At 64.0% G+C, this 57,671-nt stretch carries 43 protein-coding genes and 1 pseudogene (1 of these 44 running past the window's edge); 23 read left to right on the top strand and 21 right to left on the bottom strand.

Annotation, left to right across the window (positions count from 1 at the left end; genetic code table 11):
• Positions 1–401 carry the beginning of a PAS domain S-box protein gene (locus tag C0617_RS01030; protein WP_291315165.1) on the bottom strand. It extends 1,030 nt beyond the left edge of the window, so 401 of the gene's 1,431 nt are visible here — the first part of the coding sequence; the start codon lies at positions 399–401; its stop codon lies beyond the left edge, outside the window.
• A 947-nt stretch (positions 402–1,348) separates the two neighbouring features.
• Between C0617_RS01030 and C0617_RS01025 the strand changes: the two genes are divergently transcribed.
• The 6 genes and pseudogenes from C0617_RS01025 to C0617_RS16935 form a co-directional block, all read left to right on the top strand.
• Complete coding sequence (locus tag C0617_RS01025) at positions 1,349–1,846, top strand: hypothetical protein (protein ID WP_291315164.1); 498 nt, start codon at positions 1,349–1,351, stop codon at positions 1,844–1,846.
• A 105-nt stretch (positions 1,847–1,951) separates the two neighbouring features.
• Positions 1,952–5,506: a PKD domain-containing protein gene (locus tag C0617_RS01020; RefSeq protein ID WP_291315163.1), complete on the top strand. Its 3,555-nt coding sequence runs from the start codon at positions 1,952–1,954 to the stop codon at positions 5,504–5,506.
• A 767-nt stretch (positions 5,507–6,273) separates the two neighbouring features.
• A complete protein-coding gene (locus C0617_RS01015) occupies positions 6,274–6,726 on the top strand; it encodes a hypothetical protein (protein WP_291315162.1) in 453 nt (150 codons plus the stop codon).
• Between the two features lie 30 nt (positions 6,727–6,756).
• Entirely contained in the window at positions 6,757–8,625 is a 1,869-nt protein-coding gene (locus C0617_RS01010) for a hypothetical protein (protein ID WP_291315161.1), read from the top strand.
• Between the two features lie 15 nt (positions 8,626–8,640).
• A complete protein-coding gene (locus C0617_RS01005) occupies positions 8,641–9,261 on the top strand; it encodes a hypothetical protein (RefSeq protein ID WP_291315160.1) in 621 nt (206 codons plus the stop codon).
• 120 nt (positions 9,262–9,381) lie between these two features.
• A pseudogene (locus C0617_RS16935) lies at positions 9,382–10,482 on the top strand (PKD domain-containing protein); the annotation flags it as partial.
• A gap of 797 nt (positions 10,483–11,279) precedes the next feature.
• Here C0617_RS16935 and C0617_RS01000 read toward each other — a convergent pair.
• A complete protein-coding gene (locus C0617_RS01000) occupies positions 11,280–12,566 on the bottom strand; it encodes a hypothetical protein (RefSeq protein WP_291315159.1) in 1,287 nt (428 codons plus the stop codon).
• Positions 12,567–12,734: 168 nt separating this feature from the next.
• A complete protein-coding gene (locus tag C0617_RS00995) occupies positions 12,735–13,367 on the bottom strand; it encodes a P44/Msp2 family outer membrane protein (protein ID WP_291315158.1) in 633 nt (210 codons plus the stop codon).
• A gap of 167 nt (positions 13,368–13,534) precedes the next feature.
• Between C0617_RS00995 and C0617_RS00990 the strand changes: the two genes are divergently transcribed.
• Entirely contained in the window at positions 13,535–16,492 is a 2,958-nt protein-coding gene (locus tag C0617_RS00990; protein WP_291315157.1) for an insulinase family protein, read from the top strand.
• Between the two features lie 34 nt (positions 16,493–16,526).
• On the opposite strand, the gene C0617_RS00985 is transcribed toward C0617_RS00990, so the two are convergent.
• The 4 genes from C0617_RS00985 to C0617_RS00970 form a co-directional block, all read right to left on the bottom strand.
• Entirely contained in the window at positions 16,527–17,303 is a 777-nt protein-coding gene (locus C0617_RS00985) for a cytochrome c3 family protein (protein WP_291315156.1), read from the bottom strand.
• Positions 17,304–17,479: 176 nt separating this feature from the next.
• The gene (gene hrpB, locus C0617_RS00980) at positions 17,480–19,993 is read right to left on the bottom strand and encodes an ATP-dependent helicase HrpB (RefSeq protein ID WP_291315155.1); all 2,514 of its coding nucleotides are present in this window, start codon (positions 19,991–19,993) and stop codon (positions 17,480–17,482) included.
• A 132-nt stretch (positions 19,994–20,125) separates the two neighbouring features.
• The gene (locus C0617_RS00975) at positions 20,126–21,295 is read right to left on the bottom strand and encodes an aminotransferase (RefSeq protein WP_291315154.1); all 1,170 of its coding nucleotides are present in this window, start codon (positions 21,293–21,295) and stop codon (positions 20,126–20,128) included.
• 50 nt (positions 21,296–21,345) lie between these two features.
• Complete coding sequence (locus C0617_RS00970) at positions 21,346–22,482, bottom strand: M20/M25/M40 family metallo-hydrolase (RefSeq protein WP_291315153.1); 1,137 nt, start codon at positions 22,480–22,482, stop codon at positions 21,346–21,348.
• 312 nt (positions 22,483–22,794) lie between these two features.
• On the opposite strand from C0617_RS00970, the gene C0617_RS00965 reads away from it, so the two are divergent.
• The 4 genes from C0617_RS00965 to C0617_RS00950 all read left to right on the top strand — a co-directional run bounded on the left by C0617_RS00965 (position 22,795) and on the right by C0617_RS00950 (position 26,430).
• Positions 22,795–24,126 (top strand): peptidoglycan DD-metalloendopeptidase family protein, encoded by a 1,332-nt coding sequence (locus C0617_RS00965; RefSeq protein ID WP_291315152.1) that lies wholly within the window; start codon positions 22,795–22,797, stop codon positions 24,124–24,126.
• Positions 24,127–24,258: 132 nt separating this feature from the next.
• On the top strand, positions 24,259–25,449 hold the full coding sequence (locus tag C0617_RS00960) for a hypothetical protein (protein ID WP_291315151.1): 1,191 nt from the start codon (positions 24,259–24,261) through the stop codon (positions 25,447–25,449).
• 41 nt (positions 25,450–25,490) lie between these two features.
• Entirely contained in the window at positions 25,491–25,814 is a 324-nt protein-coding gene (locus C0617_RS00955) for a hypothetical protein (RefSeq protein ID WP_291315150.1), read from the top strand.
• 31 nt (positions 25,815–25,845) lie between these two features.
• On the top strand, positions 25,846–26,430 hold the full coding sequence (locus C0617_RS00950) for an ACP phosphodiesterase (protein WP_291315149.1): 585 nt from the start codon (positions 25,846–25,848) through the stop codon (positions 26,428–26,430).
• Here C0617_RS00950 and C0617_RS00945 read toward each other — a convergent pair.
• From C0617_RS00945 to C0617_RS00915, 7 genes are all read right to left on the bottom strand, one after another.
• Positions 26,427–27,563 (bottom strand): FAD-dependent oxidoreductase, encoded by a 1,137-nt coding sequence (locus C0617_RS00945; RefSeq protein WP_291315148.1) that lies wholly within the window; start codon positions 27,561–27,563, stop codon positions 26,427–26,429. The genes C0617_RS00950 and C0617_RS00945 overlap by 4 nt on opposite strands.
• A 112-nt stretch (positions 27,564–27,675) precedes the next feature.
• A complete protein-coding gene (locus C0617_RS00940; protein WP_291315147.1) occupies positions 27,676–28,344 on the bottom strand; it encodes a TIGR04211 family SH3 domain-containing protein in 669 nt (222 codons plus the stop codon).
• 91 nt (positions 28,345–28,435) lie between these two features.
• Positions 28,436–28,885 (bottom strand): hypothetical protein, encoded by a 450-nt coding sequence (locus tag C0617_RS00935; RefSeq protein ID WP_291315146.1) that lies wholly within the window; start codon positions 28,883–28,885, stop codon positions 28,436–28,438.
• Positions 28,886–29,216: 331 nt separating this feature from the next.
• The gene (locus tag C0617_RS00930) at positions 29,217–30,572 is read right to left on the bottom strand and encodes a sigma 54-interacting transcriptional regulator (protein WP_291315145.1); all 1,356 of its coding nucleotides are present in this window, start codon (positions 30,570–30,572) and stop codon (positions 29,217–29,219) included.
• A gap of 11 nt (positions 30,573–30,583) precedes the next feature.
• The gene (locus tag C0617_RS00925; RefSeq protein ID WP_291315144.1) at positions 30,584–31,192 is read right to left on the bottom strand and encodes a hypothetical protein; all 609 of its coding nucleotides are present in this window, start codon (positions 31,190–31,192) and stop codon (positions 30,584–30,586) included.
• Positions 31,189–32,634 (bottom strand): sensor histidine kinase, encoded by a 1,446-nt coding sequence (locus tag C0617_RS00920; RefSeq protein ID WP_291315143.1) that lies wholly within the window; start codon positions 32,632–32,634, stop codon positions 31,189–31,191. Before C0617_RS00920 ends, C0617_RS00925 begins: the two co-directional genes overlap by 4 nt.
• A gap of 53 nt (positions 32,635–32,687) precedes the next feature.
• Entirely contained in the window at positions 32,688–34,016 is a 1,329-nt protein-coding gene (locus C0617_RS00915; protein ID WP_291315142.1) for a radical SAM protein, read from the bottom strand.
• A gap of 92 nt (positions 34,017–34,108) precedes the next feature.
• Here C0617_RS00915 and C0617_RS00910 point away from each other — a divergent pair, with 92 nt between their 5' ends.
• Entirely contained in the window at positions 34,109–35,842 is a 1,734-nt protein-coding gene (locus C0617_RS00910; protein ID WP_291315141.1) for a B12-binding domain-containing radical SAM protein, read from the top strand.
• Positions 35,843–36,071: 229 nt separating this feature from the next.
• Positions 36,072–37,871, top strand: a complete 1,800-nt coding sequence (locus tag C0617_RS00905) for a methyl-accepting chemotaxis protein (RefSeq protein WP_291315140.1) — start codon at positions 36,072–36,074, stop codon at positions 37,869–37,871.
• 18 nt (positions 37,872–37,889) lie between these two features.
• On the opposite strand, the gene C0617_RS00900 is transcribed toward C0617_RS00905, so the two are convergent.
• Both C0617_RS00900 and C0617_RS00895 read right to left on the bottom strand, forming a co-directional pair.
• Positions 37,890–39,602 (bottom strand): DUF6178 family protein, encoded by a 1,713-nt coding sequence (locus C0617_RS00900; RefSeq protein WP_291315139.1) that lies wholly within the window; start codon positions 39,600–39,602, stop codon positions 37,890–37,892.
• 309 nt (positions 39,603–39,911) lie between these two features.
• Entirely contained in the window at positions 39,912–44,423 is a 4,512-nt protein-coding gene (locus C0617_RS00895) for an EAL domain-containing protein (protein WP_291315138.1), read from the bottom strand.
• Positions 44,424–44,665: 242 nt separating this feature from the next.
• On the opposite strand from C0617_RS00895, the gene C0617_RS00890 reads away from it, so the two are divergent.
• From C0617_RS00890 to C0617_RS00860, 7 genes are all read left to right on the top strand, one after another.
• Positions 44,666–45,403 carry an outer membrane lipoprotein-sorting protein gene (locus C0617_RS00890; protein ID WP_291315137.1) on the top strand — a complete coding sequence of 246 codons (738 nt, stop codon included), beginning with the start codon at positions 44,666–44,668 and terminating at the stop codon, positions 45,401–45,403.
• 2 nt (positions 45,404–45,405) lie between these two features.
• On the top strand, positions 45,406–46,629 hold the full coding sequence (locus tag C0617_RS00885; protein ID WP_291315136.1) for an FtsX-like permease family protein: 1,224 nt from the start codon (positions 45,406–45,408) through the stop codon (positions 46,627–46,629).
• Between the two features lies 1 nt (position 46,630).
• Positions 46,631–47,863, top strand: coding sequence for an FtsX-like permease family protein (locus tag C0617_RS00880; RefSeq protein ID WP_291315135.1), 1,233 nt, complete (start codon positions 46,631–46,633; stop codon positions 47,861–47,863).
• A complete protein-coding gene (locus C0617_RS00875) occupies positions 47,856–48,002 on the top strand; it encodes a hypothetical protein (protein WP_291315191.1) in 147 nt (48 codons plus the stop codon). Before C0617_RS00880 ends, C0617_RS00875 begins: the two co-directional genes overlap by 8 nt.
• A gap of 31 nt (positions 48,003–48,033) precedes the next feature.
• Positions 48,034–48,723, top strand: coding sequence for an ABC transporter ATP-binding protein (locus C0617_RS00870; protein ID WP_291315134.1), 690 nt, complete (start codon positions 48,034–48,036; stop codon positions 48,721–48,723).
• A 92-nt stretch (positions 48,724–48,815) separates the two neighbouring features.
• Entirely contained in the window at positions 48,816–50,096 is a 1,281-nt protein-coding gene (locus C0617_RS00865) for a hypothetical protein (protein ID WP_291315133.1), read from the top strand.
• Positions 50,097–50,221: 125 nt separating this feature from the next.
• A complete protein-coding gene (locus tag C0617_RS00860; protein ID WP_291315132.1) occupies positions 50,222–51,406 on the top strand; it encodes an OmpA family protein in 1,185 nt (394 codons plus the stop codon).
• An 87-nt stretch (positions 51,407–51,493) separates the two neighbouring features.
• Here C0617_RS00860 and C0617_RS00855 read toward each other — a convergent pair whose 3' ends face one another.
• From C0617_RS00855 to crcB, 5 genes are read right to left on the bottom strand one after another with little or no spacing between them, the layout of a single operon-like run.
• On the bottom strand, positions 51,494–51,847 hold the full coding sequence (locus C0617_RS00855) for a class I SAM-dependent methyltransferase (RefSeq protein WP_291315190.1): 354 nt from the start codon (positions 51,845–51,847) through the stop codon (positions 51,494–51,496).
• Positions 51,848–51,898: 51 nt separating this feature from the next.
• Entirely contained in the window at positions 51,899–52,102 is a 204-nt protein-coding gene (locus C0617_RS00850) for a hypothetical protein (protein WP_291315131.1), read from the bottom strand.
• Positions 52,095–52,562: a TerB family tellurite resistance protein gene (locus C0617_RS00845; protein WP_291315130.1), complete on the bottom strand. Its 468-nt coding sequence runs from the start codon at positions 52,560–52,562 to the stop codon at positions 52,095–52,097. The genes C0617_RS00850 and C0617_RS00845 overlap by 8 nt, the downstream gene beginning before the upstream one ends.
• The gene (locus tag C0617_RS00840) at positions 52,556–52,915 is read right to left on the bottom strand and encodes a DUF190 domain-containing protein (protein ID WP_291315129.1); all 360 of its coding nucleotides are present in this window, start codon (positions 52,913–52,915) and stop codon (positions 52,556–52,558) included. Before C0617_RS00840 ends, C0617_RS00845 begins: the two co-directional genes overlap by 7 nt.
• 13 nt (positions 52,916–52,928) lie before the next feature.
• On the bottom strand, positions 52,929–53,300 hold the full coding sequence (gene crcB, locus C0617_RS00835; RefSeq protein WP_291315128.1) for a fluoride efflux transporter CrcB: 372 nt from the start codon (positions 53,298–53,300) through the stop codon (positions 52,929–52,931).
• A gap of 210 nt (positions 53,301–53,510) precedes the next feature.
• Between crcB and rpoH the strand changes: the two genes are divergently transcribed.
• The 3 genes from rpoH to C0617_RS00820 all read left to right on the top strand — a co-directional run bounded on the left by rpoH (position 53,511) and on the right by C0617_RS00820 (position 57,427).
• Positions 53,511–54,410: an RNA polymerase sigma factor RpoH gene (rpoH, locus tag C0617_RS00830; RefSeq protein ID WP_291315127.1), complete on the top strand. Its 900-nt coding sequence runs from the start codon at positions 53,511–53,513 to the stop codon at positions 54,408–54,410.
• Positions 54,411–54,474: 64 nt separating this feature from the next.
• The gene (gene bamD / locus C0617_RS00825) at positions 54,475–55,200 is read left to right on the top strand and encodes an outer membrane protein assembly factor BamD (RefSeq protein ID WP_291315126.1); all 726 of its coding nucleotides are present in this window, start codon (positions 54,475–54,477) and stop codon (positions 55,198–55,200) included.
• Positions 55,201–55,840: 640 nt separating this feature from the next.
• On the top strand, positions 55,841–57,427 hold the full coding sequence (locus C0617_RS00820; RefSeq protein WP_291315125.1) for an acetyl-CoA hydrolase/transferase C-terminal domain-containing protein: 1,587 nt from the start codon (positions 55,841–55,843) through the stop codon (positions 57,425–57,427).
• Positions 57,428–57,671 lie beyond the last annotated feature (244 nt).

The raw sequence follows: 57,671 nt of genomic DNA, 5'->3' as shown, positions 1-57,671 counted from the left end.
TGGGAGACGTGCATCGCCTCGGCGATGAGCTGGCACTCGGTCTGGTCCTTGAAGGTGCCCATGATCGCCGGGCGGCCCTCCACCTCGATCAGACGCGCCTCCACCTCGAGCCAGAATGGCGTGCCGTCGCAGCGAGTGGAGAGCTGGGCCCAGGACACTTCGGCGCTGGAGCGTTCGAGCATCTGCTTGTGGATGCCGCGGAAGAAGTCGGCGGTGGAGCGGTCCGGGTAGACCTCTTCGAAGAGGTTGCGACCGATCAGGGACGCGACCGAATCGTAGCCGAAATACCGGCCGAAATGATCGTTGAGGTAGATGGCCTTTTCATCCTGCACCACGTACAGGCCGGTCGAGATGTTGCTGACCATGGTTTCGAACAAGGCGCTCGGCATCGGATTGGTCATCGGATAGGACTCCTTTTAAGGCCGCCGTTCACAGCAAGAGGGCCCGCTCGCCGTCTTCTGCGCGGGGGGGGAGGAGCGGGATGTCCGGGTCGGCGGGGTCGTCGCAACCTGTCGAGAGAGCACGAAATAAACTAAGTGCGCATTATAACAATCAATCCAGCCAAAAACCAAGAAAATTCACCCCCAAGACCGCCAAGAAGAGCACAGAGAGCCCTCCCCGTTTCATCCGGAGCGACCCGCGTCGCTGGCGGCGACGCCACCATTCCCTAGTCAATGGGTCAAATAACTCAACACATAAACGACCTTTCTCCTCGGCCTAAAAATATCAGGCCCTTGACCCCCTTTTAAAAAGATTAGAAATCAACAACTTAATGCCCCAGGGGGACGATTCGGAGCGCAGGTGGGTGATATCGCCAACAGCTGGGTCAAATCACCCCGGAAAAGAGCCGCGCCCGACCCCGAAAATAGCAATTGTTATTTAAAAAGATCCAACAAATAGGGACTGTTCCCTAGGATATCGCTATTGAATTATAATTAGCCTACTTAAATTCAAGACCAAAAAACTTTCATTCTGGGTGTTTTTTAATAGCATTTATATCGAATAAGACACAATCATTTCGGGCACATAAAAATTTTCCACGGTTTTTCAACCGCTTCGGGATAAATATGAATATCCCTATAGCTGATTAAATACTCCCAAACAGCAACTTCTCGGCACCGAGGTTGCAGTAATTGCCGGTGGCTCTTTTCCGCAGACACACATGTAAGCGGAACTACCCCAGGCCTTCTTCCCGCACGTGCCCCAACACGGCGCGGTTCCAGGAAGGCCGACCAATCAGAGAGACTGGAAAGGGAGGTGATCGGTCAAACGATTTATCTGATCCGCTTACACACAAGAACAGACTGCAGTTTTTCGGTATTTCAATCGAAACGAAAGGACTGGTTAAATGATTAATAAACGGTACAAGTCATTGCTCCTCACGGTTGCCGTGGTCTGCACGGCGCTGTGCATGGGAGCAGGGGTGTCGTTTGCGGCGCATCCCGACATTCCCCTGTACACCTTCGAAGAAGTCTCCATGCAGTTCCAGGGCGTCGCTCAGGTCGACGCCAAAGACGCCGTCCCCGGCGTCGACTTCCAGCTGATGCCCGTCACCATCGTCGGCACCGAGCAGATGGGCGGCACCGGCTTCCCCTACAGCCCCAAGATGACCTGCGGCAACTGCCACAACGGCACCACCGACCGCTGGGACGGCGCCGGCAACGTTGACGCCAACGATGCGACCGCCACCCTGGTCAGCTACGACACGATGAACGACGAAGCGTTCCACATCGAGCTTGGCGCCCAGGAGTGGAAGCACTTCGGCGACAACGAAACCGGCGCCCGGGAAACCTCCCAGGGCGGCAAGCCGTGGTCCAGCACCAACGGCATGTGGGGCAAGTGGTGACCGCCTTCGCTCCGCCAGTCGGCGGACTTCACGAATGCGGACGCATCCGGAAAGACCTACACTGAAGCTGAATTTCTTGCCGAGGTCGACCTGGCTGCCTGGGACATGGGCACCACCTGCGGCAGCTGCCACGTCGGCGGCTCCCTGGTCGAAAAAGGCCTCGACGGCCTGCGTCACTCCCAGCGCCCCGTGCCTAACCCGACCACCGGTCCTTTCAATCCCTACAGCAACTACGTGCTCGAGCAGTACGTCCCGGCCACCGGCGCGGCCGACTTCGAAGTCGCCACCGCCGCCTGGTCGTACCCGGCCACCATGGGCGGCGAAGCCGTCATCGCCCCCGCGGGCTGGGGCCCCGGCAGCCAGATGATGATGCCCAACGTCCGCGAGGCCGACTGCTTCATGTGTCACCTCGAGGGCTACAACAACATCGTCAACTCCGCCGCCACCCAGATGGGCTACTTCAACGCCGCCCCCTCCATGGGCGCCGGCCTGATGAACATGTTCACCCAGGCCTACATGCCCGGCACCTTCACCCTCGGCGGCACGATCCCCGGCTTCGAGGCCTTCGGCAACATCGCCACCCTCTCCGGCGCCGTCATCGCCAACCTGAAGGCCGAGCCCCCGACCGCCAACTGCATGCAGTGCCACCTGCCGAACAACATGGCGAACTTCACGGAAATGTTCACAACCTTCCTTTCCGCGGCTCCCATGCAGTACAACGCCGACAGCTCCCAGCAGCCTAACGGCAGCGCGATCAACGGCATGGCGATGCCCGGCTACGACCTCAACTCCGCCTTCGTGGCCCCCAACGCCAAATCGCCCTCGATCGTCCTCAACTTCATGACCATGGGCTGGGAAGACACGGACGGCAACGACCAGTCCGGTCCCTTCGGCATCTTCCCCATGGCGCTCGACGCCGACTGGGGCATGTTCGACAATGAAGGCAACCCCAACATGGCCGTCGCTGGCGGCGACAAAGACGGCGAGTCCGGCCCGCTCTTCTACGCCGGCCGCATGCCGGAAGCCGGCCTGCCCATGGGCGACCAGAACGCGCTCAAGAAGGCCACCATCCCCTTCCCCAAAGCCGACTGGTTCAAGCGTGGCGACCTCTGGGGCGACAAGAAGCTGGAAGTCCACCTCAACCTCGGTTGCGGCGGCTGCCACTACAACACCAACAGCACCAACCCCGACCTGAACCAGTGCGATCCGGGCCGCGGCAAAACCCGCATGGGCGGCGTCGAAAGCGGCCAGGTCGCCATCGACACCCACAACACCGTCAAGCGCTGCCAGGACTGCCACATCACGGGCACCAACGTGGAAGGGATCGCCATCGGTAACTTCAGCGCTCCCAACCCGACCGCCGCCCACCGCGCAAAGGGCCTGCTCGCCAACGTGACCAAGGCCCTGAGGACCACCGACGGCACCAACGAAGTGGAATTCGACGGCAACCACCTCGACGTCATCGACTGCACCGTCTGCCACATCTACAAGCCGACCATGTCCGTCCGTTCCCTCGACTCCACCTCGGGCAACCGCTACCCCGCCATGATCGGTTACGACCAGTCCAAGGGCATGATGGGCATGTTCACCGACCCGATGACCTCCGACAACATGAGCGACGCTCAGGCCATCGGCGCCGTCACCTACAACATGGGCAACCAGGGCTTCAACAAGGACCTGGGCGGCTTCACCAGCATCGAGCTGATGATCGCCATGACCCGTCTCGGCGTCGCGGACTTCTCCTCCAAAATCATGGTCGATCCGACCTGGGGTCCCCGGTTGGCCGGCATGATGGCTTCCTACTTCCCGACCCTCTTTGACGGCGACGGCATGGCCACTTACGATGAAAACGAAATGGCCGCTGCGATGGGCCTGATCGGCAAAATGGCCGCCAACTTCCCCGGCATGGCTGACGGCGCCACCGACGGCGACGCCGCCCGCGCCATGCTCAAGGCCGAGATGAAGCAGTGGACCCCCATCTACGGCTGGTACGACAACCATCCCAAGATTGTCAACGGTCAGCCCAATCCCGAGTGGCGCCGCAACCTGATCCCCATCAACTTCATCGTGGCCCAGATGTGGGATGACGCCAACGGCGACTTCGACGCCAACGGCGACCAGGCCGAGCTCAACGCCAACTGGATGGCAGCCGACCCTGACCATCCCGGCGAAAACTTCATCAAGTGGGATCCCTGGATCGCCCGCGACATGAAGGCTAAGTGGAACTTCGCCGGTGGCCCCCTGGCCACCATCCCCATCGGCTTCGGCTCCGATCCCGCCTACGACAGCGTCTACGCGCCTGACGGTCAAAGCTTCAGCGGCGACTTCCAGTTCGTCGGCGTCTACGGCGGCAACGTCATGCTGACCACCCCCGAAGAAATCGACGCCTTCAAAACCCACGCGGGCGCCGACTGGGTCGACACCCAGCTGGTCTTCTTCGGCGGCAACCCCTTCCAGGTCACCCACAACGTCGTCGCCACCGAAACGTATGTCCTCGGCAACGACTGCGCCGACTGCCACGCACCCGGCAAAGGCTTCTTCTCGGGCGGCTACGACATGACCGGCTCCGGCGTTCCCGCCACGGCCGAATACGACTACGACGATTCGGGCTTCACCTTCGGCATGGACCTGGCCAACCCGATGACCACGACCAACATGATGCAGCGCCCCGTGGTCGACTTCGAAGTCATGGCGTTTAAAGACGACCTGCGCACCGGCTCCGAAGCCCTGAGGAAGTCCGACGGCAAGCTCATCGACGTCCACTTCGACAGCTGCCTCGAGGCCGACAAATCGACCCCGATCGCCTGTGAAGACGGCGCGGCCGTTTACCGCCTGACTCACGACCTGGGCCGGGATCAGTTCATGTATCCCGAGCTCGACTCTTCTGCCCTCGCGACCAAGATCGCCCTCCTCGAGGACGTCGACGCGATGAAAGCGCAGGCAGGCCTTGTTGACGACGGCGACGGCGGTTTCAACGCCATCGTGCCTGTCGCCGCGATCACCGGCGTCACCGGCGCCACCTTTGACGAGGACACCACCTTCGGCCTCAACGGCGCCCAGCTCAGCCACACCTTCAAGCACTACACCGCTACCATCGGCGCCGAGCTGACTCTCAACGCGACCGACGAAGGCGCCGGCTACAGCTACTACTGGCAGACTTCGGACGTCTCCTACGGCAACTTCGGCAAGGACGACTACCGCACCACGTCCACCCAGGTCGAAGGCGCTTCGGCAACCTACACCTTCAACAAGCTGGGGACCTTCACGGTCACCCTGACCGCGGTCTCCCCCGACGGCACCCGCGTACGCTCCTACGCCAAGGTCACCGTGGTCAACCCGGCATCGACGATCGTCATCACCCCTGCCGACCTCACCGCCTTCTCCTCGCGGTCGGTAACCCTCACCTTCAACACCTCGGCCTTTGCTGGCGATGCTGACCAGCTGGTCATCTACTGGGGTGACGGCAAGAAGGACACCGTGGCGATCGACGGCACCGACGACATCACTGACGTTGCCCATGACTACATGCTCTTCGCGGGCTTCGACAATGACGAAGACGGCACTTACAGCTACAACCTGAGCGTCTACGCTTGGGACAGCGCCACCAACGCGAAGGTGGACATGAAGGCGACTGCCACGGTTGAGATCACCCTTCCGTAATCATCACCAGCAGTCAGTTCACTTGCAATGACACATCAGGCCCGGGGATTTTTCCCCGGGCCTTTTTTCATTTCGCAGGGCGACCGCATCCCTGCTCGTGCCGCTCTTCCGCCGGAGGCCAAACCCGGCAGGCGACCGGAGCCGGGTCAAAACCGGCAACGCCCAATCCCAAGGACGTCCCCCCCCGATTCGTGCCCTGTCAAGCCCCCCCGCCCCTTTCCCGAAAACAAAGTGCGGGATTTCACCCACCATCAGGTGATATCCCGCACCCCTGAATCGCTCTTTCGAGCGGCCTGAACCCAAACACCACCCAGCCAAGCCCCTGTCACCCAAGCCCCCTGGGTACTTTCCACTAGTCGCCAAAAGGCTTTCCTGCATGCAAAATATTTTTCTTTCCGGCCCTTCGTAAACCCCATTTTATTTAAAAATTTTTATTTGTTTTTCGCATGGTTAGGGGTTTCTTTTCTTGCACGACCAGCCGTTTAATTCCCTGTAATATGTTTCTATTTATATAGTTTTTGAAAACAATTCTTCTGGCCGCAGACAAATTGGTACTGATTTGGCAGTAAAACGCCGTGGCTCTCTTCTATCCGCAATTTGCGTGTAGATTCCCGCGACTCTCTACCGAAGCCGTGCCCCAACACGGCAGGACCATGGGAAGGCGCAGGCAACCGAGGAAAATCGGTGCCTTAAAAGGGAATCGACCACCGCACGCGGCGAAGAAATGTTTGTTTTCGAACAACAATCGAAACGAAAGGAAGCAACGCATGAAAAATCGAAAACTCAACACCGTGCTCCTGACGGTCGCTACCGCCCTGGCGGTACTGACCTTCGGTGCAGGGACGGCCTTTGCGGCCCACCCCACGGTATGGCCCGCCGGCTATCCCGATGCGGGGGAGGACCTGACCATCCCCGTCAACACCTTCGAAGAGCTCTCCATGCAGTACGGGATGTGGGACGGCGAAGGCAATCTCATCCCGATGCAGGTCCAGGTCGACGGCAACAGCCTGAAGGGCATGCCCTACAGCCCGAAGCAGACCTGCGGCACCTCCGGCTGCCACGTCTATGACGGGGTGGACCAGGACTACGGCATGATATCCAAGCACGCCTTCCACTCGAGCCTGGCCTACGGCGAGTGGAACGACGCCAGCACCACCGCCTTCACCGCCGACCAGGTCAAGCCCTGGACCCAGACCGGCGGCATGTGGGGCAAGTGGTGAAGTCCTTCTCTTCGCCAGGTGGCGAATTTTATGGACCAGGACACCAACACCCCCGTTATTGACGACAAGTACTACACCGCAGACGAATTCCTCAAGGCCGTCGACCTGTCGGCCTGGGACGCCGCGACCATCTGCGGCAGCTGCCACGTCGGCGGCTCCCTCTCCGAGATGGACCGCAACGGCATGCGCCTGTCGATGAAGAACCCGATGGCCGGCGATCCCGGCGCCGGGGACTTCGATATGGACGCCGGCAAGGTCTACAACGCCTTCAACAACTTCGCCTTCGAGATGTTCGACCCGAACACCGGCGAAGAAATGTCCGTCGTCTCCCAGGCCCCCTGGGCCTTCCCGAACATGGACGGGATGACCGTCGCTCCGATCGAGGGCGTTCCCTACTCCGGTGGTTGGGGTTACGATGGAATGATGCCTGGCGTCGTCGACAACCAGATCATGATTCCCAACGTCAAGGAGATGGACTGCCTGTTCTGCCACCTCGACGGCTACCAGAACCTGATGTCCTCGGTCATGACCTACAGCGGCATGCTCTTCGCCGCCCCGGCCGCCGGCTCCGGCATCATGGACACCAACTCCATGAGCCCCACCATGCAGGGCTACACCGTGGCGATGCCTGCGACCACCCCGATCATGGGCGGCACGGCACTCTCCGACGGCACCCTGACCCTCATGGGCCAAAAGGGCATGGTCGTCATGGACGGCTTCAACGCTCTCTCCCTGAGCGACTACGCCCTGAGCAAGATCGAAGCCAACCCGAAGGATGAGAACTGCATGCAGTGCCACGCACCTTCGGGCCTGAAAGACCTGCCCGACATGATGCGCGACTACCTCTCCTCGGCACCGATGGTCTTCAACCCCAACGCCATCCAGAACATGACCAGCTTCACCGGTCTGGAAATGCCGGCGTTCGACTTCAACGCGCCGATGGGCAACACCTGGAACTTCTCCCAGGAGATCAATCCCGAGCATCCGATGAACGCCATGTTCCCCATGCCCCGGGCTTCCTACTTCACCTCTCCGGCCATCACCGGCGCCGACGCCATGGGCATGTCGGACTACGGCTTCGTGCCTTCCATCGGCTTCCCCTCGGCCATGGGCGCGACGATCTACAACACCGGCGCCATCGCCACTTCGCCCATGGGCATGCCCGGCGAAGCGCTGACCAACGCCTTCCTGCCCAACTTCTGGGCGACCAACGCCACCAACCCCAACGCCTTCAATCTGCTGATGGCGGCGGAAATCGGCGGCGGCAACCCGGCCGGCACCGGCCCTCTCTACTACGAGGCTCCCCTGTTCGACGAGGGCGTCCCCACCGGCTACCAGGACCAGAACATCCTGAAAAAAAGCGTCGTTCCCTTCCCGAAGGCCGAGTGGTTCAAGCGCGGCGATCTCTTCGGCGGCATTGCTGACGACATCCACTTCAACATCGGCTGCGCAGGCTGCCACTACGACACCAACACCACCAAGGTCGACGTGATTGCCGAAGACGGCAGCACCACCTTCGACGGCAAGTCCCTGTGCGATCCGGGCCGCGGCTGGGATGCCCTGAGCTGCATCGAGAACGGCACCACCGTCAACGGCACCACCTTCGACAGCAACAACACCGTCAAGGAGTGCGTCGACTGCCACATCAACGGCACCAACACCCAGGGCGTCGCCATCGGCACCTTCAGCGCCCCCAACCCGGACATCGCCCACGGCGAGGCCGGCCTGCTCGCCAACATGACCCAGGCGTTCGGGAAGGACAACGAGCCCTTCATCGGCAACCACCTCGACGTCATGGACTGCACCGTCTGCCACATCTACCGCAAGCAGATGGCGGTCCGCTCCCTCGACTCCACCTCGGGCAACCGCTACCCCAACATGCTCGGCTTCGCTGCATAGCAGGGGATGTTCGGCATGTTCTCCAACCCCATGGGCCTGACCCGCGACATGTTCGCTGAAGGGGCTGCTGGCGATGCCATGTTCGAAGCCTACGCCGGCGACTACTCCAACCTCACCGAGTGGCGCCCCCTCTACCTGTGGATGAAGACGGGCGACTACGCCACCGGCGACTCCCGGCACCGCGCCAAGCTCTTCGCCGGAAACATCATCGACGCGATCATCTGGAACAACTTCTCCGGCGACTTCGACGGCAACGGCGACGGCGTCGTCGGCCAGCCCCTGGGCCACCAGAACACCGGCGGGACCACCATCGACGGCGAGGGTTTTGAATACCTCAACTACGACCCGCCGATCTCCCGCGACATGAAGGGCCGCATGAACTACGGCCCGAGCGGCTTCGCCAACATCCCCGTCGGCTTCGGCGGCGGCGCCTTCGCCAGCGCCTACGCCGCGGACGGCACCTTCACCGGCCAGTGGAACTACGTCGGCGTCTACGGCGGCAACGCCGTCTTCTCCACTCCCGAGGAGGTCGACGCCTACCTGAGCGCCCAGACCACCGACGGTTTCTCCTGGAAGGACCGCGTCAAGTACTCCTTCGTCGGCGCGCCCTTCACCCTTACCCACAACGTCCGTTAGGCGAAGGTCGGCGCGTTCGTCCTCGGCGAGCGCCAGAAGAACGAAGCCGGCGAGATCACCGGCCTCGGCTGCTCCGAGTGTCACTCGGCTGCAGAGGAGTTCTTCAGCGGCACATTCGACATGATCGGCACCGCGATCAAGGCGCCTGCCGGCGGCAACTTCATGGTCAGCGGGGCCGAGCAGCTTGAGATCGTCACCGAAGAAGGCGACATGTTCACCGGCGCCGAGCTCGGCAACAAGCTCGGTCAGTCCCGCGAAGTCCCCTTCCATGTGGACGGCTGCTGGACCCCCGGCGCAACCCCGCAGGAAGGAGCCTTCGTGGCTTACGGCGACGGCGCCTGCACCACCGAAAGCGCCAACGCCGGTTACCGCATGGTCGGCGAGACCATGGAGCGCAGCAAGGCCATGTACCCCGAAGACGCCGGCATGGACGGCACCGGGTACAAGGACCTCAATGGCGATGTGGTCGGAGACGGCTCCCGCGCCGCATGGGTTGCCTACCTTGAGGACGAAGATGCCCTCATGGCGGCAGGCAGCCTGACCGAGACCGCCGGCGAGATCGCCGCTATCGTGCCGACCGCCGCAATGACCATCACCTCTGGCGCGACTTTCGACGTGAACACCACCTTCGGCCTCAACAACGCTCAGCTCAGCTACTCCTTCGACCACTACACCGCCGTCATCGGCACCGAGCTGACCCTCACCGCCACGGACGAAGGCGCCGGCTACAGCTACTACTGGCAGACGTCCGACCTCGCCCTGGGCAACTACGGCCAGGACGACTTCCGTGACGGGTCGACCCAGCTTGAAGGCGCTACCGCAACCTACACCTTCAACAAGCTCGGCACCTTCACGATCACCCTGACCGCGGTCTCTCCCGACGGCACCCGGACACGCACCTACGCCAAGGTCACCGTGGTCAACCCGGCGTCCAACATCGCCATCACGCCTGCCGACCTCACCGCTTTCGATGATCGGTCGGTCACCATCACCTTCGACACCTCCGGTCTCTCCGTCGCCGACCAGGCGGCTGCTGACCAGCTGGTGATCTACTGGGGTGACGGCAAGAAGGACACGGTCGCCATTACCGGCACGAGCACCGCCGTGGACCATGACTACATGCTCTTCTCCGGCTTCGACAACGACGAAGACGGCACCTACACCTACAAGCTGTCCGTCTACACCTGGGACAGCGCCAACAACGTGAAGGTGGACATGAAGNTGAAGAAGACTGCTACGGTTGAAGTTACCCTGCCGTAATCACGACCCAACAGTCGAATCAATTGTTATGACATCAGGCCCGGGGATTTTTCCCCGGGCCTTTTTTCGTTCCCGCGAGGCGTGCGGAATGCGGCGGCATTGTCATGGGCGATTCGGCGCTGCGCTCCTTGATCCACCCTGCGCCGACTCATCGACAGACGAACCAGAGAGCAAAACATCCGCAGGGTGGGTCAAGCGGAGCGGAGCGAACCGACGAAGCGAGAGCTGGAATTGCCTGAAAAATAGCAGCGAAGGCGGAAGGGGGGACGACAAAGGTCTTCTTAGAGCCTGGTCTTCTTGCAATCGAACACATGAGCCCGGCTGTCGGTCGGGAATGCGACTGCCGGGCTCGAAACCATGCAAGGTGCGGCAACGCAGCCCCCCTGCAGAGATAAAGGATTCCACGCCTGGCCATTGCCCCCCCCCTGGCCGCATCGTTCAGGTCGCCGCCGCAGATCCGCGCCAGGGGAAAAACTCCCCGGCAGCCCGCGCCGCCAGAAATGGGGAAACCATTCCCGCCGCGCGGGGTTGTGCCCGGGATATGGGACCGGGAAAGCCGCTTCCTTGACGCAAGGGGGGGGGGAGATGAGTGGCCACCCCTTGAGCCGCAGCTACAGAGGGGGGTTGCCCGGCCTTCTCAGTGCCCTCTCCTGCTGTGGCGACAACCTTTGTTCCATAAAATAGAAAAAGCGGGCCCCGCCATTGCGGCGGGGCCCGCTTTTTCTATCGGTCATGCTGTGTCCGGAAATTACAACCGGCTACTTCTGCTCTCCGTACCAGCTGGTGACGATGTCGTCGTCGGAGAAGGTCTTCGCCTCGCCGACGATCATGCCGTCGTCGTTGATGTCGTTGACCTTCGTGTCGCCCCCGAAGCTGTACAGGCGGCCGAGGTCTTCCATCTTCGCGCTGCCGGGTTTCCAGTAGAAGGCGTGAACGAAATCGTCGGAGGCCTCGGACCAGCCGACGACCTCGCCCTTGTCGTTAATGGCCAGCGCGCCGCTCTTCCGGCCGCCGAGGGTGCCCAGGTCGACGATCCCGTCCTGGGGATCCCAGAAGAAGGCGTGGGTGTCGAGAACCGAGTTGGGGGGCTCTGCGATCGAGAGGTAGCGGGAATCGCCGACGATCTGGCCGGAGGCGTTCATGGCCACGACCGCCATCGCGGTGCCGCCGCCCAAAGGCTCGATCTCGACCATGCCCTGGTTGAAGTTCTGCCAGGAGAAGGCGTGAACCTCGCCGCTGGAGGTGATGAACTGCCCGGCCACGTACCCGAGGTCGTTGATCAGCTGGGCGGTGGAGCCAAAACCCATCAGGTCGTCGATGTTGCGCATGCCGGAAGCGGAATCCCAGATAAAGGCCCGGTTCGCCCCGTCGATCTTGCCGAAGCCGACAACCTTGCCGCCGGCATTGATGTCGAAAGCCTTGCTGGTCGTATCCCATTCACCCTTCGGGTCGGGATGGATGTTGGTCAGGACGCCGTTCTGCCAGACAAAGGCCTGCTGAAAATTCTGATTGGCGTCGATATCGGACCATCCGGCGACCTTGCCCTGGCTGTTGACCGCTTCGGCCGAACTTTCCGGGCCGCCGAGGGTGCCGATGGCGACGGTGTTGCCGTCGTCGACGTCCCAGAAAAACGCCTGGAAGTCGCCGGCCGCCGTGTCGGACTGGCCGACCACCTGGCCGTTGTCGTTGAAATCGTAGGCCTCGCTGGTCAACCCGCCGAGCGGTTCGACAAAGAGGGCCATGGAGTCGGCCTTGTCTTCCAGGACGTAGGTGAAGAGCTGGTCGCCGCCGGTCGTCTCGCCGGCGATCTGGCCGTTGTTGTTGACGAACAGCGCCCAGCTGTCGAGGCCGAGGTTGGCCACCTTGTTGCCGAGATCGGTAAAGTTGTAGACGTCGCCGCCGGGCAGGACGTCGCTCGGCTCTCCGCCGCCGCCGTCGTTGCCGTCTTGGGTCGGCGCGCCGCCACCGCCGCCGCCACCGCCGCAGCCGACGAGATTAATGGACGCCGCCAGGAGAAGGATCAAAAGGAAATTCAACCGTCTCATAGTTCACCTCAAAGGACAGGGGTTGATGCTCGCAAATGAGCCAATATCGTTGTTTATTTTCAAAGCTATGGACGAGTCTAGCGGGATTGTCAAATCGATGCTACGTGGCAACCCGTACGAATCGATACCGGAGAAGACCACCATCGGACTGCGCATCTGCACATCGCCTCAGAAGGTCATGCGGAATCCGAGGGAAAAATTCTGGGTGGCGTATTGGGAATCGACGCTCCGCCCGTCGGTGGTGTCGAACTGGGGATCGAGCGTTGCGAAGTAGCGGTAGGACAGGTCGATGAGGGCCCTGGGGCTGATCTCGCAACTGACCCCGAAACCGCCCTGGTAGGCAAAGACGAGATCGTCGGTGGTCTCGAAATCGAGGCTGAGGCTCTTGTCCTCGGCCAGGTTGACATAGGCGCCGCCGGCCCCCGCGGTAATAAAGGGGGTGACCGGCGTGCGGGTGGGAAAATCGGCGTAGGAGTTGAGCATCAGGCTGAAGGACTCGAACGTCCCGCCGGGGTTGAAGCTCTCTCCCTCGAGGGTGATGCCGTCGATGCCGTTGTGCCGGTAGGCGCCCTCCAGTTCGATCCGCCCCTCGCCGACGTCGTACCCGAGGGCGCCGCTCAGGACGAGGCCCGGGTCGAAATCGATCTCGACGGTGTTAAAGTTACCGGTAAGGTCGGCGTCGTTCATGGCGACGCTGCCGCCCTGGGCGCTGATGTAGACGGGACCCCGTTCGGCAAAGGCCGACCCGGACAAAAGGATCGAGGCCATGAAGGCCAGAGATATGAACCACTTATTACGCATTGCCACCCCGTGCCGCATGTTGGGTTAAAACTTTCTCTAATCGGACGAATGTTAGGGCCTGAGTCGGTAAATGTCAATAAAAACCCTTCCTTTTATTTCCTCCGCAAAGGATGTACACTGACTCACTTTTCCCCCAGACCACCCCTCACAAGGCTATGGAGACGACGATGTCCGCTATCCGCTGGGAACCAGGTTTGAAACTGCACGGGTTTGCCGTTACCGCCCATACCCCCTTGCCGGAACTGAATGCCGAACTGATCGAACTGCGGCACGAGGTCACCGGGGCGCGGATGGTCCATCTCGCCGCCGAAGACGACAACAACCTGTTCGCGGTCGGTTTCCACACCACCCCCCACGACTCGACGGGGGTGGCCCACATCCTTGAGCACACGGTGCTGTGCGGCTCGGAGCATTTCCCGGTGCGCGACCCCTTCTTCTCCATGCTCAAGCGCAGCCTCAACACCTTCATGAACGCCTTTACCGCCAGCGACTGGACCCTCTACCCCTTCTCCAGCCAGAACCGCAAGGATTTCTTCAACCTGATGGACATCTACCTCGATGCGGCCTTCTTCCCCCGCCTGCTGGAGCGGGACTTCCACCAGGAGGGGCACCGCCTGGAGCTTGCCGACCCGGCCGACCCGGATTCGGCCGTCGTCTTCAAGGGAGTGGTGTACAACGAGATGAAGGGGGCCATGGCCGACCCTTCGTCCCTGCTCGCCCGGCGTCTCAACCGGGCCCTCTACCCCACCACCACCTACGGCCACAACTCGGGCGGCGAGCCGGCCGCGATTCCCGACCTGAGCTGGGAGCAGCTGCGCGCGTTTCACGCCACTTACTACCACCCGGCCAACGCCTATTTCTGCACCTACGGCAACCTCCCCCTGGAGGAGCACCTGCGGGTCGTCGAGGAGAAGGCCCTGTCGCGCTTCGGCCACAAGGCGGTCGATAGCGCGGTCCCCGACGAGGTGCGCTTCGAGAGTCCGAAAAGGCTGATCGAAACCTTCCCCCTGGCCTCGGAGGAGTCCCAGGAGAGGCGGAGCATGGTCCAGGTGGCCTGGCTCACCTGCCCGATCAGCGACAGTTTCGAGCGGACCGCCCTCTCCCTCCTCTCCAACCTGCTCTTGGGCAACCCGGCGGCCCCGCTGCACAAGGCCCTGCTCGACAGCAAGCTCGGCCAGAACCTGGCCCCGGGCACCGGCTACCACGACGACAACCGGGAGACCTTCTTCGCCGCCGGGCTCCAGGGGACCGAGCCCGAAGAGGCGGAGAAGATCGAAAAAATCGTCATCGACACCCTGGAGAAGGCGGCGCAGGAGGGCTTCCCGGCGGAGCGGATCGAAGCGGCCCTGCACCAGATGGAATTCGCCCACCGGGAGGTCACCGGGGACCAGTACCCCTACGCCCTGGTGCTCCTGATGCGCCTGCTCGGCCCCTGGATCCACGCCGGCGACCCCGTCACCCCCCTGCTGCTCGACCAGGACCTCGAACGGGTCCGGAAGGAGGCGGCGCAAGGGCCCTTCTTCCAGGAACTGATCCGCCGCCACCTGCTCGGCAACTCCCACCGGGTGACCCTGACCCTGCGCCCCGACCCCGGGCAGGCCGAGCGCGAGGAGGCGGAGACCGCCGCCCGCCTGGAGACGCTGGGCGCGGCCCTCTGCGCGGAGGACCGGCAGCGCATCCGGGCCGAGGCCGAGGAGCTGCAGCGCTCGCAGGAGGCGGAGGAGGACCTCTCGGTCCTGCCGACCCTCGAATTCTCCGACATCCCGGAAGAGGAGCGCCCGGTCCGCGCCCTTGCAGGGAAGGAAAGCGGGACGCCGGTGCACTGGTTCGACCAGCCGACCAACGGCATCGTCTACTTCACCTCCCACCTGTCGACCCGGGACCTGCCGGAGGACCTGCGGCCCTACGCGCCCCTGTTCTGCGCCACCCTCACCCAGGTCGGGGCGGCGGGCCACGACTACATGGAGATGGCCGAGCGCATGACCGCGGCCACCGGCGGCATCCGCGCCGGGACATCGGTCCTCGAGTCCCCCGGAGGCCTGGACGACTTCGCGCCTCTTCTGGAGGTCAAGGGCAAGGCCCTGCGGCGCAACGGGGAGAAGCTGTTCGACATCCTGGAGGACATTTTCACCGCCCCCGACTTCTCCGACCTGGAGCGTTTGCACACGGTGTTCAACCAGATCAAGACCAACCTGGAGAACTCCATCCCCGGGGCGGGCCACCGCTACGCCGCCCGGGCCGCCGCCGCCTCTCTCAGCGCCGGCGCGAGCCAGCGGGAGGAGTGGTCCGGGGTCTCCCTGGTGCGCCTGGCCAAGCAGGTCGCCGCTCTGGCCCCCGGGGAGCTGGCGGAGGTCGCCGGAAAGCTGCGGGCCATCGGCGAACGCCTCCTTGACGGCGGGCTGATCCGCTGCGCGCTGACCGCCGAGGCGAGGGCCTTCGACTCGGTGCGCCCATCCCTGGGCGCCTTCCTGAAGGCCCTGCCCCGCGGCGCAAAGGAGGCGGCGGCTCCGGCGGGCCCCTTCGCGCCCCGCCCCCTGCGGACCGGCTGGGCCGCCTCGCTCCCGGTGAACTACGTGACCCGGGTGTTTCGCGCCGTCCCCCTGGTCCACCCCGACTCCCCGGCCCTCATGGTGCTGTCCCGGCTGCTGCGGGCCGGCTACCTGCACCGGGAAATCCGTGAAAAAGGCGGCGCCTACGGGGGCCTGGCCTCCTTCGACCCGGAGACCGGGCTCTTCTCCATGCTCTCCTACCGGGACCCTCACCTGATCCGCACTCTGCAGGTCTACCGGGATGCCGCCGAGTGGGCCGCCTCCGGCGACTTCACCGACGAGGCGGTCAAAGAGGCCGTCCTCTCGGTCTTCAGCGAGATCGACCGGCCCCTTTCGCCCGGGGGACGGGGCAACCGCGAGTTCGCCCACATCCGGCAGGGCCTCTCCCTGGAGATGCGTCAGAGCCTGAGGGGAAAACTCCTCGCCGTGGACGCCGGATCCCTGCGCCGGGCCGCCGAGCGCCACCTGTTGGCCCAGTGGCCGCAGAGCGCGGTAGGTGTCATGGCCGGGGAGGAGGCTCTGCGCCGGGCCAACGAGGAACTCGGGGACGAAGGGCTCCGGATCGAACGGATCTGAAGCCGCGCTGGAGGGGTAAAGTCGAAAGACGGCCTCAGAACCGGTGACAGTGCAGGCACAGGGCGCTGCCCCGGTTGCTGAGGGTGAGCAGCTTGCGCTCGGTGGAATAGATGCTGTGGCAGGAGGTGCAGCCGAGTTTTCCCTCGATAAAGGAAATCGCGGGGTCGAGCTGGCTGCGGGGGTTGAGCTCCCGGTTGCGGGCCTGGATCTGGTCGTAAACCACGCCGACGGGGTGGCTGAGACAGACCCTGTCCAACCCCGAAGTGCAGAAGTGGACGTCCCCCGCGCTCAGGGCGTCGTGGCAGGCGAGACATCCCCTGGAGATGCGGTCCAGCGAGACCGACACGTCCCCCGGGGGGGTATAGACCTTGGCGTGAGCCAGGAATACGGCGCCGCCGTGCCCCCCGTCGCCCAGCGTATGGCAATGGCCGCAGAACCCCCTGTCCACCTCCTCTCCCCGGAGCCGATAAGGGCGCTCGGGGGACACTTCGAGGTGGGGATGGTGACAGCTCACGCAACTGAGCCGGCCGCCGCCGTCGAGGCGGAACCCCGAGGGGATCTCCAGGGTTGGAACGACCCCGGTGGGATGGGAGTTGTCCTTCGACATGGCATGGCACTGAAGGCAGACAAGGTCAACGTCCCGGACAAGGACCGGTTCCCCCGCGCCTGGGCGGGCGCGGTGGCACTCGTCGCAGAGCCCCTCGAAATCGTGGGAAGGGTCGGCGGACTGGGGCGGCGCGGATGTCACGAAAAAGACCGCGCCGAACAGGAGCAGGACGAGAAATCCGAACAGGATGGGGCGGTTGTTCATGGCCGGCCTTCCCGCAAAGGGTCTGGTCATCGGAATAAGAGACAAGACCACCTTATCAGGAATACCGCAAAAGAAAAGCCCCCGAAGGCTGACCCGTCCCACCTCTTAACGACCACACAAAAATCAACAATTCAAAACACTTAAGACTCCCCCCCCGCAACCGAGGGAGCGGGCCCTTATTTGCGCCTTCGAGCGAACCGGGTCGGCTCGGCCCGCCAGGGGTCGTCGGGCCAGGGATGCTTGGGATAGCGCCCCTTGAGCTCCTTCTTCACCTCGGGATAGACGCTGTTCCAGAAGTTGCCGAGGTCCTGGGTGACCTGGATGGGCCTGCGGGCGGGGGAGAGAAGGTGAAGAAGAACGGCGACCCGGCCCCGGGCCGCCCGCGGGGTCTCGGCGAGGCCGAAAAGCTCCTGGAGCTTGACCGCAAGGACCGGCGGGCCCTCGGAGGCGTAGTCGAGCCGGATTTTCGAGCCGCTGGGTACGGCGAGCCGCTCGGGGGCGAGGCCATCGAGCTGCCTCTGGCGGTTCCAGTCGAGCAGGGAGCGCAGGGGGGGAAGAAGATCGAGCCGCCGCAGGTCGGCCCGCTTTCTGACCCGGTCAAGGAAGGGGCCGAGCCATTGCTCCAGTGAACTCAGGAGGTCGGCCTCTCCGAGCTCCGGCCAGCCCTCTTCGGGAAAGGCCCGGCCTGCGAAACGGATCCGCTCGAGGTACTGGCGCGCCTCGGGGCTCCAGTTCAGCATGTCGAGGCCGCCCCGGCGGATCGCCTCGATCAGCGCCTCCCTCACCTCTTCGGGCTCGGCGCCGACCGGCCGGCTGTTGAGAACCAGCGCCCCCAGGACCCGCTCCTCCCGGGCGGCCACCTGGCCCTGTCGGTCGTCCCAGGCCACTCTCCGCCGCCAGGCGAGGCCGTCGCCGGCCAGGGCCTCCAGATCGTCCATCTCGATGGCGCTGGCCATGTGGATCAGGGCCTCGCCGCCGGGTCCGCCCTGAAGGTCCACGGCCACGACCAGGGAGCGACCGACGACCCCGGAGCGCGGCGAGAGCCGGCCCCCCTGCCCTCCGCAGAGCAGGTAGCGACCATCCCGGCCCTCGCGCGCGAGAGCGATGCGGTCGGGGAAGGCCACCCCCAGAAGGCGCCCCACCTCCCGGGCCGTCCCACCCCCGGCACGGCCCCGGCAGGCCGTCTTGCGCCGCCAGAAGCGGGCCGCCCGCTCGACCGCGCGGCAGGCGCCCGGATCGGCCCCTTCGACCGCCCGGCCGTCCCGGCGCCAGCGCTCCAGAGCCTCCAGGCGCTCCAGAAGGTCGCTGTCGCCTGCGAGGCGGGGCCGCCACTCCCTTCGAAAAAGATCCCGCTCGCCCAGCAGGGCGGCCAGGTCGCAGGCCAGAGCGAGGGCATTGCGCCTGCGCCCCTCCACCAGCAGGCGGGCCAGGCGCGGATGGGCCGGCAGAAGCGCCATCTCCCCGCCCAGGACGGTCGGGAGATCTCCTTCGTCGAGGGCTCCGAGCAGGCGCAGAAGCTGCCTCGCACCGGCCAGGGCCCCCGGCGGCGGGGGTTCGAGCCAGGACAGGCTCTCGGGGTCCCTGACCCCCCACCGGGCCAGCTCCAGGGCCAGGGGGGCGAGATCCGATTGGCGGATCTCGGGCGGGCTGAAAGGGAGCAGGCTCCCCTGGGTCCCCTCGCTCCAGAGGCGGTAGCAGGTCCCGGGGCCGAGGCGCCCGGCGCGGCAGGTCCGCTGGTCGGCGCTGGCCCCGGATATCCGCATCGTCTCGAGAGTGGTCGTTCCCCGGGCCGGGTCGAAACGGGGCCGGCGCTCGAGCCCGCTGTCGACCACCACCCGCACCCCCTCGATGGTCAGGCTCGTCTCGGCGATATTGGTCGCCAGCACCACCCGTCGCAGATTGCCCGGCAGGATCGCCCGCTCCTGCTCGGCAAAGGGGAGGTCTCCGAAGAGGGGCGCCACCCTCACCCCCGAACCGAGATCGCCGAGAAGATCGCGGCAGCGGCGGATTTCCCCGGCGCCGGGAAGAAAAACGAGCAGGTCCCCTTGCGTCTCACGCAGGGCCCTGCGCACGGCCGCGGCCGTCCACTCGGCCGGGTGGCCCTGCGGATCCCGCGGCGCGTAGCGCACCTCCACCGGGTGACTGCGCCCCGCGCTGGTCACGAGGGGACAGCCCCCGAGAAGTTCGGCGACCGGCGCGGCGTCCAGGGTGGCGGACATGACCAGTATCTTGAGGTCCTCCCGCAGGCCCTGCTGAGCGTCGCGACACAGGGCCAGGGCGAGATCCGAATGAAGTCCCCGCTCGTGAAACTCGTCGAAAATCACCAGGCCGACGCCGGACAGTTCCGGATCGCTCTGCAGGCGGCGGGTGAGAATCCCCTCGGTGACCACCTCGATGCGGGTCGCGCGCGAGACCTTCCGGTCGAAACGGATGACGTAGCCGACACTCTCTCCGACCGCCTCGCCGCGCAGGGAGGCCATGTAGCGGGCGGCGTTGGTGGCCGCCAAGCGGCGCGGCTCGAGCATGAGAATGCCCCGGCCTGCCAGCCACGGCTCATCGAGGAGGGCCAGCGGCACCCGGGTTGTCTTGCCGGCCCCGGGAGGAGCCTGGAGGACCGCCGCGCCGCCGGAGGCCAGGGCGCGCCTCAGCGGTGACAGGACTGCATCGATGGGAAGCGAAGGAGAGGTCATGGAAGGGCTGTCAGAAAGTCTCTTTCGGGCTCGTTTTCGCTGCTGCGGAGCGTGTCGGAGCCAGGCGAACCCGCCGGGACCCGTGCGAATCCGGGCGGGGGGGGCTTCGTGAAGCATGGAACTCGCTGCCCTTTACCGGGGCAAGTCCCGAAAACGCGCCGCCGCGGCCGGAATCTGCTCCTCGCGGATGTTACCGAAGGCCAGCCGCAGGAAACCCTCGAGGCCGGGCCCGAAAGCGGCCCCCGGCAGGCAGGCGATGTTGGCCTCGTCAGCGAGGCGGCGGGCCGCCGACCGGCTCGTCTCTCCCTCCCAGGGGTGCGTGACCCAGGCGAAGAAGCCGCCGCTGGCGGCCAGCCCGAAGGGGTTGCCCGGCCGGAGGAATTCTTCCCGGAAGCGCTGGTGGCGGCGCTGCATAACGGCCCGCTTCGATGCGACCCAGCCGTCCAGGGCGTCGCACCCGTAGCGCAGCGCCTCCTGGGTAATGCGGGGCTGGCAGACCGCCATGGTGTCCTGGACCTTCAGCGCCTGGCGGATGAACCCCTCGGATGCGACCAGGGCCCCGGCCCGAAAGCCGGTCAGGGCATAGGTCTTGCCGAAGGAGGCCAGGTGAACGAAATGGCCTGTCCAGGCCGGGTCGGAGAAAAGCCCGTGGGACGGCCCGTCGATAAAGGCGTTGTAGGTTTCGTCCAGGACCAGGGCGATGTTCTTCTCCCGCGCCAGTTCGAAAATGCGGCGCAGGGTCGCCGGGGCGAGGACGGCCCCTGTGGGGTTGCTGGGGGAGACGAGCAGGATCGCCCGGGTCCGGGGAGTGACGAGCTTTGCCAGGGCCTCCGCTTCGGATAGCCCGCTCCCGCCGCCGGCCGGGCGGGCATAGACGGGACGGATGCCGAGGGCGCCGAGGGCCATGGGATGGTCGAAATAGGCGGGAAGCTGGACGATTACCTCGTCCCCCTCCCGGCACAGCACGACCATCGCCAGCCAGAAGGCCTGGCTGGCGCCGACGGTCAGGCAGATCTGCCCGCCGGAGGGGCCCGCGCCGTACATTCTGCGGTAGCGGGCGCAGACCGCCTCGCGCACCTCGGGCAGGCCCTCGTCGGGAGTGTATTTCGAGACCAGCGGGTCGGAGAGCAGCCCCTTGAGGTGGTCGGTCAACTCCGCGGCCGGGGGGTAGTCCGGAACGGCCTGGCACAGATCGACCAGGGGCCTGTCCTCCGGGAAGACCCTTCCTGCGAGCCAGCCCTTGACTTCGGAGATGGGGGGGAAAGGGAGCTGCGCGACCCGGGCGGAGACAGGGAACTTCATCGCATTCCTTCGTGAAGAGCTATCCCGCCTGCGCCGGCGGGAGGTTCAGGTCAGGCCGCTCGGATGATCTCCACCAGCAGTTCGGCCACGCGGACCATGTCCTTGACCGCCACGGACTCTCCGGTGGTGTGGACGCCGGTCATCCCGGTGCCGAGAATCACCGTCTCGATCCCAAAGCCGTTGAAGATGTTGGCGTCGCTGCCGCCTCCGGCCACCTCCACCGCCACGCCGCGCCCGAGGGCGGCCGAGGCCTCCTCCACCAGGCGGATGATCCCCGCATCGCGGGGGACGGCCATCCGGGGGTAGTCGGCCAGAACCTCGGCTGTCACCTCGGGGCGCACGGCGGTCCCGTCGATGGTGCGTTCGAAGGCGCTGGCCGCCTCCTCCAGGCAGGCGACCATGGCCCGGGTCTGGGTCTCGAGCATGGCCGGGTCGTGGCTGCGCGCCTCGCCCTCCAGAACTACCGTCCGCGGCACGATGTTGGTTGCCAAACCGCCCTGAATGATACCGATGTTGGCGGTGGTCTCGGGGTCGATGCGCCCCAGGGGCATGCGGTCGATGGCCCGAGCCGCCACCTCGATCGCGGAAATCCCCGCCTCGGGCGCGATGCCCGCATGGGCCTCGCGTCCGGTGATGGTGAAACGGAGCTTATTGGCGCAGGGGGCGCGGTAGACGACCAGGTCGACCCCCGCGGTGTCGAGGGCCAGGCCCCGGCGGGAGCGGAGTCTTTCGGGGTCGAGGGCCTTGGCCCCGAGCAGGCCGACCTCCTCGCAGACCGTAACCACGATCTCGATCGGACCGTGGGCGATCCCCTGCTCACGAACCACCTCGAGGGCCTCGATGATCTCGGCGATGCCGGCCTTGTCGTCGGCCCCCAGCACCGTCTCCCCGGCGCTGGTAAAGACCCCTTTTCTCAGAACCGGCCTCACACCGTCGGCGGGACTGACCGTGTCCATGTGCACCGCGAGAAGCAGGGGCTCGGCCGACGGTTTGGATCCGGCAAGGCGGCCGATCAGGTTGCCGGCTTCGCTCCCGGTGCGGTCTCCGGCATCGTCTTCGGCAACCTCCGCACCCAGGCGGCGCAGGCGCTCTGCCAGGTAGCGGGAGAGCTCCCCTTCCCGGAAGGAGGGACTGGCAATAGACGCCAGGCGGGCGAACTCCCCTGACAGACGCTCCGTATTGATCATGAACCTCTCCCATCACGAAACATTATGACTTCGAAGGCCGCCGCCCGCCCCGAAAAGCCGTTCAACGACTCCAACCAGCGACAGATTTCCCTTGTGTATACTGGTCCTTTTCCTACTTTGCAACAAAATTGCCTCCCGGCCCGGCGGAAAGCGCCCCTCCCCCCCCGCGGGAAACCGCTTCGGGGCCGAGACAACCTCTGGACAAAAGGAGCAGGAAGCTGGTAACATGCGGCGATTGTGAACTGTTTTGTCAAACCGCAAGAATGAGGGGCCCCCGGTCTCCCGGCGAATGCTCCGGCACGGAATATACCTGTGAATTTCGACTTCAATCCCCCAAGCAAGTCCGCGGCCAAAGCCCGCCTCGTCCGTTGGCGGATTCCCCTGGCCGCGGCCGTGCTGATCCTGGCATGCGTGACGCCCTTGCTCTTCGATCGCCCTTCGCCCCCCGCCACGGAGGCCGGCACGGTCCCACTGACGATGGAGCCGGCTGCCCCGCCGGCCCCCGAGATCCGCCGGGAGGCCATCGAGGGAACGATCAACCCCGGCGACACCCTGACCGCCCTGCTGGGAGGCTACCTGACCCCCCAGGAGCTGCACGACCTGAACCAGAAGAGCCGCAAGATTTTCCCCCTGACCGGCATCTGTGCGGGCCAGCCCTACACGCTCTGTCTGGAGGACGGGGCCTTTGACCGCTTCGAGTACGACATCGACCGGGAAGACCAGCTGATTATCAGCAACGAGGGGGAGGACCTGAGCGTCTCCCGAATCCCCATCGAGTATAGCGTGGAGACCGAGTTGGTCGGCGCCACCATCGACACCAGCCTTTTCGAGGCGGTCGCCGAAACCGGCGAGAACGCCGAACTGGCCATGGCCCTGGCCGACATCTTCGCCTGGGACGTGGACTTCATCCGCGACATCCGCAAGGGCGACTCGTTCCTCGCCCTCGTGGAGAAGCGCTTTCGGGAGGGGGAACCGGCCGGCTACGGACAGGTCCTCGCGGCGCAGTTCACCAACCAGGGGACCCCCTTCAAGGCCTTCCTGTTCAAGGACGGCGACCGCCCCGTTTCCTACTACGACGAACAGGGCAGAAGCCTGCGCAAGGCCTTCCTGAAGGCCCCCCTGTCCTATTCGCGCATTTCCTCCGGCTTCACCCTGCGGCGCTTTCACCCCATCACCAAGACCTGGAAGGCCCACCCGGCCATCGACTACGCCGCCTCTCCCGGGACCCCCATCAAGACCGTCGGCGACGGGACGATCATCAAGATCGGCTATACCAAGTACAACGGCAACTTCGTCAAGGTCCGCCACAACAACTCCTTCGAGACCCTTTACCTGCACATGAAGGGGTTCGCCAAGGGGATGCGCAAGGGGAAGAAGGTCCGGCAGGGCCAGACGATCGGCTACGTGGGCAGCACCGGCCTCGCCACCGGCCCGCACCTCTGCTTCCGGATGTACAAGAACGGCTCGCCGGTCAACCCCAACCGGGTCAAGATGGCCGCGGCCCCGCCGATCTCCAAGGAGCACATGGCCGAGTTCAAGACGGCGATCACTCCTCTGCTGGCGCGCCTGGAAGGGCGCGAAGAGGATACCCGGGTCGCCGCCTCCATGGCCTCCGGGCCGGGGAAGCTCGAGCTTTCCGATTAACCCTGGCGGCGCGGCCCTTCCCCACTGGACAATTGCCCAAAAAGACTTAACCTTTTTGAGGCCGGACGCACCCTCGCAGGCCGCCCCCACGGGCGGCAGCCAGGTCCGGCCTCCAGGTTCGCGGAGGTTCTCATGCCTATCAAACTCGGAGAACTGCTGATTCGGGAAAAGCTCCTGACCTCCACCCAGGTCGAGGAGGCCCTGAAATACCAGGTCATTTTCGGAGGCCGGCTCGGCACCAACCTGATCGAAATGGATCTGCTCGAAGAGGGTGAAATCGCCCGGGTGCTGAGCAAGAAGATGGGGGTTCCCTTCGTCGATCCACCGAACCGACTGATGAAGATTCCGGAACAGACCCTCCAGAGGGTTCCCAAGGAGATGGCCCGGAAGCACAAGGTCATCCACCTGCGCCTTGACAACCGCAGGCTCTACCTGGCCATGGCCGACCCCTCGGACCTCAAGGCCATCGACGAAATCGCCTTTCGCACGGGCTACGTCATCCGGCCCGTGGTGGTCCCCGAGATCAGGCTGATCCTGGCCCTGGAGAAGCACTACCAGGTCGAGCGAAAGCGCCGCTACATCCAGACGACGAGCAAGGTGGGGGGACAAAAGAGCAGCCCGGGCTCCGGCGCAGGCAGCGCCCCGCTCGAAGAGGCGGCGAGCGAACTGGGGCAGACCCCTGCGGGACCGCAGTTCAAGCCTCTCTGGGAAGATTCGGGACCGGAAGAGGAGATGCCCGGATTGGCGGAAGCCCCCCCCGAGCCGCTTCCCTCGCTCTCCAGCCCGGCGCAGGGTTCTCCCGTTGCCGCAGAGGCGGCTCCGGCCGCAGAACGGCCCCAGAACCTGGAGTCCGTGGCGGAGCAGATGGCCGAGGCCCGCGACCGGGACGATATCACCGAGGCCCTGGCCGGCTACCTCGGCCGGGAGTTTTCCCGCGGGGCCCTGTTCCTGGTCCGCGGGGCTGCGGCCAGCGGCTGGAAGGCCACCAAGAACGGACGGCCCGTTGCCGGCTTCGACCAAGTCGAGATGCCCCTGGAAGAGCCTTCCCTGCTCCAGACCGTTGCCACAAGCAAGGCCTTCTATCTCGGGCCGGTCACCCCATCCCCCCTGAACTCCATGCTCCTTCAGCAGTTCGGAGGAAAAATGCCCGAGGCGGCCCTGCTCGTCCCGGTCACCTTGATGGGCCGGATCGTCGCTATCCTCTACGTGGACGGCGGCAACAGCGAACTGAGCGGACGCCTGCTCGACCTGCAACGGATCGCCACCAAGGCGGCCATGGCCTACGAAATCCTGATCCTCCGCACCAAGATTCTGAGCTCGTAACCCCGGGCCGCTTTATTCGGCAGGCCCGACCGGAGTCCGCCATGAAAAGATTCCTCGCCGTCTCTGCCGCCCTTCTGTTTCTGGCAGGCTGTTGCGCCCCTGCCGGCTCGGAAACCCGGCCCGCCCAATCGCTGACGAACCAATCAATTCTGGAAATTACCGGGACGGTCGTCTTCCTTCAAATGGAGGGGGGATTTTTCGGCATCCTCGGCGATGACGGCATGCGGTACGACCCGGTCGATCTGCCCGCCGAACTGCGCCGGGACGGAAAAAAGGTCCGGCTGAGGGTTCGCCCGATGGAAAAAACCATCGGCTTCCACATGTGGGGCAGGAAGGTCGAGATCCTTCAGGCCGAGCCCCTATGAACGCAACCCTATCGCCAGGCCTTTAGCCGCCGTGAACTACCTGGTCCACCTCTACCTGTCCGATCCGACCCCCGAATGCCTGCTCGGCACCCTCATGGGCGATTTTGTCAAGGGCCGGATCGGCGAGAGCTTCGCGCCGGGGGTCAGGCGCGGCATCGTGCTTCACCGCAAGGTGGACGTCTTCGCCGAATCCCACCCCGCCTTTCGATCCAGCAAGGGCCGGATTTGCGACTCCTACGGCTATTTTCGGGGCATCCTGGTGGACATCTTCTATGACCACTTCATGGCCCGGAACTGGGAGCGCTACGGCTCGGAGCCCCTGCCCGAATTCGCCCGGCGCGTCTACGCCGTTCTCGAGAATCACGCCGGAAGCCTTCCGGCTCCGATGAAGAGCACGGCCTCGGCCATGATTGCCCACAACTGGCTCGTTTCCTACAGAGAGATGGATGTTATCGGAAGGGTTCTGGAGCGGGTATCCTCGCGGCTGCGGCGTCCGAACCCGCTCGGCCTGGGGTTGGCGGAGCTGGAGAAAAACTATGCCGGACTGGAGGATGATTTCAGGGCCTTCCTGCCGGAGGCCCAAGACTTCGTACGGTGCTTTCCCCACGAGGGTTAAATATCGTCCCCCGCCTCCCGGGCTTCGCCGGAGAGCTGAAATTTCTTCATGAAGCGACGGTCGATCCAGTCCTTGAACAGGCAGGCGGGATGACCGTCCCACACCCAGCCCTTGCGGCGCAGGATACCCCGGCCGTCCCCCAGGTTAAAGATGAGCATGTAATCCTTCTGCGGCCGAAACGGCCTGAGTGCTCCCCCACCGAGGGCGGCCCGCAGGTTGTGGAAGAGGATGGGGTTCTGGCGCACGGCGTAGACCCCGACCCGGGCCAGGGGACGGGGCTGAAAATGGATGCAGTCGCCGCCGCCAAAAATTTCCGGGAAAGCGACGCTCTGCAGATAATCGTTGACCAGCAACCCCCCGTCGGGCCCGACCGGAAGCCCGGATGTTCCGAACAGAGAGGGAGGCCGGATGCCGGCGGCGAGGATCGCGATGTCACACGGCACGGTCGAGCCGCCCGACAGGAGAGCCTGCCCCCCGGCGACCTTCAGAACCCGCTCTCCCTCCAGAAACCGGATGCCGCGGGCGGCCAGGGAGTTTCTGGCCAGGGTCCCGGCCCGGGGAGGAAAGCCGTACAGCAGCCCGTGGGCGGAGGCCAGAGTGATGCCGAGCCGCCCCCGTCCAGCCTGGCCGAGGCGCCAGAGATTTCCCGCGACCTCCAATCCCGCCGGGCCCCCTCCTACCACCACCAGACGAAGGGGCCCTTGCGCCAGCCCCTCCAAAATGCGCCGCCGAGCCGCCGGAAGGTTGGTGATCGGCTTGACCGGGACGACGGCTTCTCCGGCCGCCTCCAGCCGGTCGGCGACCACCTCGCTTCCGACGTTGAAGGAGACAACGTCATAGCCCAACTCTTCGCCGGAAGCCAGCCTCACGGTGCGCCGCTCCGGGTCGATCCCCACCGCCTCGCCCTTGAGAAAAACCCCGCCCCGCTCCTGTACCATCCGCCGAAGGTGAAAACGGGCCTGTGCCGGCCGGTAAGTCCCGGCCAGGACTCCGGGGCCCATGCCCGAATAATAGTGGTAGTCCCCGGGGCTGACGAGAATCGCCCGGTGCCCCCCTCTGACCACCTTTTTCAGCCCGGCGAGGACACTCAGATGGGCGTGCCCGCCTCCGACAAGGAGCAGGACTTTTGCCATGATCTACCTATCTGCCGGAGAGCCTCGATGGTGCAGGTCGGCCCCGGCGCCGGACGAAGCGGCGAGTTCGAATTTGGTGCCGCGAAACGGGTGCGGCGCAATCGGCCGGCCCTCAGGAGAAGCTGCCCCGGCGTTTTTTGCGGGACACCTTTCCGACCACCCAGCCGATGAAAAAGACCCCGCCTCCGGCCAGGAACCATTTGATCATGCCGGTGCGCAAAAGGGTTTCGTTTTCCGACCGAAGGCTTTGGGCCTCGACCTGCAGGCGGGTGTTTTCCGTTTCGAGGCTGTCACGCTCCTCGGATATCCGGACCACGTCGGCTGATTTTCGCTGAAGGGCTTCGAACTGCTCCCGAAGAGTCCCCAGGTCCTTTTCCTTCTGCCCCAGGCTCTGCTCGAGACCCTTCGCCCGCGCTCCGGAGTCCCGGCTCTGTGCGGTCAGCTCGTCCCCGCGCTGCCGGGCCTTGGCCAATTCGTCCTTCAGGCGCTGCTGTTCCTTCTCCAGCCGTGAGATGACCTTCGACTTGGGGGTTTCCCTGCTCAAGTACTGCTTGAGCACATAGCCCTCTTCTCCGCCCCGGGCGCGAACCTTCAGGTACCGTTCACCCTCCTCGAGCACTTCGACGGGGTCACCGGTCTTGAGGGACTTGAGGATTTTGTACTGAGTCCCCTTGCCCTGACGCAGAGTAATGACCAACTGGTCGGAGACATAGAGCGTGTCCGCAGCGGCGGGCACCGCCGGGGCTGCGAACACGCACACGAGCAGACAGCAGAGGCCCAACAGGTAGTTAATCTTTCCCCCCTCGTAAATGTATTTCTCATTACATTACCACAACTTCTCATTATATGGGCACGCTAAAAATGGCCCCCGCTTATCGCACTTCAAACCCGAAACGGTCCTGCAGAATGCCCCGCTCCGTCACCGCTTCGGTCTCCACCAGGTAGGCTCCGGCCTCCTTGCAGAAAATCCCGGCCCCATACCCCCCGTCTAAAGGCAGGGCCCTTGCCTGCAGACGGGTCTCGTCCGGACCCACCACGATGTACCGGACCGCGGCATTGGCCACGCCGACTCCGCCGGGGTCTGTGATGACGAGCATCAACTCCGGGCTGGCTCCGGGCCGACTTCCGTAGACCGCCCGGGAATGGGCGATGCGGTACTCGAACCGGTATCCGTCAACCAGGGAGGTGTGGATTCCGACCGAAGAGACTCCCCCGGCCCGGGGCTGCCCCGCCTGCCCCCCCCGGAGGGGATGGGCGAAGGCGACGAGCACGCTGGCCAGAGCACAGAGCAGAACCAATCCGAGACGAACACCTGGACTCATGGCAATCTCCTTTTCAGCATATCAGGACGCGATTCCGCTCCAAGTCGGGGATGATCGCAACCGGCCGCATTCCGGCCGAATGAAAGCCTGTGGAGCAACCTGCATGCCAGAAGCCCTTCGGCCGGTCTCCGGAGGCCGTCCGGGCTCCGAAGACCGGCCTCCAGAGGCCAAAAAATCGGAAAAGTGTCCCCAAATGGCGACGCAACAACGAACACTCGGCAGAAATTGCAGAAAGGACCGGCAACAAGGGGCGAGCGGGGGACCTTCTGAAGGGACGGTGAGAATGTCGCCGTCAAGCGACAGCGCAAAGGGGGGAGACGGGAAAAGGCGGTCAGGATTTGAACATGCTGGGAACGATGTGATGGCGCTGCAGAAGCTTGTAGAAGTCGGTCCGGTTGCGCTTGGCAAGGCGCGCGGCCTGGGTCACGTTCCCCCCGGTGATCTTCAGCAGCCGCACCAGGTATTCCTGCTCGAAATTGCGACGGGCCTCGGCAAAAGAGGGAACCTTTTCCTGGTTTTCCCGAATGGCGCTGGAGAGGAGGTCGGCCGGGATGACCGGGGTTGTGGCCAGAGCCACGGCCTGCTCCACGGCGTTGAGCAGTTGGCGGATATTGCCGGGCCACTGGGCCGCCATCAGTTCCTCCATGGCCTCGGAAGAAAACCGGTTGACCTTTTTGCCGGTTTTGACCGTCAGAGAACGCAAAAACTGATCGGCCAGCAGGGGGATGTCCTCCCGCCGCTGGGAAAGTGTGGGAAGTTCGAGCGAGACGACATTGAGCCGGTAGAAGAGGTCTTCGCGAAAATTGCCGTTGACAATCTCCGACTCAAGGTCCCTGTGGGTCGCCGAAATGATGCGCGCATCGATGGGAAAAGCCTTGGTGGCCCCGATGGGGCGCACCTGTTTCTCCTGCAGTACCCGCAGCAGCTTGACCTGGAGAGCGAGGGGCATGTCGCCGATCTCGTCCAGAAAGAGGGTCCCCTCGTGGGCCGACTTGAAGAGCCCCGGGTAATCCTTGACCGCCCCGGAAAAAGACCCCTTGGTGTGGCCGAACAGTTCCGATTCGAGAAGGGCATCGGGAATGGCGCCACAGTTCACGGCCACGAAGGGCCCCGAGGCGCGGTGGCTGGCCCGGTGAATCGCCCGGGCGAAAAGCTCTTTGCCGGTTCCGCTCTCCCCGCGGATAAGGATGCTCGAGTCGCTCTCCGCGGCCAGTTTCGCACGGCTCAGGAGCTTTTCCATGACCGGGCTCCGGGTCTGGATCTCCCGCCGCCAGAGCCCCTCCGGCCCGGATCCCTCGCCCCCCTCCCCCGCCGCTGTCAGGTTGAAGGCCTTCCCGATCTCGCGAAGCAGGCCCTTACTGTCAACCGGCTTGGTCAGGAAGGAGAAGACCCCGCGCTTGGTGGCGGCCACGGCCTCCGGAATCGAGCCGTGGGCGGTGAGAATGATGACCGGGATGGAGGTGTTCGACGTGCGGATGGCATCGAAGAGGGCCATGCCGTCCATGCCCTCCATGCGCAGGTCGGAGATAACGACGTGGGGGTGGGCGACGGGAAAGAGCCCGAGGGCCTCCTCCCCGCTCTCGGCGCAGATCACCTCGTAGCCGGCGCTCTGCAGACGCATGGACAAAAGACGCAGCAGGTCCTGATCGTCGTCGACCAGAAGGATGCGTTTCGCTTCAGCGGACATGATACTCCCGTCTATTGAGACACTCCTCTCCGCTCGCGGTCGGTGAGGATGTCCTCGATGGCCTTGAGTTCCTTCAACTGGCGGGACAGCTCCCTGGTATGCTCCCGCTCCTGCTCCAGGGTGCGTTCCAGCTCGTCGAGGCTCCCCAGCTTCTCGATCAAGACCCGGTTTTGCCTTTTGAAGCGAACCCGTTCCGCGTCGGCCCGCAAATGGTCGGCAGCGAGCAGGACGAGCAGACCGGCCAGGCCGTCCATGCCATCCTTCTCGACGGACCCGCCGCCGGGATAGCCTTCCAACAACTGCAAGGAGTATTCCCGATCACTGAAAGACTTGCCCGGAAGAAGGGCCAGGCAGGCCAGGATGAGCCGGTCCCCGGGTGCCCCGTTCTCCTCGAACGAAGCCCGGTACCGGTCGTACTCCCTCGCCTGCTCCTGCGCGGGCAGCCCCTGAACATACTGCAGAAAGATCAGGACCTCTTCAGCCCCCGAAGGGGCCGGGGCCGCCTTTTCGACAGCACCGAAGTCGAAGGGATGGAGGTTTTCCAGGCGCGCGCAGCCTGCCCCCAGGGCAATCTGGACCGCGGCCAGCAGCAGCACCATGATCAGGACGCGACGCTTCATGCCTCCTCACCTTTCCGGCAGGGCAGGTTCACCCGAAAATGGGCCCCAAGCTCGCCCTCGTCCATCAGGCGCAGGCTGCCGCCGTGGGCAAAAGCGAATTCCCGGGCAATGGAAAGCCCCAGGCCTGTCCCTTTGAGATGGCCCGGCGAAGGGACCGACCGTCCCTGGTAAAAAGGCTCGAAGACGCTCTCCCGCTCCTCGGGGGGAATGCCCGGGCCCGAGTCGGTCACGTCGAGCAATGCGCGCTCCCCGTCCTTGCCGAGCATGATGGCGATGCGCCCCTCCGGTGGGGTGTACTTCATGGCATTGGAGATAAGGTTGTCGGCCACCGTCTTGAGCTGCTCCCGGTCCCCCAGGACCGTCACGGGGGAAAGGTCCAGGTCGAGCTTCAGGCTCTTTTTGCGAACCACCAGCCGGTAATCGGTCAGCACCCTGCGCACCAGTTCGTCCAGCTCCACGGGAACGGGATTCAGAGGGGCGATCTTCGCGCCGAGCCTGCTGAAGCCCAGAAGGTTCTCGATGAGTTTCTGCAGCTCCTGGCTGTTCTTGTTCAGAATCCGGGTCACCTCCCTCTGCTGACCGTTGAGAGGGCCGACGACCTCGTCGACGAGCAGCTCGGCTCCTTCGCGGATGGACGCCAGGGGCGTCTTCAGCTCGTGGGAGACCTGGGCCACGAACTTGCTCTTGGCCCGTTCCAGATCGCCCAGTTGCTTGCCCAGCCAGTCCAGCCTCTCGCCGAGAAATTCCAGGTCCCGCGGCCCCGCGACCCGGGCCGGAGAGGAGAAATCCCCCTCCCCGAGGCGGCGAATCGCCCTGTCGATCTGCTGGATAGGCCGGGAGATCAGATGAGTGAAGATGGACACGAACAGCACCGCCAGGGGAACGAGGGCCGCCGCCTGCCACAGAAGTACCTGCTGGGCCCTTTCTGTGGCCTTCTGGGTCGCGTCGACCTCGCGCACGATGAGGTCGAAGCTCTCGGTGTAGGCCGTGTTGGCCAGGGAATGAAGTTCGGCGAAACTCTGCAGCGAGGCCTTCTGCCGTTCGGAGCCGCGCGGCTCGTTACGGAGAGTCTCCACCGCCCGGCGTTCGCCGGCCTGCAGGGCCTCCAGGCGTTTGACCTGGCTCTTCGCGAGGGGAATGGCGAGAAGGTGGGCCATGGTCCTCTCGATTTCGCGGTGGATGGCGGAGACGTCCTCCATGAGTCCGGGGTCGCCGAGAACGTCGAATTGGCGGGCCTTGCGCTCGAGGTCGAGAATTTTATCGACCAGGATGCGGCCGCTCTGGGTGGCGTTGACCGAGCGGTAAACCGCCTGGGCACTCTGCTTGGCCAGCGTCCCCATGGAGAATTCGGCATGGACCAGGGCCACGATCAGCGGCAGGGAGACGAAGACGAAGCCCAGCAGGACCAGGATCAAAAAGGATTTGGGGCGGTAGAATCGCATAGGCCTCGGCAAGGCTGAGGGGACACAGCCCTGCCGAACGGACCTCAGGAGGCTCAGGGCGGCAGGGGCCAGTCTGTTTCGAATCCGGACGGGAAGAAGGACTCCCGGGTGCGGTTGAAATATCCGTACTGAAGGCGCGGCACCCTGGCCTTGACCCCGTCCATCATCGCCTTCATGCCGATCCCCGCTCCGGCCACTGCCGTGGCCCGCAAGTAGAGCTGCGGATCGATGCTCAGGTTGCGCAGCTGCACCATGTCCACCCCGAATTCCTCCACCAGGCGGACAAGGGCCTCGACCTCCTCGGACTGGTCGCTCACGCCGGGGAAGACGAGGTAGTTGAGCATGATGAACAGGCCGGCTCGGCGGGCCCGACGCAACGACTCGAGAACGTCGCCATAGGTGTAGCCGCGGGGCCGGTAATAGGCGTTGTAGAGTTCCTCCCGCACCGAGTTGAGGGAGAATCGGATCGAATCGACCCCAGCCTCGGCCAATTTGTCCACGGCGTCGGGTATCGACCCGTTGGTATTGAAGTTAATAGTACCACGGGAGGTTGCCTGGCGCATCCGCCGCACCGCGGCGCATGCCGTATCGGCCTGGAGGATCGGGTCGCCCTCGCAGCCCTGGCCGAAGGAGACGATGGCGTTTTCCGCCTTCTGGAGATGGGGCACGGCCACCTCGCAGAGTTCCTCGACGCTGGGGACGAAGGAGAGGCGCTCCTGGCTGGAGGGGCAGCAGTCGGACTCCTGGAGAGAGATACAGCCGAGGCAGCGCGAGTTGCAGGCAGGCGAGATCGGCAGGGGAGCCTCCCAGCGGCTGAAAAAGAGATTTTTGGCGGCGAAGCAGTGATAGTCGACGGCGCAGCGGGCGAGCTGCTCGAGAAGCCGGTTCTCGGGCGCCGCCTTCAGGGCCTTGCGCACCAGTGGGTCGAGGAGGCGGTCATCAAACCGGTCCGGATGCCACTGGTCGCTGCGGTCGACGCGGGCGCCGGCCACGTAGAAGCGCTCCTCCTCCACGCACCACCCGACCGCGGTGTAGGCCCACAGGGGAAGGGTCTCCCCCTGGCTGCGATAGTCAGCGGCAGGGAGCAGGGTGCGGGTGAAGGCCGGGGCCATAAAGGCGGAGACCGCCTGGATCTCCCCGCCGCCCCAGGAGCGGGGCAGCCGCTCGGCGGTGACGAGGCGACGGCGCTTGCGGTCGAAGCCGATGGGGGAGGTGCCGGGGAGGGTGAAGAGGCGGCTGCCCTCCGGCAGGGGAATGAGTTCGTCCTCCCGGGGCAGGCGGGGATCGGGGCCGTTCATCCCCGCCATCAGAAGCTCCGGGTGCTCGAAGACCTCCCCGGAGGCGTCGGCCACAACCGCGAGAATGGTACGTTTCGTTGTCATAAGTTCCCGTTATTCAGAGAGATTCAAACCATCGCAACATACCACAAACGGGGTCGGCAAAGCAATTCAAGCCAAAGAGCGCCCGCCAGAATTTGCTTTTCTCCGAGGGTCCGCTCCGCTATGCTCTGTCCATGCGCACCGTCCTGGCCACCCTCCACAGCAAGTACATCCACCCCAGCCTGGCCCTGCCCTGCCTCGCCGCCTACTGCGGCCGGCAGTGCGGAGAGCTGGCGATACGCGAATACACCGTCCACGAACCGAAACAGAACGTGCTCGCCGACCTGCTGGCCGCCGAACCGGACGTGATCGCCTTCTCGGTCTACCTCTGGAACCGGCGCGAAACCTTCGAACTGGCCGACGCCCTGGCCGTGGCCCGCCCTGGCATCCGAATCGTGCTCGGAGGCCCCGAGGTCTCCTATGATGGGCCGGAGCTGTTCAGCGCCCACCCCGGCGTCTCGGCCATCGTTCGGGGCGAGGGGGAGATCCCCCTGGAGGGCCTGCTCCGCGCCTGGAACCGGGAGGAAGAGCCCTCCGGGGTGCCGCGCCTGGCCTGGCGCCGGGGCGAAGAGGTCGTCGAAGGCCCGGACGGGCCGCCCCTTGAGGATCTCGACGCCCTCCCCTCGCCTTTCGCCTCCGACCTCGCCGACCTTTCCCGGGGCTACGTATATTACGAGAGCAGCCGCGGCTGCCCCTACCGCTGCGCCTTCTGCATGAGCTCGCTCGACGACAATGTCCGCTCCTTCTCCCGGGAGCGGATCGAAAGCGACCTCGGCCGGCTCATGGAGCGGAAGGTCCCCCAGGTGAAGCTGGTGGACCGCACCTTCAACTACGATGCCGACAGGGCGCGGGAGATCTTCGCCTTTATCCTGAAACACAACGACGCCACCCGCTTTCACTTCGAGATCGGCGCCCACCTCCTCGACGGGGCCACGCTGGATTTGCTGAAGACCGTCCCGAAGGGGATGTTCCAGTTCGAGATCGGCGTCCAGTCCCCCCTCCCCGAAACCCTCGACGCCATCGGCCGCCGGGCCTCCCTGGAGCGATTGGAGCAGAACGTGCGGCGCCTGCGGGAAGCGGGCAATATCCACCTGCACCTCGACCTCATCATCGGCCTGCCCGGGGAGGGATACGAGGGGTTTCTCTCCTCGATCGACCGCGTCGCCGCCCTGCACCCCCACCACCTGCAGGTGGAACCGGTCAAACTGCTCCCCGGCTCTCCCCTGCGACTGGACGCCGGGAAGCTCGGCATCCGCTTTGACCCCAACCCGCCCTACGCCGTCCTCGGCACACCCGAACTCAGTTTCGAAGACCTGGAACGCCTGCGCGGTCTCAGCCGCCTGCTCGATCTCACCTACAACAGCGGGTGCTTCCCGAAATTCCTCGGAGAACTGGGAAAGGTCTGCGGTTCTCTGGCAGCCGGCCTGGAGAAACTGGAGTTCTTCTGGCGGGTCGAGGGGCTGTTCCGCCTCCCCCTCTCCCGCCGGGGAGTGTTCGAGAAGATCTGGAAATTCGTGAAAAACGGATTCAGGGACGAGGCCCGCGAATCCCTGCGCGAGCACCTCGGCCGCGACTTCGCTCTCTCGGAGCGGGTCGTCCCCGGCAAGGCCCCGGAATTTCTGGACACCGAACTGACCGAAGAGGAGAAGCGTCTCGTCCGGGAGCGAGTCCGGGAGGAGACCGACCGAATCAAGGGCCGGGGGATCAAGCTGCAGCACTTCGCGGCGGCCTTCGCCCGCCTGCCCGACCTGCCCGGACGCCACGTCCGACTCTTCCTCTACCTCACCCGAAGCGGGAGCGGCCTCGAGGTGCGGGACATCCCCCTCTAGGGTGGTTGGGGCATATGCCCCAGGCACTCAGGCAGCGACAAGTCCCCCTTTCCGAATCGAATCCTCCACACCCCGTTCTCCCCCTCCAGGTGCAAATCCGTTTCCACTCCCCCAGGAGCGAACTGCTTCATACTCCGCCTTTCCCTCGCCACCCCAAAAAGAGCTAAAGGATGCGCCGCCGAAGCCCGATAAATAAATACACAAACACTGTTTTACGCTTGGAGGGGGCATGGACTTATTCAAATCACTCTACGTTTTTCTCGAGAAGAGCTTCTTCAATTCCCTCACAAAAAAGCTGGCCGGAAACCTCTCCGTATTCCTTCTTCTGCAAGGGCTTTTCCTGGCCCTGACATTCTGGAGCCACCGTGCCATCAGGGATATCCTTGAGGGGACGGAGTCAGCCCCGGAGAAGGCGGCGGCCCTGAGCGCGATCGCCGAGACGTCCCTGCGGCTGGGGATCGGCATCTGGCTCCTCTCGGCAGTTGCCCTGGCGGCCGTCGTCCTGTTCCTGCGCTTTCTGGTGGTCCGCCCGGTCCGGCGCCTGAGCAACTCCCTCTCAGAGATCGCCTCTGGCGAGGGGGACCTCTCTGTCAGTCTGGAGGCGGCCACCTTCGACGAGTTCCGCACCCTGGCGCAGAACTACAACCTGTTCCTGGAAAAGATCAAGGGCACCCTCCTCTCGATGCGCCGAAGGGGTCTCAACATCGCGGTCCACTCCGCCCAGTTGGCGGGCAAGGTGGAGAGCTCTTCGGGACATGCCGGCAAACAGGGGGAGCTGGCCAACGTCGTCTTCGCCTTGAGCAACGAGTCAACGGACGCCCTCGGCGAGGTCTCCCGGAGCGTCCGGGCCATATCCGGCTCCACCGCCCGCAACCTTGAGACGGCCCGGTCCTCCTTTCAGGAACTGATGGAGGTGAACGGAAACATTCAGTCGATGACGGAGAAGATCTCCGAACATGACCAGACCATAAAGACGATGGCCGCCGATTCGGCGAATATCAAGGAGATCCTCGGCACCATCCGGTCCATCTCCTCCCAGACCAGCCTGCTGGCACTGAACGCCGCCATCGAGGCGGCCCGGGCGGGAGCCGCGGGCAGGGGCTTCGCCATCGTGGCCGGAGAGGTCAAGAGACTGGCGGAGCAGGTCAACGCGGCAAGCGAAAACATCGAGGAGAAAATCAACGCCATGCTCGGCCACCTGGAGACCTCCCTGACCGAATCGGAGGAAACCCGCTGCCATGCCGAGAGCACCCAGGAGGCGGTGGTCAAATCGTGCGACAGTTTTCGGGAAATGATGGGGGATTTCGAGGGAAACGTCCGCCAGCTCGAGCAGACGACCGCCGCGGTGGGGCAGCTCTCACGGGCCAACGAGGATATTCACGGAAAGGTTTCGGGGATCAACGACTTCAGCCTCAACGTCACCCGGCTGATGGGCACTTCCGAACAACTTTCCCGGAAGCTGAAATCGGGGACCGAAAAGATGCAGGAGGTGGTGGCCCGGTTCAGGGTCGGAGAGGGCTATTTCGAAAAGATCATCGACGCGACCCGGGAGTTCCGGGACCAGGTCGAAGCCGCCCTGGCTTCCGCCCGGGAGAAAGGCATCGACATTTTCGACCGAAACTACCGGCCGATCGAGGGAAGCCACCCCCCAAAGTTCCACACCGCCTACGACACCCACCTCGAGGGGATGCTCCAGCCCCTCTACGACCGCCTCCTGAAGACGGTTCAGGGCAGCGTCTATTCCCTCGCCGTTGACGTCAACGGCTACGGCCCGACCCACAACAGCAGGTTTTCCCGCCCGCCCAGCGGTGATCCGCAAATCGACCTGGTGCACAGCCGGAACAAGCGAATCTTCAGCGACCAGACCGGCATCCGGGGCGCCAAGAACCGCAACCCCTTCCTGCTGCAGACCTACATGCGGGACACGGGAGAGGTCCTGAGCGATCTCTCCATGCCGATAGAGATCGCCGACCGGCACTGGGGCGCGGTGCGACTGGGCTTCGACCCCAAGGTGCTGCTCGAGAGCTGAGTGAGGCGGCCAGGAGGGTCAGGCCGGTCCCAGGCGGACGATGATGCCGCCGACATAGCGCGGGTCGAGCTGGTCCGGCCGAAGGGAACAGAATTCCTCCTCCCACAGGTCGAGGCAATAGGCCCCGAAGGCCCCGCTGCCGGGCTCCAGGGAGTCGAGCCATTGCACAGTTTCCCGGCGCAGATCTTCGACCACCTTCCCCCCTGCGCAGGCCCTGGCGTGGAGGGCGGCAATCTCCTCCTCGGGTATCGGGGTGGGAAGAAAGTCCCGCCCCAGGATCCGGTTGGCCAGGGCGGTGAGGAATATTTCGGAAAGGGCCACATCCTCTCCCGCATCGGGAAGGCATCCTTCCAGGCACAGAGCCTCGGGGACCGGCAACTCGAAGGGAAAACGCTCCTCGAAGAGCCGCTGCTGGACCTCCAGGCGATCCAGCCACTGCCCCGCGCGGGACAGGTCAGAAAGGTTGGCGAAGGGGCGCTCCCCGCCCCGGCTCTCATCCTCGATACCGGAGAAGAACTGGGGCTTTTTCCGGTCCAGCCCCGCCACCAGGGCCCGGAAGGGACCATCGAGGTAGGGACCGAGGGCCGAGCGGCGGACCTTCCGGCTGCGCTGCTGCAGATCCAGGGTGAGGCTGAATCCGAGTCGGAACAGGTATTCGAGGCCCACCCCGTCGAAAAGATCCTGCGCCTTGCCCAGGTCCCCCCCGGAAAGGTGCTCCAGGGCGATGTTGAGGTAGCGGTACACCGTTCCGGCGCCGGCCTCGACCTGGGAGACGTCTCCCACATCGACCCGGTCGGCGCTCATCGCCTTGTTGATGAGGTAGGTCAGCTCCCAGCAGATTTCCGGGCCGACGCCGCCGGCCACGATCTCGGCCAGCAGGTCTCGGGGCGAGGCCGCCGTCAGCACGAATCCGGGCGCCTCCACCCCCCTTTCCCCAGGCTCCACCGCCACCTTGCGGCAGCGGTCCGCCTCGAAGCTCTCGGGGGCGAAGTAGCTGTAGATGGCGAGGGACTCGAAGGGATCGGGAAATCCGCGGTCTAGAAGGCGCCCCGCCCGGAAACGGTAGACCGTCTCCTCCAGGGGAGAGGTCATCTCCCAGCGCACCCCCTGCAGAAGGCGCCCGTAAAATTCGGGCACCCGCCGGAAAAGGAGCTCCAGAAAACCTCCGACCAGCTTGGCGCTCTCCGAGTCGCGGTATTCGAGCTGGTATCCCCCCGAACCGGCCAGCGCGGCCTGCATTTCCTCGTCGTCCCCGTAGTCCTCGGGGCCGAAGGTCACCGTGACCCACTTCTGCATCATCAACGCCAGCAGCTCAAGGTCAAGCTCCAGGGCCATCCGAAGAACTCTCTCTTCATCGTCGCCATCGAGGAGGGGCTGCAGCCAGCGCAGGCAAGCCTCCCCGTCGAGGATGTCCTCCTTCCAGCAGTCGAGATCGAGGAAAGCCGTGAACTGCTCGGTGCTGGCCAGGGCGAGGAGTTCGGGAACGTCCTCGCTGCCCAGTTCCTTGATCAGGATGTAAACCTCCTGCGCCGGCAGACGCTGCACCAGGCGTTCGGCGTCCCGGGCATCGAGGATCAAATCGTATTTTTGTCGCCCATGAGCGACACGGACCATCTCCATGCGCTCCTCGAAGGCGAGAGCGTTGAATTCCTGGGGCGTGATGGCCCGGGATTCCCTCAGCAGGGTCAGGTGGCGCACCTTTTTCCGGGGGGGCAGTTCAATTTTGGCCATGATAATAAACTCCTGAACTTTCGTCCTTTTTCAACACGGGGAGGACAATGTAATGCAGCAAGCGGATCAGGTCAAGCCGGGAAATGCTCCTCCTTAGGATAGAGACCAAGGGTTCCCCCTCCTGCAGCCCCGGACTTTCGCTAAAAGCCTGCTCCGCCTCTGAAAAGGCGGCGCCCATTGGCACCGCACATTTCCTTCAGAGAGGCCCAAAGACCCAGCTCATGGTTTTGAGCCACAAAGAAGGGCGGCCCTTTAAGCCGCCCTTCTTTGTGTCACCCTCGTTGCAACGAATAGCAGACAAGGTTCTCGTCACGAAGTCAGCCGCAACGGCACAGGTCCCCCCTGGACCTTGCTGCGCAGGAAATCCTCAACCTGCCCCGCCGGCACGGGGCGGCAGAAGTGGTACCCCTGCCCGTGTTGGCACTCCCTGGCCTGAAGAAAGATTTTCTGCTCGGCGGTTTCCACCCCCTCGGCGACCACCTCCAGGTTCATGCCGTGGGCCAGGGCAATGATCGAGGAGACGATGGAGGCGTCGTTGGCATCGGAGGTGATGTCGCGCACGAAGGAGCGGTCGATCTTGATGGCGGAGATGGGAAAACGCTTCAGGTAGCTGAGCGACGAGTAGCCGGTGCCGAAATCGTCGATGGCCATGCGAATGCCGCGCATCTTGAGATCGGTCAGGGTCATGATGGTCTGCTCGACCTTCGCCATGACGACGCTTTCGGTGATCTCAAGCTCCAGCCATTGCGGGTCGAGACCGGTATCCGCCAGGACCCGGTCGACGGTGTCGACAAACTCCGGCTGCTGGAACTGGCGCCCGGAGATATTCACCGCCACCCGCACGGGGGGCAGCCCCTTCTTCCTCCAGGAGCCGATCTGGGCACACACCGAGCGCAGGATCCACTCGCCGAGGGGCACGATCAGGCCGGTCTCCTCGGCCAGGGGAATAAAATCCCCGGGGGGAACCATGCCCCGTTCCGGATGCTGCCAGCGCACCAGAGCCTCGAGACCGATGACCTCGCCGGAGCTGAGATTGACCTGCGGCTGGTAGTGCAGGACGAACTGCTCCTGCTCCAGGGCCCGGCGCATGCTGTTTTCGAGCAGCAGCATTTCATGCACCCGGGCGTTCATGTCCGGAGTGTAGAACTGGTAGGTGTTGCGCCCCTGCTCCTTGGCCCGGTACATGGCCACGTCCGCGCACTGGACCAGCCCCTCCACCTGTTCGCCGTAGGCGGGGAAGAGGCTGATGCCGATGCTGGCCGAGGCGTAGAGCTGGTGCTCATCGAGTTCGATGGGCCGCTGCAGGCTTTGGAGGATCTTCTTGGCCACCAGGACCACCTCCTGGATGTCCTGATCGGCCTCGAGCATAATGACGAATTCGTCCCCGCCGAAACGGGCGACCGTGTCCGCCTGGCGCACCTGCTCCCGCAGACGCCGGGCGACGGCCTGCAGCATGCGGTCGCCGATTTCGTGCCCCAGGGAGTCGTTGACGTTCTTGAACCGATCCAGGTCGAGAAACATGACGGCCAGTTTCTGACCGCCGCGGCGGGCCTTGTGAAGCCCCTGCTGCAGGCGGTCCTGAAACAGCAGCCGGTTGGGCAGATTGGTCAGCGCGTCGTAATGGGCCAGGTGGTAAAGGCGCTTCTCGTTGTCGCGCAGGGTCTCCTCGGTCTTCTGCCGCTCCAGGGCGATACCGATGCTCGAGCCGAGCCGCTCGAATAATTCGATCGTCTCCAGGTCGAAGATCCCACGGCGGCGGTCGTTGAACTGGAGCAGGCCGATAATGCCCGTGCCGGAGCGCAGGGGAATGAGGGCGATCGATTCATAGCCGTCGACGGCCCAGCGCCTGCCGGTCGCGGCCCGGAAGTCCTCGGAACCTTCGGAGGCGAGCAGTTCCGAGGCATTGTTGGTCCAGAAGCTTCCCCCTTCGGTGTAGAAGGGCCACGAGGTATCCGTTTCCCCGCTCAGAACCGTTCCGCACAGGCCGTCGGCCTTCCCGGCCCGAACGAACTCCTCGGAGAAGCCGAGGGTCTTGTAGTAGGGGTAGTCGCCGTTTTCCTGGAGGCGGATCCCGAGGGCCTCGAACCCCTGGTATGTCCTGATCAGGCGCAGGAAATCGTAGATCTTCTCCTCGGTCCCGGCGGGAAGGGCCAGCAGTTGCAGGACCTTGGTGGCCAACTGCTGCCGCTTCTCGGCCGCCTTGCGCGCGGTGATGTCCTCCTTGACCGCCACGTAATGGGTGATGGTCCCTTCGGAACTCTTGACCGGGGCGATGATAGCCGACTCCCAGTAAAGGTCCCCGTTCTTCTTCCGGTTGAGAAACTCGCCCCGCCACTCGGTTCCCCCGGTGATGGCCTGCCACATGCGCCGGTAATCGTCCGGTGACATGCGGCCCGATTTCAGGAAACTCGGATTTCTCCCGAGCACCTCCCGGGGCGCGTAACCGGTCAAAAGGGCAAACTTGGGGTTGACGTACTCGATGAGGCCGGCGGTGTCGGTGATCATGACCGAGGCCGGGCTCTGCTCCACCGCCCGGGAGACCTTGCGCAGCTGGTCCAGGGTGTGCCAGCGCTCGGTAACGTCCCGGAAGCTCCAGACCCGGCCGACCGTCTCCCCGCCGACGCGCTGGGGCACCGAGAGCAGCTCATATACACGGCCGTCCCTGAAGCGCAGGGTGTCCCAGCTCTCCTCCTCGGGCCGGTCGGCAAGTTCCCGGGTCTTGGCCATGAAGGCCTCTGGCTCCTGCAACTGGTCCAGGGCCCGCCCCATGACCTGCTCGCAGACCTTCACCCCGGCGTCTTCCCCCTCAAGCCCCCACATGGACACGAATTTCTTGTTGTGGATAACGACGTTCCCTTCCCGGTCGGCCACGACGATACCGTCGGCCGTCGATTCGAGGGTGGCCCGCAACAGCGAAAGGGAGCGCTCGAGGTCCTGGGAAGAGCGTTTGCGCTCGGTGATGTCCTCCAGGGTCTGGATGACCGCCGTCAATTCCCCCTGGCTGTTGTGGATGGGGGCGGCGTTGAAGAAGATGTAGCGCTCCTTGCCGTTGAGGTCGGGATACCAGCCCTCGGCCTGGAACCCCTGGGGAAGGAGCCCCGAGGGGCCGAATTTCTCGTAGAGGTCCTGCCCCATCCCGGGGCTGCCGTCGACTACCAAATCGGCCAGGCAGGGACGCTTGTGGTCGTAGAAGACCCGCCAGTGGCCATCGGTACCGAGGATCTCCCCGCTCCGGATGCCGGTGAGTTCCTCGCAGGCCCGGTTCCAGAGAATGACCCGGTGTTTGGTGTCGAGAACGAAGGTGGGGACCGCCGAATTCTGCAGGAGGGCGTCTGAGAACTGTCGCTGCTCCTCGAGCTGCCGCTCCACCAGCTTGCGGTCTGAAATGTCGAGGAAGGTCCCCAGCATTCCCCCGAGGGCGCCATCGAGGTCGGGGAAGGTGGCCTTGTAGAAGATCACCTCTCGGGTCGTTCCGTCGGCGAAGGCCACCGAGGTTTCGTAGACCTGCGATCCTTTTGCGTCGAGCAGCTCCCGGTCCGCCCGGTCGTAAACCTCCGCCAGTTCCGTCGGGGCCACGTCGTAGACCGTCTTGCCGAGCAGATCCTCCCGCGGGATGCCGATATATTTCTCGAAAGCCGTGTTGCAGCCGAGGTAGCCCCCCTCGGCATCCTTGTAAAAGACGGGGTTGGGCATGGTGTCGATGAGCACCTGGAAAAAGTGCAGCTGTCCCTGGAGCCGCCCCTTCTGGGTGTGAAGGTCGGCGAGCATCGCATTGTAGGCCAGGGCCAGGGTCCCGATCTCATCCTTCCGGGACATCTCGACGGGCGGAAGGGGATCTTCTGCTCCGGTGATCCCCCGGACGTGTTCGGTCAGGCGCTGCAGTGGGCCGGTGAAGAAGTCCATGAAAAACCAGACGCCCAGAACCGCCATCCCCACCATGACAACCACGACCGCAAGGAAATACTCCCGGGCCTTGGCCACCGGGGCGAAGACCTCCCTCGCGGGCCGCTCTCCCCACAGCAGCCAGTCTTTGGCCTTCAGTCTTTTGACCGCGGCAATGGAGCGCAGGCCCTCGGCGTTTTCCGTCTCCCCGGTCCCCTCGTATCCTGCGAGGGCTTTCTGAAACAGGGGGTCGTAGGTCGTTTTGGGGCTGGGCTGGAGGATCTCGCCCGGGTCGCGGTGTACGACGAAAGCTCCCGATGCGTTGATCAGGGTAAGATACCCCTCACCCCCCAAATGCCTATTGTCGATCCGCCCGAGAAAGTTGTCGCCAAGCAGGTCGAGGCTTCCTCCGATCACCCCGGCCAGGCGACCGTCGGGCTGGTAGATGGGGACGGTGAACATGATGAGGGGATGATGCCCCTGATGCGCGGCAAAGAAAGGCTCGGAGACATGGGGCTCCCCCGAGGCCAGGGTCCTCTGAAAATAGCGGCGGTGGGTGAAGTTCTTTCCCTGGATGTCGGGAAATTCCGGGACGGAGGCCATCAGCGTGCCGTCGGCAGAAAAGACGTGAAGACCGTGGTCGAAAATGGGGCGGGTGTCCTGGTGCTCCCGGAGGATTTCCTCTGCCCGGGCGGGGTCCTGCAGAGCTTCGGGGGGAAAGAGCCCGGCCAGGGCGATGAGGACCTGCCGGGCGGAAACGATCTTGGAATCGACCTCCTCGGCCAGGGCGGAGACCATGGAAAACTGCTGCTCGGACAGGGTCGTCCTCAGCCCCCGCCCGAAATAGGACAGGGCAAAAAAGGCCATGATCGAAACCGTCCCCGCCACCAGCAGGGAGACGCCCACCGTCATCTTGCCCCTCAGGCTGAACAAACCCATTCCATCCCCCCGCAGAAAAACTTGACCGGCCAACAATATAACGTTTTTCTATTTTGCAAAAGCTACAAACTCGACTTAAAAAATTAAATTTACGCCATTCTTTTCGACAACCCAGGCAAGACTCTTAAGCAATTTGTAAAGTATTTAAAACACCTTTTAAAAACCATTCCCCTGCCGCATTTTTGCCGACCCGTCCCGGGAATGTATAATGAAAGGCAGCAGCCGAACGAAGAGGTCCGAGCATGAAAACCGTTCACGCCGTCCCCCTCATAGTCCTGCTCCTTCTGCTGACCGCCCCCGCCGGGGCCCTCGACCTGCGCCAACTGATCCGAGAGGTGGAGGACCAGCACATGGGGCGTTCCTCCGAGGCCCGCATGACCATGCAGGTGCGCACGGAGCACTGGGAGCGCAACCTGGAAATGGAGGCCTGGTCCCTCGGCCGGGACCACTTCCTGGTGCGCATTCTCGACCCGCCCAAGGACCGCGGGGTGGCCACCCTCAAGGTGGGCAAGGAGGTCTGGAACTACCTGCCCAAGGTCGACCGCACCATCAAGGTGCCGCCCTCCATGATGGGGGGAGCCTGGATGGGGAGCCACATCACCAACAACGACCTGGTCAAGGCCGCCCACGTGGACGAGGACTACGACTTCCGCCTTCTCGAGGAGACGGAGGCTCTCTGGACCATCGAGGGGATAGCGAGGCCCGAAGCGGCGGTCGTCTGGGGTAAAATCGTCTACGCCGTGGAGAAGGCCCACCGCGTGCCGCAACGCATCGCATACTTCGACGAGGAGATGCTCAAGGTGCGAGAGATCGTCTTCGACGATGTGCAGACCGTGGGCGAACGGACCATCCCCATGCGCATGACCGTTCAGCCTCTGGACAAGCCCGAGGAGGTGACGATCATGCACTACGGACGGCTCTCCTTCGACGTCCCGCTGAAGGAGAGCTTCTTCTCCCTGCGCCAGCTCAAGAGCCGTTGACCATGCTGCTGCGCCTGGCCCTGCGCAATATCTGGCGCAACAAGCGCCGCACCCTGCTGACGGTCAGCGCCATGGTGGTCTCCTCCTCCCTGCTGATCCTGGCCCTGGGGGTCTTCTCCGGCATGTTCCGCGACATGCTCGCCTCGGCCACCGAGCAGTACCACGGCCACCTGGTCGTCTCGGCCCGCGGCTACCAGGAAGACAGGGACATGTTCTCTTTCCTGCAGCCCGGCAGCGCTCTTGAAGAAGCGATACAGAGCACCAAGGGCCTCACCGGTGCCTCTCCCCGGCTGCGCGCTTTCGGGCTGGTCTCCCACACCGACACGTCCCAGCCGGCGGAACTGCTGGGCGTCCTGCCGCAGAGGGAGCGGCAGGTCACCAGCCTGGCGGAGAAGACCGTCGCCGGCGGCTACCTCCCCGATTCTCCGGCTAACGGGGCCTTCATGGGGCATGGGCTGGCCGAAAAGCTCGGCGTTGCCCCGGGCGACGAGCTGGTCTTTCTCACCCAGGCCGCCGACGGCTCCATCGGCAACGACCTGCTCCGGGTGACCGGTCTGTTCGAAACCGGGGATGCGGGGCACGACAACAGCCTGGTCCTGGTCGGCCTGCCCTGGCTGCAGCAGGTCACCGTCATGCAGGATCGCCTGCACGAGGTGGCCCTCGGCGTCCTGGAGCCGATGCGGGCCGCCGAAATCGCCCTCCCCCTCAACACCCGCCTGCCCGAGGGGACCGAGGCGCTGGACTGGGGCCAGTTGCTTCCGGAGATGCGCGAGGCGATCGCCGCCTACGACGTGAGCCGCTTCATCGTGGTCATCATCCTCTACCTGGCAACGGGCCTGGGCATTCTCAACACCTTCTTCATGTCGGTTATGGAGCGGACCCGCGAGTTCGGCATCCTCATGGCCATGGGAATGCGCCCCTGGAGGATCCGCACCCTCGTCCTGCTGGAAAGCCTGCTCATGGGGGGAATCTCCCTCGTCCTCGGCCTGACCCTGGGGCTGGCGATGAGCCTGTATATGGCCGAGGTGGGCCTCGACCTCTCCGGCCACCTGACCCCCATCACCTACGCCGGAGGAACCATCCTGCCACGGCTCTCCGCGGTGCTCGAGTGGCCCAACTTCTCCGTCCCCGCGGTCCTGCTCTTTGCCGTCTGCCTGATGGCCGGGTTCCTGCCGGCCAGCCGGGCAGCCCGCCTCAACCCCGTCGAGGCCATCCGGGAGGAGTAACATGGAATACCTCGAGCTGGCCTGGAAGAACCTGTGGCGCAACCGGCGGCGGACCTTCATCACCCTGGGGGCCCTCTCCTTCAGCCTGATGCTGGTCCAGGCCTTCCACAACCTCTCCTTCGGGGTCTACGCGCGCATGATCGACAGCGGGGTGCGGGCCGGCTCCGGCCACATCGCCGTCTACCGGGGCGATTACGCTGAGAGCCGCGACGAGAAGCTCTCCTTCGCTCCGGGCGCCCTGGCAAAGGAGATCGCCGCCATAGAGGGAGTGGTGGGGGTTCTCCCCCGTGTCTACCTCCCCGGCCTGGCCCAGTCGAGCCGCGAGAGCCGGGGCATCCTGCTGACCGGGATCGACCCGGAGGCCGAACGGGCGGTCAACCCCTTCCTGAAGGGACTGCCCCGGGAGAAGATGGTGCGCACCCCCGGCGGGCGCGACGCTGTGCTGGGCAGCCGGCTGATGCGGGAACTCAAGATCCGCGAGGGTAACAAGTTCGTCATCACCCTGCAGAGCCGGGAGGGGGAGCTGGCCAGCGAACTCTTTCGGGTGCGGGGGAGTGTCACCACCGGGGTCAAGGATCTGGACGGCTCCCTGATCATGGTCGGGCGGGAGAGCGCCGCAGCCCTCGGAGGAGCGCCGGGAGAAGTCCACGAGCTGGCGGTGGTGCTGAGGGAGGCCCGGGCCGATCGGAAGGTCTTTCCGGCCATCGAGACGATCCTTGCCGGGCGACCGCAGCTGCGCCCGCTCGCCTGGGAGGAGGCGATGCCGAACCTGGCCAACGCCATCCGACTCGACTACGCCAGCCAGAAGTTCATCTTCGTCATCATCCTGCTGATCGTCACCATCGGGGTGGTCAACACCCTGCTCATGTCGGTGATGGAGCGGACCCGGGAGTTCGGCATTATCCTCGCGGTGGGCGCCACCCCTGGCCGGCTGCGGCTCATGGTCCTGACCGAGGCCCTGGTGCTGGGCCTGCTCTCCATGGCGGCGGGGACCCTGCTCGGCTCCCTCGCCACCTGGTACCTGGTCGATGTCGGGATCGACCTGCGCCGATTCGTCCCCGAAAGCCTCGAGTTCGGCGGCGTCGTCTTCGCCCCCATCATGCGCGCCATGTGGGACCTTCCCTGGATGGGCCAGATCGCCCTCTACGTGGGAGGGCTGTGCCTGCTCGCCTCCCTCTACCCGGCGGCCAGGGTGGCACGCATCGCCCCGGCCGAAGCGATGAGACATGTTTGAAAAGGCAGCTATCAGCTATCAGCTATCAGCTATCAGCTATCAGCTATCAGCTATCAGCTATCAGCTATCAGCTATCAGCTATCAGCTATCAGCTATCAGCTATCAGGCTTTAGGTTTCAAACTGACAACTGACAACTGACAACTGACGCCTGCATTCAAAGGATGCTTTCATGCCCCTCGTCGAACTGGACAGAATCTCCAAGGTCTATCCCCTGGGCAATCAGCAGGTGGTCGCTGTGGCGGAGCTCGACCTGGCCATCGAGGCGGGAGAGTTCACCGTCCTCGCCGGACCCTCGGGCAGCGGCAAGACCACGGTCCTCAATCTGATCGGCTGCCTCGACCAGCCGACCTCGGGGACGGTCACCATCGAGGGACGCGACATGAGCCGGCACCCGGTCCGGGCCCTGGCCGACTTCCGCCTGAGCAGCATCGGCTTCATTTTCCAGTCCTACAACCTCATCCCGGTGTTGACCGCGGAGGAGAACGCCGAATTCACCCTTCTCCTGCAGGGAGTTCCCCGGCCCGAACGACGCCGCCGGGTGCGGGCCCTTTTCGAAGAGCTGGGCATCGGAGGGCTGGAAGGGCGCAAGCCGGGCGACCTGTCCGGCGGCCAGCAGCAGCGTGTGGCCGTCGCCCGGGCGATGGCGGCCGGCCCCAAGCTGGTGCTGGCCGACGAGCCGACCGCCAACCTCGACTCCAAGACCGCCTCCGACCTGCTCGACCTGATGCGACGGCTCAACGAGACCCAGGGCACCACCTTCATTTTCAGCTCCCACGACCCCCAGGTCATCGCCCACGCCCGGCGAGTGATCCACCTCAGGGACGGTCGCCTCGAGTCGGACACGGGGGAGAACGAGTAAGAAGGTCTTCACCACCAGGGCTTGCGATCGATTTTCAAGCCGCATCTCTTTCCTGCATGCTCGAAGGCATTGGCATCGGATGGCTGGCCACGATGACTGACTTCTTTACCTACCTCCAAATCCAGGGAACGCGCGACCCGTCGGCGAAGGGGAAAACCTTCAAATGCCTGCCCCCCTTGTTGCTGGCCCTTCTTTCTCTTTGCCTCTCCGGCCAGGTCGCTGCGGCGGAGCTGCCCGGCGGGGTTCGCCTCGGCGGCCATCTCAAATCCCTCAACGTCCACGTGCAGGCGGCCCCGGGCGGCTCATTTCCCGACACCGATTTTTCCTCGAACCGCCTGCGGCTCGACCTGACCGGCTCCGCCGGCGAGACCCTCGACTGGGAACTCTCAGCGGAGAACCTCCTGCTCTATACCGACCCGAAAGGCAGCATCCCTCTTCCGGGCCAATCGGCGAACCGGGCGGTCGAGCTGGAACAGAGCTGGAACGAGGGGGAGGATTTTGCGAACAGACTGGAGGTCGACCGCCTCAACCTGCGGACGACCTTGCTGGGGGTGGACTGGACGGTGGGCCGGCAGGCCATCGGTTTCGGGGGGATCCTGATGTTCTCCCCTCTCGACATCATCGCTCCCTTCCCTCCGGACGCCCTCGATACGGACGTGCGGCCGGGGGTGGACGCCCTTCGGGGAGTGCGCTACTTCGGAAGGGGTGGGCAGATCGGCGCAGTGGCGGTGCTGGGCGATGGTCGGGACAATCACTCCTACCTGGCCACCTTTTCCCACAACTGGAAAGAGGTCGACGTTCAGGGGCTCGGCGGCTTGCTGCGAAAACGCCCCACCGTCGGCCTGGGGCTGGCCGGCAGCCTCGGAGGGCTGGGGATCAAGGCCGAGGCGACTGCCTACCAGGGGAAAAACACCGACAAGGCCGGCGGCGACCTGCACGACACCTTCACCATCGCCGCCCTGGAGACCTGGTACCGGTTCGAAAGCGACATCGTCCTGCTGGCCGAGTACCTCTACAACGGAGCGGGAGCGGAAGAGCCCGGCGACTACCCCCGGGCGGCGGTCTCGGCCCCTTTCCGGGAGGGGTTGAGCTTCCTGCTCGGCCGCCACTACCTGCTCCTCGCCCCTTCCTACGAAGCCCATCCCCTGGCGACCCTGAGCGGCCTGCTGATCTGGAACCTCGATGACGGCTCCTTCATGCTCCGTCCCCTCGTCGACCTCTCCCTGTCCGACAACCTGGTTCTGCAGGCGTTCTGGAACTACAACGGGGGACGGGATCCCCGCCCCCTTCCCTCTCCGCTGCCGCCCTTGCCGCGCAGCGAATTCGGTTCCGCCGGCAGCAGCGGCGGGCTGCTCATCAAATACTTTTTCTGAGTTTCACTCCACCCGGGTTCGGCGACACGCCGAAAAGAACGGACCTCGTTGCCATTTCCTAATTACATGGTATTCATAACTAAAGTCGTATTCTTTCTACCTCAACACCCGCAGGGAGGGACACCATGAAAACTGGACCATTTGCGAATATCATCCTGGGAATCGCGATCTTCGCTCTTCTGGCTGGCCCCGCCTTCGCGGAGAACCGCGCCGGTGCCCTGATCCTGACCCCTTCCATCGGGGGGTATGTATTCGAGGGGGACCAGCACCTTGAGAACGACCTGGCCTACGGCCTCGGGCTCGGCTACAACTTCACCAAGCACTGGGGTGCAGAATTTGTCTACAATTACGTCAACACAGAGTCCGAGGTCGGCAATCTGGACGATTACGAGGTCTATCTCGGCCGGATCAACGCCCTTTACAACTTCCTGCCCGACGAAGCCCTGGTCCCCTTTCTCTCCGCCGGGCTCGGCTGGACCTATCTCGACCCGGACACCAAGGGCGGGAAGGGCGACGCCCTGTTCAACTACGGAGGGGGCCTGAGCTACTTCCTCACCGAAAACCTGGCCCTGCGCGGCGACGTGCGCCACATCCTCACCTTTATCGATGAGTCCAGCCACAACCTGCTCTACACCGGGGGCCTGAACTACCTTCTGGGCGGGCACCAGCCCGCCGCCCAGCCCATCGACAGTGACGGAGACGGGGTCATCGATCCCCAGGACCGTTGCCCGGACACCCCGAGAGGAGTCATGGTGGACAGCCGTGGATGCCCGGCCGACAGTGACGGGGACGGCGTCCCCGATCACCTCGACAAGTGTCCCGGCACCCCCAGGGGCGCCGCCGTGGATCAGCAGGGCTGCCCGAGCGACAGCGACAGCGACGGCGACGGCGTCCCCGATCACCTGGACAACTGTCCCGACACCCCCAAATGGCAGCTGGTAGACAAGCAGGGATGCCCGCTGAAGTACACCATGCACCTCGAATTCGACTTCGACAAGGCCGAGATCAAGCCCGACCATCATGTCGCGCTGGAGCAGGCCGCCCGGTTCATCCGGGGGAACCCATCCCCCCACATCCTGGTCGCCGGGCACACCGACAACGTCGGCAAGGCCGAGTACAACCAGCAGCTCTCCGAAAAACGGGCCGCGGCCGTGCGCCAGTACCTGGTCGAGAACTTCGGCATCGACAGCTCGAAGCTGGTCGCCCGGGGGTTCGGTGAAACCCAGCCGGTCGCCGACAACAACACCGAAGAGGGACGGGATCAGAACCGCAGGGTCGAGATCCTATGTTGCGCCCTTCTCCCGGACTAACCCCTTCCACTGCCAAGAACAAAAAAAGAGGGACCAGGATGATCCTGGTCCCTCTTTTTTGTTCCGGAGAAATCCCCTTGGAGCTTCCTACTGCCGCTTCTCGGCCACCAGCAGGTAAGGGGCCTCTTTGCGGTTGGCCACCTCCAAGCGCAACACGTGCCACTTGCGCGACGACAGGTCGCCGAACACCCTCTCCAGGGCCTGCCCTTCTTCACGCCCCCCCGAATGCCCGACATAGACAGCCACGGCGATACGCCCGCCGACTTCCAGAGAGAGGCAGGCCTGGCGCAATGCGACACAAGTCGAATGCTCAGCGGTTTTGACCGTCGATTCGCTGCCCGGCAAAAAGCCCAGGTTGGCGATCACGGCCCTGGGTGCTCCGTGAAGGTAGGACTCAAGGCGGGCATGGGTATCGTGGACGAGGGAGACCCCCTCGGGCAGAACGGGCGGAAAATCGTCTTCTCCCCAGACGTGGACGGGGACGGCGGCCTGCTACAGGGTGCGCCGGGAGCATTCGAGCGCCTCTTCCTGGATATCGAACGCAAGGACCCGGCCTCCGGGCGCGACCTTTCGGGCCAGGAAAAGGGCGTCACTCCCTTTGCCTGCGGTAAGATCGACCGCGAAATCCCCCGGCCCGACAACCTCAGCGACAAATTCGTGGGCCCAGGACGTTATGTGGAGCAGTTGCCTAGGCATCCCCCTTGGCTCGGACATCCTGCAGGACCTTCAGCTTGGCGTCGATCATCTGACGGTGGGAGAGGCGCAGCAGTGTAGCCATCTGTCGCACCAGGTAGTCTTCGTACTTGTCGAGAACCCCGTCCACGTAAACGATGCGCCACAGGGCCTCCATCACGTCCTGCTTCTCCTCGACAGTGAAATTCTCGTTGACCTGCCGGGTGAACTGAAAAAGATCGAGGCTCGACTCCCGTTGTTTCTGGGCAAACTCGGTCAATTCCGCCGTCGCCTCGACCGACAGGCCGAACCGGTCCTGCATCAGGTCCCGGACCAGGGTGGCCTCCATGGGGTGGAACTCTCCGTCGGTATGGGCCATCTCCAGAAGCAGAACGCAGGTCGCGATCTGGATGCGCTCTCCCTCGGCCTCTGCGTTAGGCTCCGGCCCCGGGCTGCTCACCACCCGCTTGATCAGACTCAGCATGCCGCCCCCCCCTCGCCCGGCGTTTCGCTGTAGCGAATCACCCGCGCCTTCTCAAGGGTAACCATGCCCCCCTTGAGCATCTCGTCGAGGCGAGGCAAGACCGCATCGATTCTCTCCTGGCTGTCGACCACCTCGAGGACCACCGGCAGGTCGGCGGAAAGACGCAGCAACCGGTCGGTGTGGGTCACGCTGTTTGCCCCGAAACCCATGGCCCCTTTGAGCACGGTGGCCCCGGCGAAGCCCTCCTGGCGGAACATCTCAACCAGGACCTCGTAAAGCGGCTTGCGCTCCCAGCGGTCGCTCTCGCCGATAAAGATGCGCATCAGGGTCTGGTCCCCCTCGAGTTTGGCCATTGCGTCTCCTCTGTCAAAGCTGCCGGGCAAGAAGAATCCCCAGCCCGGCAAATACGATACAGACGGTCACGTTGAGCAGTACATTGGCCCCGGCCTGAACGAGGCTCCCCTCCTCGAGAAGCCGCACCGTCTCGTAGGAAAAGGTCGAAAAGGTCGTAAACCCGCCCATGAAACCGACGGTGATGCCCATGCGCAAACCGGGCGAAAAAAGGGTGCTGCGAAGGCTTCCCTCCATGACCAGGCCAAGCAGGAAAGACCCGAGGACATTGACGGCCAGGGTGCCGTAGGGCAGCCCCCGGCCGACCAGGGTGTAGGTCCACCCCGAGAGAAAGTAGCGGCCGAGGCAACCGAGGGCGCCAAACAGTCCGATGTAGAATATCTGCATGAAATCGCTGGCCTTCGCGGAGGTTCGACTGACTTCGGGCGTCCTGCCGACATTATGGGATTCCCTCCCTGCCCTGTCAACGGCCAATTCCCCCCCCCGGGACTCCCCGATTTCCCCTTGCGCGGAGCGATGCGACTTGCTATATTTGGCACTCTCAACCCAGGAGTGCCAATCATCTAATTTCAATACGCTTTTCGGAGTCTCATGCCGATGCACACTGCCAGCCTGCCCATCATCAGTGACGGTTTCGAACAGTATATGGCCCAGATCAACCGCTTCGACCTGCTCGACCGGGAAGAAGAGCATGAACTGGCCCGCCGCTATCGACGCCGGGGCGACCTGAAGGACGCTCACCGCCTGATCTGCGCCAACCTGCGCTTTGTGGTCAAAATCGCCCACGAATACCGAGCCTACGGCCTGCGCATCCAAGACCTGGTGCAGGAGGGGAATGTCGGCCTGATGATGGCGGTGAAGAAATACGACCCCGACCGGGGCACCCGTCTCATCTCCTATGCCGTGTGGTGGATTCGCGCCTACATCCACAACTACATCATGAAAAGCTGGTCCCTGGTCAAGATAGGCACGACCCAGGCCCAGAAGAAACTCTTTTTCAAGCTCAACCAGACCCGTGAAGCCATCAAGAGATTGACCGGCGGAGAGGACGCCCGGGACATTGCCCGTGAGTTGGATGTCCGCAACGAGGACGTGGAAGAGATGTCCCTGCGCATGGCCTGCCGCGACACCTCCCTCGATCGGGAACTGACCGCGGGCGAGGATTACACCCTCATGGACACCCTGGCCGACGAACGGGATACCCAGGAAGAGTTGCTCCTCAAGAAGGAGGAATCCCAACTCTTGTCCGGCCAGGTCCAAAATGCCCTGGACCAGCTTAACGAGCGAGAGCGGCGCATCATCCGGGACCGAATCCTTCTGGACCCGCCAAAAACGCTTCAGGCCCTGGCGAATGAGTTCAACATCAGCCGCGAAAGAGTGAGGCAGCTGGAAAAGAATGCCCTGGCCAAAGTCGGGGACGCTCTTGCCCCTACCCGCTCGCAGCCCCCCGATCCCCCCCCCTTTCCGCCAGCCTCTGTGAAGCTTGAATATCGTTGACAAATTTCCGGTCATCCCTTAGGTTGCACCCGAGACCAGACTCTGCCCGACAAGGACATTCCTCATGACGCTTCGCCTGCTGATTCTCGCTCTTCTGCTGCCCGCCCTGGCCGCCTGTACCCCGGCGGCATCACCGCGCCCGATCGGCCAGGAGGCCCAGCAAAACTTTCAGGAGGGCGAGAGACTTTTTGAAAAAGGGCACTACCAGGAGGCCATCGCCGCATGGGAGAAGGTCCGGGAGTCGTATTTTTCCGCCCAGCTCAACACCCTGGCAGAACTGAAAATCGCCGAGGCCTATTTTAGGGACAGCAAATTTCTGGAAGCGGCCATCGCCTACGAGAACTTCCTGAAGGAGCATCCCGGCCACGATCGAACCTCGCAGGTCCTCTACCAGATGGGCATGGCCTACTTCAAACAGATCCTTTCACCCGACCGGGACCAGACCGCGACCCGGAACGCGCTGACGACCTTTCAAAGCTTTGCCAGACTCTATCCGGACGATCCCCGGATTGAAGAGGTAGCCCCCCTCATCCAAGACTGCAAAGGCCGCCTTGCATCCCACGAACTCTATGTCGGCCGTTTCTACCTGCGCACCGGCGAGGTGCATGCCGCCATCGGCCGCCTCAACGCCCTGCTGACGGACTATCCCTCCTTCGAGGAGCGGGCCGAGACCTACTACACCCTGTGGAGGGCCTACGTCGAAATGGGCGACCCCAACCGGGCGGCCACGCCCCTCAGGACCCTCCTCAAGGAGTTCCCTGACAGCAAATGGGCAAAAAAGGCCCGTTAAGAGGGCACCGCCGCCGATAACTCCGGGGCCGCCGCCCCTCCCCATCCATAGATCCCCTCCCCGTCCCACCGCAATTTGACAGCCTCGGTTTTTCGGCTAAGCTACCCACGATGCGCCCCCTGATTCGCCCGACTCACCCGGAGAGGAGAAAGCCCCTCACCGGCCCGGCCGCCCCAAACACCGTATTGCCCCTAACCACAGGCGGCAGATGCATTCGGGGGAGGCTTTTTTTACCCCGAGTAAAATTCCATTCAATCTCCGCAGCACCCTGGAAGCAAAAAAACAGACCACAAACACACACAAAAATCTGGCCGAAGCGGTCGTCGAAAACGATGCTTTTTACTCAAAGTAAAAGAGCCAATATTTTCCCTTGACTAAAAATTTTCCACATATTATACATCCTGTATACATTTGCCATATAACGTCTTTTTAAAAGATTTCCGGTGATACGGGATCCCCGTCGCCCACAACAGGATCCTTCGTCCTTTCGCCCGGAAGTCAACATACCCGTTTCTCAGGAGAAGCCCCTGCCACGGGCCTAAAAGGGCATTCATCCCCGACCTCAAAGCCGGACTCTTTCCATGGAAAGGGCCCCCAATTGTGATCGGGCAAATAATCTCATAGGAAGAGGAGAGAAAAGATGTCGGAATTCGGTACACTGCAAGATCGCGTCCGCCGCAAGTCACTGCTGAGCAAGGTTAAGACCGCCGAAGAATGCCTCGAATTCTTCAAGCCCGGGATGAATCTCGGCTGGTCCGGCTTCACCCCGGCAGGCTACCCCAAAGAGGTGCCCATCGCTCTGGCCGACCATGTCGAGAAGAACAACCTCCAGGGCAAGATGAAGTTCAACCTCTTCATCGGCGCCTCCGTCGGCGCGGAGACCGAGGACCGCTGGGCGACCCTCGACATGATCGACCGCCGCTGGCCCTACCAGACCGGCAAGAACATCGCCAAGGGGATCAACGAAGGCCGCATCCGCATGGGTGACAAGCACCTCGGCCTCTTCGCCCAGGACATGGCCTACGGCTTCTACACCGAAAACGGCCGCATCGACGTCGCCATCATCGAGGTTTCGGCTGTTACCGAGGACTGCGGCCTGGCCCTGACGACCTCCTGCGGCATCGTTCCCGAACTGATGATGGTCGCCGACAAGATCATCCTCGAGGTCAACACCGGACAGCCCTCCTTCGAGGGGATGCACGACATCGTCATGGCGCAGAACCCGCCCAACCGCCAGCCCTTCCTGATCACCAAGGCGGGCGACCGCATGGGCACCCCCTACGTCCCCTGCGACCCCGACAAGATCGTCGCCGTTGTCGAGTCCAAGCGCCGCGACAAAGGCCGGGCCTTCACCGACATGGACGCCACCTCCGAAGCCATCGCCGGCCACATCATGGACTTCTTCGGCAACGAAGTGAAGCAGGGCCGCCTGCCGAAGAACCTGCTGCCCCTGCAGTCGGGCGTCGGCTCCATCGCCAACGCCGTCGTCGGCGGCTTGGCCAAGGGTCCCTTCAGCGACCTGACCGTCTACACCGAGGTTCTGCAGGACACCATGCTCGATCTCTTCGACTCGGGCAAGCTGAAAGCCGCCTCTTCCTGCTCCCTCTCCCTGTCTGAGAACCCGGGCTTCCCCCGCTTCTTTGAGAACTGGGACAAGTATGCGGACAAGATCACCCTGCGCCCCCTGTCCATCTCCAACGCTCCCGAGCCGATCCGGCGTCTGGGGTGCATCGCCATGAACACCCCCGTCGAGTTCGACATGTACGCCCACGCCAACTCGACCCTCGTCGGCGGCACCCGGATGATCAACGGCCTCGGCGGCTCCGGCGACTTCCTGCGCAACGGCTTCCTGAAGATCATGCACTCGCCGTCGACCCGCCCTTCGAAGACCGACCCCCAGGGCATCACCTGCGTCGTTCCGAAGGCACCGCACATCGACCACACCGAGCACGACCTCGACTGCGTCGTCACCGAGCAGGGCCTGGCCGACCTGCGCGGCCTGGCTCCGAAGGACCGCGCACAGAAGATCATCAACACCTGCGCGCACCCCGAGTACAAGCCGATCCTCCAGGAGTACTTCGACATGGCCAAGAAGGAGTGCCTGGCCAAGGGCATCGGCCACGAGCCGCAGCTCTTCGACCGCTGTTTCAAGATGCAGCAGAACCTGGCCAAAAACGGCACCATGAAGATCAAGAGCTGGGACATCAACATCGATCTCTGCGAATAAGGATCGACCTGTCCCATTGATGAACGAAGAGGCCCGCCGGTCAAAACCGGCGGGCCTCTTCATTTATGTACCCGGCAATGAAAGGTGGGAAATCCGATGCGGAACCAAGGATCAATGCGGACAAGGTAATTAGCTGTCCCGCTCGTATATGGTCTCCCCCCGCTTTGCAAGGGCTTGTGAACTGAATGACAGGGACAGGATTGCTGCCGTATATCCGGCCTCTCTGTGAGAGAACTCAATCTCT

Origin of the sequence: Desulfuromonas sp. (genome assembly GCF_002868845.1) — a bacterium.
GTDB lineage: Bacteria > Desulfobacterota > Desulfuromonadia > Desulfuromonadales > BM501 > BM501.
This window is presented reverse-complemented; position numbering and strand designations above follow the sequence as displayed.

Excerpts from the sequence above, each read along its gene's own strand:
- C0617_RS00990 (WP_291315157.1), top strand. The coding sequence starts at position 13,535 with ATGTCCGCTATCCGCTGGGAACCAGGTTTGAAACTGCACGGGTTTGCC.
- C0617_RS00860 (WP_291315132.1), top strand. The coding sequence starts at position 50,222 with ATGAAAACTGGACCATTTGCGAATATCATCCTGGGAATCGCGATCTTC.
- C0617_RS00945 (WP_291315148.1), bottom strand. The coding sequence starts at position 27,563 with ATGGCAAAAGTCCTGCTCCTTGTCGGAGGCGGGCACGCCCATCTGAGT.
- hrpB (WP_291315155.1), bottom strand. The coding sequence starts at position 19,993 with ATGACCTCTCCTTCGCTTCCCATCGATGCAGTCCTGTCACCGCTGAGG.
- rpoH (WP_291315127.1), top strand. The coding sequence starts at position 53,511 with ATGCACACTGCCAGCCTGCCCATCATCAGTGACGGTTTCGAACAGTAT.
- C0617_RS00995 (WP_291315158.1), bottom strand. The coding sequence starts at position 13,367 with ATGCGTAATAAGTGGTTCATATCTCTGGCCTTCATGGCCTCGATCCTT.
- C0617_RS00820 (WP_291315125.1), top strand. The coding sequence starts at position 55,841 with ATGTCGGAATTCGGTACACTGCAAGATCGCGTCCGCCGCAAGTCACTG.
- C0617_RS01005 (WP_291315160.1), top strand. The coding sequence starts at position 8,641 with ATGTTCTCCAACCCCATGGGCCTGACCCGCGACATGTTCGCTGAAGGG.
- C0617_RS00905 (WP_291315140.1), top strand. The coding sequence starts at position 36,072 with ATGGACTTATTCAAATCACTCTACGTTTTTCTCGAGAAGAGCTTCTTC.
- C0617_RS00870 (WP_291315134.1), top strand. The coding sequence starts at position 48,034 with ATGCCCCTCGTCGAACTGGACAGAATCTCCAAGGTCTATCCCCTGGGC.
- C0617_RS00885 (WP_291315136.1), top strand. The coding sequence starts at position 45,406 with ATGCTGCTGCGCCTGGCCCTGCGCAATATCTGGCGCAACAAGCGCCGC.
- C0617_RS01025 (WP_291315164.1), top strand. The coding sequence starts at position 1,349 with ATGATTAATAAACGGTACAAGTCATTGCTCCTCACGGTTGCCGTGGTC.
- C0617_RS01020 (WP_291315163.1), top strand. The coding sequence starts at position 1,952 with ATGGGCACCACCTGCGGCAGCTGCCACGTCGGCGGCTCCCTGGTCGAA.
- C0617_RS00850 (WP_291315131.1), bottom strand. The coding sequence starts at position 52,102 with ATGCCTAGGCAACTGCTCCACATAACGTCCTGGGCCCACGAATTTGTC.
- C0617_RS00925 (WP_291315144.1), bottom strand. The coding sequence starts at position 31,192 with ATGAAGCGTCGCGTCCTGATCATGGTGCTGCTGCTGGCCGCGGTCCAG.
- bamD (WP_291315126.1), top strand. The coding sequence starts at position 54,475 with ATGACGCTTCGCCTGCTGATTCTCGCTCTTCTGCTGCCCGCCCTGGCC.
- C0617_RS00955 (WP_291315150.1), top strand. The coding sequence starts at position 25,491 with ATGAAAAGATTCCTCGCCGTCTCTGCCGCCCTTCTGTTTCTGGCAGGC.
- C0617_RS00985 (WP_291315156.1), bottom strand. The coding sequence starts at position 17,303 with ATGAACAACCGCCCCATCCTGTTCGGATTTCTCGTCCTGCTCCTGTTC.
- crcB (WP_291315128.1), bottom strand. The coding sequence starts at position 53,300 with ATGCAGATATTCTACATCGGACTGTTTGGCGCCCTCGGTTGCCTCGGC.
- C0617_RS00975 (WP_291315154.1), bottom strand. The coding sequence starts at position 21,295 with ATGAAGTTCCCTGTCTCCGCCCGGGTCGCGCAGCTCCCTTTCCCCCCC.
- C0617_RS01000 (WP_291315159.1), bottom strand. The coding sequence starts at position 12,566 with ATGAGACGGTTGAATTTCCTTTTGATCCTTCTCCTGGCGGCGTCCATT.
- C0617_RS00900 (WP_291315139.1), bottom strand. The coding sequence starts at position 39,602 with ATGGCCAAAATTGAACTGCCCCCCCGGAAAAAGGTGCGCCACCTGACC.
- C0617_RS00865 (WP_291315133.1), top strand. The coding sequence starts at position 48,816 with ATGACTGACTTCTTTACCTACCTCCAAATCCAGGGAACGCGCGACCCG.
- C0617_RS00845 (WP_291315130.1), bottom strand. The coding sequence starts at position 52,562 with ATGCTGAGTCTGATCAAGCGGGTGGTGAGCAGCCCGGGGCCGGAGCCT.
- C0617_RS00890 (WP_291315137.1), top strand. The coding sequence starts at position 44,666 with ATGAAAACCGTTCACGCCGTCCCCCTCATAGTCCTGCTCCTTCTGCTG.
- C0617_RS01015 (WP_291315162.1), top strand. The coding sequence starts at position 6,274 with ATGAAAAATCGAAAACTCAACACCGTGCTCCTGACGGTCGCTACCGCC.
- C0617_RS00970 (WP_291315153.1), bottom strand. The coding sequence starts at position 22,482 with ATGATCAATACGGAGCGTCTGTCAGGGGAGTTCGCCCGCCTGGCGTCT.
- C0617_RS00920 (WP_291315143.1), bottom strand. The coding sequence starts at position 32,634 with ATGCGATTCTACCGCCCCAAATCCTTTTTGATCCTGGTCCTGCTGGGC.
- C0617_RS00880 (WP_291315135.1), top strand. The coding sequence starts at position 46,631 with ATGGAATACCTCGAGCTGGCCTGGAAGAACCTGTGGCGCAACCGGCGG.
- C0617_RS00960 (WP_291315151.1), top strand. The coding sequence starts at position 24,259 with ATGCCTATCAAACTCGGAGAACTGCTGATTCGGGAAAAGCTCCTGACC.
- C0617_RS00840 (WP_291315129.1), bottom strand. The coding sequence starts at position 52,915 with ATGGCCAAACTCGAGGGGGACCAGACCCTGATGCGCATCTTTATCGGC.
- C0617_RS00930 (WP_291315145.1), bottom strand. The coding sequence starts at position 30,572 with ATGTCCGCTGAAGCGAAACGCATCCTTCTGGTCGACGACGATCAGGAC.
- C0617_RS00875 (WP_291315191.1), top strand. The coding sequence starts at position 47,856 with ATGTTTGAAAAGGCAGCTATCAGCTATCAGCTATCAGCTATCAGCTAT.
- C0617_RS01010 (WP_291315161.1), top strand. The coding sequence starts at position 6,757 with ATGGACCAGGACACCAACACCCCCGTTATTGACGACAAGTACTACACC.
- C0617_RS00895 (WP_291315138.1), bottom strand. The coding sequence starts at position 44,423 with ATGGGTTTGTTCAGCCTGAGGGGCAAGATGACGGTGGGCGTCTCCCTG.
- C0617_RS00915 (WP_291315142.1), bottom strand. The coding sequence starts at position 34,016 with ATGACAACGAAACGTACCATTCTCGCGGTTGTGGCCGACGCCTCCGGG.
- C0617_RS00935 (WP_291315146.1), bottom strand. The coding sequence starts at position 28,885 with ATGAGTCCAGGTGTTCGTCTCGGATTGGTTCTGCTCTGTGCTCTGGCC.